46 protein-coding genes and 1 pseudogene (2 of these 47 running past the window's edge) are annotated in these 57,671 nt (G+C 51.2%); 23 read left to right on the top strand and 24 right to left on the bottom strand.

Annotated elements, in window-relative coordinates; genetic code table 11:
* The 6 genes from kdsA to hemA form a co-directional block, all read right to left on the bottom strand.
* Positions 1-264, bottom strand: partial view of a 3-deoxy-8-phosphooctulonate synthase gene (gene kdsA, locus AAH450_RS03695; RefSeq protein ID WP_342908963.1) — the 5' portion only. 591 nt of this gene lie to the left of the window's left edge; 264 of the gene's 855 nt are visible here — the first part of the coding sequence; the start codon lies at positions 262-264; its stop codon lies off the left edge, out of view.
* A 92-nt stretch (positions 265-356) separates the two neighbouring features.
* On the bottom strand, positions 357-1,166 hold the full coding sequence (gene sirB1, locus AAH450_RS03690) for an invasion regulator SirB1 (RefSeq protein WP_342908962.1): 810 nt from the start codon (positions 1,164-1,166) through the stop codon (positions 357-359).
* Complete coding sequence (locus AAH450_RS03685) at positions 1,163-1,561, bottom strand: SirB2 family protein (protein WP_342908961.1); 399 nt, start codon at positions 1,559-1,561, stop codon at positions 1,163-1,165. The genes sirB1 and AAH450_RS03685 overlap by 4 nt, the downstream gene beginning before the upstream one ends.
* Before the next feature lie 15 nt (positions 1,562-1,576).
* On the bottom strand, positions 1,577-2,407 hold the full coding sequence (gene prmC / locus AAH450_RS03680) for a peptide chain release factor N(5)-glutamine methyltransferase (protein WP_342908960.1): 831 nt from the start codon (positions 2,405-2,407) through the stop codon (positions 1,577-1,579).
* Positions 2,407-3,489, bottom strand: a complete 1,083-nt coding sequence (prfA, locus tag AAH450_RS03675; RefSeq protein ID WP_318791371.1) for a peptide chain release factor 1 — start codon at positions 3,487-3,489, stop codon at positions 2,407-2,409. Before prfA ends, prmC begins: the two co-directional genes overlap by 1 nt.
* 36 nt (positions 3,490-3,525) lie before the next feature.
* Positions 3,526-4,782, bottom strand: a complete 1,257-nt coding sequence (gene hemA, locus AAH450_RS03670) for a glutamyl-tRNA reductase (RefSeq protein WP_342909564.1) — start codon at positions 4,780-4,782, stop codon at positions 3,526-3,528.
* Positions 4,783-5,008: 226 nt separating this feature from the next.
* On the opposite strand from hemA, the gene lolB reads away from it, so the two are divergent.
* The 4 genes from lolB (at position 5,009) to AAH450_RS03650 (ending at position 9,035) form a co-directional block, all read left to right on the top strand.
* Positions 5,009-5,632: a lipoprotein insertase outer membrane protein LolB gene (gene lolB, locus AAH450_RS03665; protein ID WP_342908959.1), complete on the top strand. Its 624-nt coding sequence runs from the start codon at positions 5,009-5,011 to the stop codon at positions 5,630-5,632.
* Positions 5,629-6,522, top strand: coding sequence for a 4-(cytidine 5'-diphospho)-2-C-methyl-D-erythritol kinase (gene ispE / locus AAH450_RS03660; RefSeq protein WP_342908958.1), 894 nt, complete (start codon positions 5,629-5,631; stop codon positions 6,520-6,522). Before lolB ends, ispE begins: the two co-directional genes overlap by 4 nt.
* 134 nt (positions 6,523-6,656) lie before the next feature.
* Positions 6,657-7,604 (top strand): ribose-phosphate diphosphokinase, encoded by a 948-nt coding sequence (gene prs, locus AAH450_RS03655; RefSeq protein WP_124232585.1) that lies wholly within the window; start codon positions 6,657-6,659, stop codon positions 7,602-7,604.
* A 243-nt stretch (positions 7,605-7,847) separates the two neighbouring features.
* On the top strand, positions 7,848-9,035 hold the full coding sequence (locus AAH450_RS03650; protein WP_342908957.1) for a GGDEF domain-containing protein: 1,188 nt from the start codon (positions 7,848-7,850) through the stop codon (positions 9,033-9,035).
* 84 nt (positions 9,036-9,119) lie between these two features.
* Here the strand turns inward: AAH450_RS03650 and ychH are convergent, their stop codons facing one another.
* Positions 9,120-9,401 carry a stress-induced protein YchH gene (ychH, locus tag AAH450_RS03645; protein WP_342908956.1) on the bottom strand — a complete coding sequence of 94 codons (282 nt, stop codon included), beginning with the start codon at positions 9,399-9,401 and terminating at the stop codon, positions 9,120-9,122.
* 260 nt (positions 9,402-9,661) lie between these two features.
* Between ychH and pth the strand changes: the two genes are divergently transcribed.
* Positions 9,662-10,252, top strand: coding sequence for an aminoacyl-tRNA hydrolase (gene pth, locus AAH450_RS03640; RefSeq protein ID WP_342908955.1), 591 nt, complete (start codon positions 9,662-9,664; stop codon positions 10,250-10,252).
* A 143-nt stretch (positions 10,253-10,395) separates the two neighbouring features.
* On the opposite strand, the gene AAH450_RS03635 is transcribed toward pth, so the two are convergent.
* Positions 10,396-11,049, bottom strand: a complete 654-nt coding sequence (locus tag AAH450_RS03635; protein WP_342908954.1) for an EAL domain-containing protein — start codon at positions 11,047-11,049, stop codon at positions 10,396-10,398.
* Positions 11,050-11,188: 139 nt separating this feature from the next.
* Complete coding sequence (locus AAH450_RS03630; RefSeq protein WP_342908953.1) at positions 11,189-12,670, bottom strand: SulP family inorganic anion transporter; 1,482 nt, start codon at positions 12,668-12,670, stop codon at positions 11,189-11,191.
* A gap of 351 nt (positions 12,671-13,021) precedes the next feature.
* Between AAH450_RS03630 and ychF the strand changes: the two genes are divergently transcribed.
* The 3 genes from ychF (at position 13,022) to AAH450_RS03615 (ending at position 15,845) form a co-directional block, all read left to right on the top strand.
* Positions 13,022-14,113 carry a redox-regulated ATPase YchF gene (gene ychF, locus AAH450_RS03625; RefSeq protein WP_342908952.1) on the top strand — a complete coding sequence of 364 codons (1,092 nt, stop codon included), beginning with the start codon at positions 13,022-13,024 and terminating at the stop codon, positions 14,111-14,113.
* A 214-nt stretch (positions 14,114-14,327) separates the two neighbouring features.
* Entirely contained in the window at positions 14,328-15,503 is a 1,176-nt protein-coding gene (locus tag AAH450_RS03620; RefSeq protein WP_342908951.1) for a tyrosine-type recombinase/integrase, read from the top strand.
* A 57-nt stretch (positions 15,504-15,560) separates the two neighbouring features.
* Positions 15,561-15,845: a TIR domain-containing protein gene (locus AAH450_RS03615; RefSeq protein WP_342908950.1), complete on the top strand. Its 285-nt coding sequence runs from the start codon at positions 15,561-15,563 to the stop codon at positions 15,843-15,845.
* 128 nt (positions 15,846-15,973) lie between these two features.
* Here the strand turns inward: AAH450_RS03615 and AAH450_RS03610 are convergent, their stop codons facing one another.
* The 3 genes from AAH450_RS03610 to AAH450_RS03600 form a co-directional block, all read right to left on the bottom strand.
* Positions 15,974-16,804 (bottom strand): hypothetical protein, encoded by an 831-nt coding sequence (locus AAH450_RS03610; RefSeq protein WP_342908949.1) that lies wholly within the window; start codon positions 16,802-16,804, stop codon positions 15,974-15,976.
* A gap of 293 nt (positions 16,805-17,097) precedes the next feature.
* Positions 17,098-18,708 carry an LA2681 family HEPN domain-containing protein gene (locus AAH450_RS03605; RefSeq protein ID WP_342908948.1) on the bottom strand — a complete coding sequence of 537 codons (1,611 nt, stop codon included), beginning with the start codon at positions 18,706-18,708 and terminating at the stop codon, positions 17,098-17,100.
* Positions 18,709-18,720: 12 nt separating this feature from the next.
* Positions 18,721-22,791, bottom strand: a complete 4,071-nt coding sequence (locus tag AAH450_RS03600) for an NACHT domain-containing protein (protein WP_342908947.1) — start codon at positions 22,789-22,791, stop codon at positions 18,721-18,723.
* 465 nt (positions 22,792-23,256) lie between these two features.
* Here AAH450_RS03600 and AAH450_RS03595 point away from each other — a divergent pair.
* A protein-coding gene (locus AAH450_RS03595) for an IS3 family transposase (protein ID WP_342908946.1) occupies positions 23,257-24,368 on the top strand; the annotation gives its coding sequence in 2 pieces (ribosomal slippage) (positions 23,257-23,518 and positions 23,518-24,368; 1,113 coding nt in all).
* Positions 24,369-24,384: 16 nt separating this feature from the next.
* On the opposite strand, the pseudogene AAH450_RS03590 reads toward AAH450_RS03595, so the two are convergent.
* Positions 24,385-25,392 (bottom strand): annotated as a pseudogene (locus tag AAH450_RS03590) (hypothetical protein); the annotation flags it as partial.
* A gap of 593 nt (positions 25,393-25,985) precedes the next feature.
* Positions 25,986-26,324 (bottom strand): EthD domain-containing protein, encoded by a 339-nt coding sequence (locus AAH450_RS03585; RefSeq protein ID WP_342908945.1) that lies wholly within the window; start codon positions 26,322-26,324, stop codon positions 25,986-25,988.
* A 109-nt stretch (positions 26,325-26,433) separates the two neighbouring features.
* On the opposite strand from AAH450_RS03585, the gene AAH450_RS03580 reads away from it, so the two are divergent.
* Both AAH450_RS03580 and AAH450_RS03575 read left to right on the top strand, forming a co-directional pair.
* Positions 26,434-27,396, top strand: a complete 963-nt coding sequence (locus AAH450_RS03580; RefSeq protein WP_342908944.1) for an AraC family transcriptional regulator — start codon at positions 26,434-26,436, stop codon at positions 27,394-27,396.
* 996 nt (positions 27,397-28,392) lie between these two features.
* The gene (locus AAH450_RS03575) at positions 28,393-29,352 is read left to right on the top strand and encodes a sensor domain-containing diguanylate cyclase (RefSeq protein ID WP_342908943.1); all 960 of its coding nucleotides are present in this window, start codon (positions 28,393-28,395) and stop codon (positions 29,350-29,352) included.
* 256 nt (positions 29,353-29,608) lie between these two features.
* Here AAH450_RS03575 and AAH450_RS03570 read toward each other — a convergent pair whose 3' ends face one another.
* From AAH450_RS03570 to AAH450_RS03560, 3 genes are all read right to left on the bottom strand, one after another.
* Positions 29,609-29,941, bottom strand: a complete 333-nt coding sequence (locus tag AAH450_RS03570; protein WP_342908942.1) for an anti-adapter protein iraM — start codon at positions 29,939-29,941, stop codon at positions 29,609-29,611.
* A gap of 714 nt (positions 29,942-30,655) precedes the next feature.
* Positions 30,656-32,122 (bottom strand): HAMP domain-containing sensor histidine kinase, encoded by a 1,467-nt coding sequence (locus AAH450_RS03565; RefSeq protein WP_342908941.1) that lies wholly within the window; start codon positions 32,120-32,122, stop codon positions 30,656-30,658.
* 9 nt (positions 32,123-32,131) lie between these two features.
* Positions 32,132-32,845, bottom strand: a complete 714-nt coding sequence (locus tag AAH450_RS03560) for a response regulator transcription factor (protein ID WP_342908940.1) — start codon at positions 32,843-32,845, stop codon at positions 32,132-32,134.
* A gap of 149 nt (positions 32,846-32,994) precedes the next feature.
* Here AAH450_RS03560 and AAH450_RS03555 point away from each other — a divergent pair, with 149 nt between their 5' ends.
* The 3 genes from AAH450_RS03555 to AAH450_RS03545 are packed head-to-tail and all read left to right on the top strand — an operon-like array spanning position 32,995 to position 34,770.
* Positions 32,995-33,612 (top strand): cytochrome b/b6 domain-containing protein, encoded by a 618-nt coding sequence (locus tag AAH450_RS03555; RefSeq protein WP_342908939.1) that lies wholly within the window; start codon positions 32,995-32,997, stop codon positions 33,610-33,612.
* Positions 33,613-33,621: 9 nt separating this feature from the next.
* A complete protein-coding gene (locus AAH450_RS03550; RefSeq protein ID WP_342908938.1) occupies positions 33,622-34,410 on the top strand; it encodes a molybdopterin-dependent oxidoreductase in 789 nt (262 codons plus the stop codon).
* Between the two features lie 57 nt (positions 34,411-34,467).
* A complete protein-coding gene (locus tag AAH450_RS03545; protein WP_342908937.1) occupies positions 34,468-34,770 on the top strand; it encodes a pentapeptide MXKDX repeat protein in 303 nt (100 codons plus the stop codon).
* Between the two features lie 156 nt (positions 34,771-34,926).
* Here the strand turns inward: AAH450_RS03545 and bhsA are convergent, their stop codons facing one another.
* The 3 genes from bhsA to AAH450_RS03530 form a co-directional block, all read right to left on the bottom strand.
* A complete protein-coding gene (bhsA, locus tag AAH450_RS03540; protein WP_342908936.1) occupies positions 34,927-35,187 on the bottom strand; it encodes a multiple stress resistance protein BhsA in 261 nt (86 codons plus the stop codon).
* 140 nt (positions 35,188-35,327) lie between these two features.
* Positions 35,328-36,083, bottom strand: a complete 756-nt coding sequence (locus AAH450_RS03535) for an alpha/beta fold hydrolase (protein ID WP_342908935.1) — start codon at positions 36,081-36,083, stop codon at positions 35,328-35,330.
* Between the two features lie 120 nt (positions 36,084-36,203).
* Positions 36,204-36,884: a type 1 glutamine amidotransferase domain-containing protein gene (locus tag AAH450_RS03530; protein WP_342908934.1), complete on the bottom strand. Its 681-nt coding sequence runs from the start codon at positions 36,882-36,884 to the stop codon at positions 36,204-36,206.
* 683 nt (positions 36,885-37,567) lie between these two features.
* Here AAH450_RS03530 and AAH450_RS03525 point away from each other — a divergent pair.
* The 4 genes from AAH450_RS03525 (at position 37,568) to dcuR (ending at position 42,987) form a co-directional block, all read left to right on the top strand.
* Entirely contained in the window at positions 37,568-38,809 is a 1,242-nt protein-coding gene (locus AAH450_RS03525) for a DUF2254 domain-containing protein (RefSeq protein ID WP_342908933.1), read from the top strand.
* Positions 38,810-39,164: 355 nt separating this feature from the next.
* A complete protein-coding gene (locus tag AAH450_RS03520) occupies positions 39,165-40,400 on the top strand; it encodes a cation:proton antiporter (protein ID WP_342908932.1) in 1,236 nt (411 codons plus the stop codon).
* Between the two features lie 230 nt (positions 40,401-40,630).
* Positions 40,631-42,274: a sensor histidine kinase gene (locus AAH450_RS03515; protein WP_342908931.1), complete on the top strand. Its 1,644-nt coding sequence runs from the start codon at positions 40,631-40,633 to the stop codon at positions 42,272-42,274.
* On the top strand, positions 42,268-42,987 hold the full coding sequence (dcuR, locus tag AAH450_RS03510) for a two-component system response regulator DcuR (RefSeq protein ID WP_342908930.1): 720 nt from the start codon (positions 42,268-42,270) through the stop codon (positions 42,985-42,987). The genes AAH450_RS03515 and dcuR overlap by 7 nt, the downstream gene beginning before the upstream one ends.
* Here dcuR and AAH450_RS03505 read toward each other — a convergent pair.
* Together AAH450_RS03505 and AAH450_RS03500 are read right to left on the bottom strand one after the other, a co-directional pair.
* Entirely contained in the window at positions 42,968-43,948 is a 981-nt protein-coding gene (locus AAH450_RS03505; RefSeq protein ID WP_342908929.1) for an FAD:protein FMN transferase, read from the bottom strand. The two genes, dcuR and AAH450_RS03505, sit on opposite strands and share 20 nt — an antisense overlap.
* Positions 43,949-44,015: 67 nt before the next feature.
* The gene (locus AAH450_RS03500; protein ID WP_342908928.1) at positions 44,016-46,799 is read right to left on the bottom strand and encodes a flavocytochrome c; all 2,784 of its coding nucleotides are present in this window, start codon (positions 46,797-46,799) and stop codon (positions 44,016-44,018) included.
* A gap of 604 nt (positions 46,800-47,403) precedes the next feature.
* On the opposite strand from AAH450_RS03500, the gene AAH450_RS03495 reads away from it, so the two are divergent.
* Both AAH450_RS03495 and fumA read left to right on the top strand, forming a co-directional pair.
* Positions 47,404-48,915 carry an anion permease gene (locus AAH450_RS03495; RefSeq protein ID WP_342908927.1) on the top strand — a complete coding sequence of 504 codons (1,512 nt, stop codon included), beginning with the start codon at positions 47,404-47,406 and terminating at the stop codon, positions 48,913-48,915.
* A 155-nt stretch (positions 48,916-49,070) separates the two neighbouring features.
* Positions 49,071-50,717 carry a class I fumarate hydratase FumA gene (fumA, locus tag AAH450_RS03490; RefSeq protein ID WP_342908926.1) on the top strand — a complete coding sequence of 549 codons (1,647 nt, stop codon included), beginning with the start codon at positions 49,071-49,073 and terminating at the stop codon, positions 50,715-50,717.
* Positions 50,718-50,819: 102 nt separating this feature from the next.
* On the opposite strand, the gene AAH450_RS03485 is transcribed toward fumA, so the two are convergent.
* Together AAH450_RS03485 and ascF are read right to left on the bottom strand one after the other, a co-directional pair.
* Positions 50,820-52,250, bottom strand: a complete 1,431-nt coding sequence (locus tag AAH450_RS03485; RefSeq protein ID WP_342908925.1) for a 6-phospho-beta-glucosidase — start codon at positions 52,248-52,250, stop codon at positions 50,820-50,822.
* A 14-nt stretch (positions 52,251-52,264) separates the two neighbouring features.
* Positions 52,265-53,737 (bottom strand): PTS cellobiose/arbutin/salicin transporter subunit IIBC, encoded by a 1,473-nt coding sequence (gene ascF / locus AAH450_RS03480; protein ID WP_342908924.1) that lies wholly within the window; start codon positions 53,735-53,737, stop codon positions 52,265-52,267.
* A 254-nt stretch (positions 53,738-53,991) separates the two neighbouring features.
* Here ascF and AAH450_RS03475 point away from each other — a divergent pair, with 254 nt between their 5' ends.
* From AAH450_RS03475 to AAH450_RS03465, 3 genes are all read left to right on the top strand, one after another.
* Positions 53,992-55,032 carry a LacI family DNA-binding transcriptional regulator gene (locus AAH450_RS03475; protein WP_342908923.1) on the top strand — a complete coding sequence of 347 codons (1,041 nt, stop codon included), beginning with the start codon at positions 53,992-53,994 and terminating at the stop codon, positions 55,030-55,032.
* Between the two features lie 183 nt (positions 55,033-55,215).
* Positions 55,216-56,832 carry an alpha,alpha-trehalase TreA gene (treA, locus tag AAH450_RS03470; protein WP_342909563.1) on the top strand — a complete coding sequence of 539 codons (1,617 nt, stop codon included), beginning with the start codon at positions 55,216-55,218 and terminating at the stop codon, positions 56,830-56,832.
* Positions 56,833-57,154: 322 nt separating this feature from the next.
* Positions 57,155-57,671, top strand: the start of a protein-coding gene (locus AAH450_RS03465; protein ID WP_342908922.1) for a TonB-dependent siderophore receptor. The gene runs 1,601 nt beyond the window's last position; 517 of the gene's 2,118 nt are visible here — the first part of the coding sequence; the start codon lies at positions 57,155-57,157; the stop codon falls past the right edge of the window.

Below are 57,671 nucleotides of genomic sequence, written 5' to 3'. Positions count from 1 at the left end.
GAAGGCCGCTTTAATGTCCTGGAACATACGCATTCCCTCTTCCAGGCCTGGGCCACGGTAAGAGCGAATCGAGGAGCGGTTGGCTTTATCAAAAGAGGCTTTAAACACGTAAGGGATACCCAGCTTCTGCGTAACGGTGACGTAATGCTCACAGATACGCATAGCCAGGTCGCGTGATTCCAGCACGTTCATGCCGCCAAACAGCACGAAAGGCAGATCGTTTGCGACGTTGATATCGCCAATGCTAACCACTTTTTGTTTCATGTCTTCGCCTTATTCATTAAGGGGATTTAGAGAGCAGTCTCTTTCCGCAGGGGGCCTTTCGCCTGCCCTGCCGGATGCTACAGCGTATTAAATTAATGCAGCGTAAACTGTTTTTGCTCAATGGAATGGATCTGCAATTTAATCATCTCGCTGACCGGATCTTCCGGACACTGTTCAACGAAATAGGTCAGATCGCTGAGCGCCACATGTTCACAATCCAGCTGGGCGAAAATCAGCCCCCGGTCGCGGATCTCATAGGGATCTTCCGGGTCCATCTGCACCAGCACCTGGCTGACCTGTAGCGCCAGCTCCATCTGCTTCTCTTCCATCAGCGCTGATTTCAGCGTATCCAGCATTTTGTTCAGCACCAGCTGAGGTTCCGCTTCCTGCAAATCGTCATCATACAGCTCCGCTACCGGCCCGATATTACCCTTGAGCCACACTTCCAGCGTGTGTTCATCAAGCGTGTCGCCATTAAACGGATTGATAAGCCACATCTCTTCGTCAATCCAGTCAGCGCGCAGGATCAGCTGTGTCGGAAAGATAACGGGCATCAGCGGAAGGGAAAGTTGTTCGGCAATATGCAGGAACAGGATACCCAGTGAAACAGCGGTGCCCTGACGGGTTCTGAGCACGTTATCCAGCCACAGCGTGTCTGAAAGGCGATAAACGCCGCTTGCGCCGCCAAAGCCCCACTTCTTCCAGAACAGCTCGATCAATTTTTCAAGCTGCGTTTCCTGCGGCAACTGCTGTGGAATCACTGAGCGGGCCTCTTCTACCAGCACCGCTAACTGCTTTTTCACGTCTTCAGCAGAAAAATCGGGGCGGATAGCCTGCGTAGCGGCTATCACTGCCTCGCACAGCGGTAAAGCTGTGAGATCAACATTTGCTATCGACGTCATATACTCCCCAACAATGGCATTTTCGATGTGGCCAGTTGACAGATTAGCACCAGGGCGACCACCGCCACGATAAATGCTATCCAGCGCACTTTTTGTGCGCGTGGCCTGCGCCCGAGCGCAATCGCCCCGAGCACGATATAGATAATAACGCCAAAAAGCTTCTCAGTCAGCCACGCACCTTGCGGGCTGAAAGGATAAAAGTGGGTTATTGTAACCAGCAGGATACCGGAAACCAGCAGCAGTGTGTCATTGAGATGCGGCAAAATTCGCACCCACCGCTGGTGCAACATCGCCGACCCGGTCTGTAGCCAGTAAAATCGGGTCAGGAACAGCACCACCGTGACTGCAACAGTGATGAGATGAAGGGTTTTAATGGAACTGTACCACTCAGCCATGCTCTTTTTCCTTGTTTACGGTTTCTGCGCCAGCGTCACGCGATCGTTGCCGCCATAATCCTGACAGGTTTCAATCGCGGTAAACTTGTTTTCGCGCAGGATAGTCCGCACCTGTTCCGCCTGTTGCCAGCCATGTTCAAACAGCAGCCAGCCGCCGGGAAGCAGGTGTGCTCCGGCATTTTCCGTAATCCATTTGATATCCGCCAGACCGTTATCACTCGCCACCAGCGCGCTCTCGGGTTCAAACCGCACATCGCCCTGCCGGAGATGCTCGTCGGCCTGGTCGATATAGGGGGGATTACTGGCAATCAGCGAGAATTGTTCGCCTGACAGGGCGCTGAACCAGTTACTGAGGCGAAACTGCACATTGTCGATCGCCAGCCGCCGCGCGTTGCTTTCTGCCAGCGTTATCGCGGCGGCAATGCGGTCCACACCCGTCACCCGGCACTCTGGCCGCTCGCTGGCAAGCGCTAACGCAATGGCTCCGGTGCCGGTGCCCAGATCGAGGATCTCCACAGCGTGCTGCGGAAGATGGGCCAGCGCCTGCTCTACCAACAGTTCGGTATCGGGACGGGGGATCAGCGTATCAGGGGAAACGCTGAGGGATAATGACCAGAACTCTCGTTCACCGGTCAGATAAGCTATCGGCTCGCCCCTGGCCCGGCGAGCCAGCAGCTCAGCCAGGCGGCCAAGCTGCTCAGACTCCAGCTCGTGGTCATCAAAAGCGATGATCCAGCTGCGGGAGCGGCCCGTGACATAACTCAGCAGGATTTCGGCATCCCGTTTCGGGCTTTCGCTTTCGGGCAGTTGGGCAATGGCCGCCCGCAGCCACTGGCGGACAATCATTATTCCTGACCAGAGAGCGCGGCCAGCTGATCCGCCTGATATTCCTGAACAATTGGCTCAATCAGCATATCCAGCTTGCCCTGCATCGCTTCGTCCAGCCGGTAAAGCGTCAGGTTAATGCGGTGATCGGTAATACGGCCCTGCGGGTAGTTATAGGTGCGGTTGCGGTCAGAGCGGTCGCCCGTTCCCAGCAGGTTACGCCTTGTGGAAGCCTCTTCCTGATGCTGCCTGGCCGTTTCCGCAGCACGGATACGCGCACCAAGCACGGCTAAGGCCTTCGCTTTGTTTTTATGCTGTGAGCGCTCGTCCTGGCACTCCACCACAATTCCGGTTGGCAAGTGGGTAATACGGATTGCCGAGTCGGTGGTGTTGACGTGCTGACCACCCGCTCCCGATGAGCGGAAGGTATCAATTTTCAGGTCGCCAGCGTTAATTTCCGGCATCTCTGCTTCAGGCAGCTCTGGCATCACGGCGACGGTGCAGGCGGAGGTGTGGATCCTGCCCTGAGATTCGGTTTCCGGTACGCGCTGCACGCGATGGCCGCCTGACTCAAACTTCAGACGACCGTAGGCACCTTCACCGATTACTTTGGCAATCACTTCTTTATAGCCGCCATGTTCGCCTTCGTTAGCGCTCATGATCTCCACTTTCCAGCGGCGCATTTCTGCGTAACGGCTGTACATGCGGAACAGATCACCCGCAAAAATGGCCGCTTCATCTCCGCCGGTGCCGGCACGCACTTCCAGATAGCAGTTACGTTCATCATCCGGATCTTTCGGCAGCAGCAGAACCTGCAACTCCTGCTCCAGAGCTTCACTGGCGGCACGAGCCTCTTTCAGCTCTTCCTGCGCCATGTCGCGCATTTCCGGGTCGTCCAGCATCTCTTCTGCCGCGGCGATATCTTCCTGAGTCTGCTGCCATTTACCAAAGCACTGGCTGACATCGGTCAGCTGCGCATATTCACGGGAGAGCGCACGGAAACGATCCTGATCGGCAATGACGCCAGCATCACCCAGCATCGCCTCAACTTCTTCATGGCGTTCCTGCAAGGCTTCCAGTTTGGCGACAATAGAAGGCTTCATTGGTTTTGTTTTACCTTGTAATCATTTGGCGAAACGCTAATCCAGCCCAAGGCTGTCGCGTAAAATCTGCAGGCGTTCATCATCCCCGTCACGGGCAGCCTGCTGAAGAGATTTGGTCGGGGCGTGGATCAATCTGTTGGTCAGTTTATGGGCGAGGTCGCGCATCACTTCCAGCGGATCGGCGCCCTGTTGCAGAGCCAGAGCGGCACGCGCTTCCAGTTCCGCACGAATTTGCTCCGCCTGAGAGCGGTAGTCGCGAATGGTCTCGACCGCGCTTTGCGCACGGAGCCAGGACATAAATTCGCTGCTTTCCTGCAAAACAATGCTTTCAGCCTCAACGGCGGCGGCTTTACGCTGCGCCATGTTGCTTTCAATAATGGCCTGCAAGTCGTCCACGCTATAGAGATAGGCGTTGGCAAGCTTGCCCACTTCCGGCTCTACGTCACGGGGAACGGCGATATCCACCAGCAGCATCGGCTGGTTACGGCGCTTTTTCAGCGCGCGTTCCATCATCCCCTTGCCGATAATCGGCAGCGGGCTGGCGGTAGAACTGATGATGATATCGGCTTCAGCCAGGCGGGCGTCGATATCCGCCAGGCTAATCACTTCCGCACCCACCTCATCGGCCAGCGTCTGGGCACGTTCACGGGTACGGTTAGCGATAATCAATTTTTTGACGCTGTGCTCGCGCAGGTGGCGCGCAGCCAGTTCGATAGTATCCCCGGCCCCAACCAGCAGTACGGTGACATCGGCCAGAGATTCAAAGATTTGTCGTGCCAGCGTACAGGCCGCGAAGGCCACAGAGACGGCGCTGGCGCCGATCTCGGTTTCCGTGCGCACGCGCTTGGCAACCGAGAAGGATTTCTGGAACATCCGCTCCAGTTCGCTGGCGATGGGCTGCCCACGGTGTGAATCCGCAAAGGCTTTTTTTACCTGTCCCAGGATTTGCGGTTCCCCTAACACCAGCGAGTCCAACCCGCTTGCCACGCGCATCAGGTGGCTTACCGCTTCATCATCGTGGTGCCAGTAGAGGCTTTTACGCACCTCTTCGGCACTGAGGTGATGGTAATCACACAGCCACTTCACCAGCTCTTCTTGCAGGTTCTCCTGCTGTTCCACGCTAAGATAAAGCTCGGTTCGGTTACACGTAGACAACACGACGCCGCCCTGGACCAGAGGCTGGGCCAGCAGGCTGCTCAGGGCCTGATCCAGGGTGTCTGGCGAGAACGTCACGCGTTCACGCAGTGCCACTGGTGCTGTTTTGTGATTAATTCCGAGTGCAAGCAGGGTCATGGTGATTAGGTCGGGGTTATCCCACTGTTGATAGGGTTTTGTTAGGCGCATTCTACAAGATGCGCGAGATCAAGAAAAGCCATCGTTCACCGATCGCTGTAACAAGATATAGCTATTATGCATCAAATAAGACAAATTGAGCATTGACGCCGCCGTTCTGGCTGGTTAGCTTGAACGGTTACTTTGGGCATGAAAGCCCTTTCGGAGTCTGAGGAGTTGACCCCTAATGTTTATGCAGAATCGCCGCCTGATGCGGCTTCTCCCGCTTGCCGGCCTGCTGCTGACCGCCTGTACCCTCAATAAACCCCAGGGCCCAGGGCAGAGCCTGACCTCCCCCCAATGGCAGCAACACAAGCAGGCTGTTGAAAAAATCACTCAGTATCAAACCCGCGGCGCTTTTGCCTATCTTTCTGATAGCCAGAAAGTCTATGCACGTTTTAACTGGCAGCAGACCGCGCCAGATCGCTATCGGTTGATCCTGACTAATCCACTGGGCAGCACCGAACTGCAACTGGACGCACAGGGCAGCGTAGTGCAGTTAGTGGACAATAAAGGTAAGCGCTATACCAGCAACGATGCCGAGAAGATGATTTCGCAGCTCACCGGTATGGATATCCCGCTTAACAGCCTGCGCCAGTGGATGGTCGGCCTGCCGGGCGACTCTACCGATTACGCGCTGGATGATCAGTACCGCCTGCGTTCCGTCAACTACAGCCGTGACGGACAGCAGTGGCAGGTGACTTATCAGGGTTACGACAGTAAACAGAATCCTACGCTGCCTTCAAATCTGGAACTGAAACAGGGCAACCAGCGTATCAAACTGAAAATGGACAGCTGGGTCGTTAAATGAGTGAAGGTAAGACCCTGACCGTCAGCCGCCGCCAGGCCTGGCCTGCGCCGGCAAAACTCAATTTATTTCTCTATATCACCGGCCGTCGTTCTGACGGCTACCACAACTTGCAGACGCTGTTTCAGTTTGTTGATTATGGCGACACGCTGAATATTGAAACCAACGCCAGCGGTAAAATCAGCCTGCTGACGCCGGTTGAGGGTGTGCCTGAAGAAGAAAATTTAATTGTCCGCGCGGCAAAACTCCTGCACCAGCATGCCCAGGCTCGCGGCACGTTGCCGCGTAATGCTGGTGCAGCCCTGGCTATCGAGAAGCGCTTACCCATGGGCGGCGGCCTGGGCGGCGGCTCGTCAGACGCTGCCACCGTGCTGGTTGCGCTTAATCACCAGTGGCAAACGGGCTTCTCCCTGCGTGAGCTGGCCGCATGGGGACTGGCGCTGGGTGCGGATGTACCGGTATTTGTCGAGGGCTTTGCCGCCCTGGCGCAGGGGGTGGGTGAAAAATTGACTCCGGTGTCGCCGGAAGAAAAATGGTATCTTGTTGTTCATCCCGGCGTTAACATTTCCACGCCGGCGGTGTTTAACGATCCTGAGCTGATTCGGCACACTCCAGCTCGTGAAATCAGTGAGTTATTAAGCACTGAATTTCGCAATGATTGTGAGCCAGTAGTAAGAAAACGTTTTCGCGAGGTTGAACAGCTTGTTTCCTGGCTGCTAGAATACGCGCCGTCGCGCCTGACCGGGACCGGCGCTTGTGTGTTTGCTGAATTCGACACTGAGTCTGCTGCCCGTAAGGTGTTTGAGCTGGCTCCGAAAGAGTGGCAGAGCTTTGTTGCGCGAGGCGTTAACGTTTCGCCGCTGCACCGCCGCCTTGCAGAGCTATTAGAGTGACCGTGACAGCATCGCCCCGTTCCTGATGTTGCACGTAGATGACTATACCCGTATGAAACAGTCGTTACGGTATTCCGCCCAGTGCCGCTAACGATGATGTTCATTCTCTGGACGCAAAGCCTGAGGTTCTTCTCGTGCCTGATATGAAGCTTTTTGCTGGTAACGCCACACCCGAACTAGCACAACGTATTGCCAACCGCCTTTACACCAGCCTGGGCGATGCCGCCGTCGGTCGTTTTAGTGATGGCGAAGTAAGCGTACAAATTAACGAAAATGTACGCGGTGGTGATATTTTCATCATCCAGTCCACCTGTGCCCCTACCAATGACAACCTGATGGAACTGGTTGTAATGGTAGATGCCCTACGCCGTGCATCCGCTGGCCGTATTACTGCCGTCATCCCCTATTTTGGCTACGCCCGTCAGGATCGTCGCGTACGTTCCGCTCGTGTACCTATTACGGCCAAAGTGGTTGCTGACTTCCTTTCCAGCGTAGGTGTCGATCGCGTACTGACTGTGGATCTGCATGCTGAACAGATTCAGGGCTTCTTTGACGTCCCGGTTGATAACGTATTTGGTAGCCCAATCCTGCTGGAAGATATGTTGCAGATTGGTTTAGAGAACCCGATTGTGGTCTCTCCGGACATCGGCGGCGTGGTGCGCGCCCGCGCTATCGCTAAGCTGTTGAACGACACCGATATGGCGATTATCGATAAACGCCGCCCACGTGCTAACGTCTCTCAGGTGATGCATATCATCGGTGATGTTGCTGGCCGTGACTGCGTGCTGGTCGATGATATGATTGATACTGGTGGTACCCTGTGCAAAGCCGCTGAGGCGCTGAAGGAGCGTGGTGCTAAGCGTGTATTCGCTTACGCTACTCACCCGATTTTCTCTGGCAATGCCGTAGAGAACCTGCGCCATTCCGTGATCGACGAAGTGGTGGTTTGCGACACCATTCCGCTGCCGGAAGAGATCAAAGCCCTGCCAAACGTCCGTACGCTGACGCTGTCAGGCATGCTGGCTGAAGCGATTCGTCGCATCAGCAATGAAGAGTCTATCTCTGCAATGTTCGAGCATTGATAGCCATGGGGGGACGGGTTCGCCCGTCCCGCTTTTAGTTTTACCGCTCTCCACTCTGCCACCGGTTTGCCTGTCGATAACTCTCTTTAAAACCCAAGCCTTTATTTCTCCCCTTTGCCACTGCGCCATTTGACTTAAATAACCCCCGCACTATTTATTTTCGCAAAGCACCCTGCCAGCCCTTTTGGCTTGTAATCATTAGTGATATTTTGCCTGAACCGACCCTCCAGGAATATTCTTATCATGACGCTCGACGTCTATACTCTTTTCGTTTGCGAGCTTTATGTATTGTTCTTCCTCTGCATCATTATGGTATTCGCCTGGAAAGGGTCGCAGTACAATCGCGTCTTAGGCTTTCAGTGTCTGTCGCTGAGCGTCACTATCGTCGCGGTATTTTTAAGCAGCCTGCGCAGCGAAGGAGACTTATTCCTGCCCGTTGCCGTAGGGAACCTGCTGGTCATGCTGGCATACAGCCTGCTGGTGATGGCCTTCCGCTCTTTTCGGGGCGCCTCCTGTGGATGGCTCTGGACGCTCGGCCCGTTGGTCTGGGTTCTGCTCTGCCTCTCTCCGACGTTTTATCACTCCATGCGCTACCGTATTCTGGCCGTCTGCGTGTTTTGCGTGGTTTATACCGGCTGGATGATTCTGGAGTTGCATCGTTCACGCGCTGCCCTCCCCGTCACCTACTGGCCTGCGCAACTACTGCTCTGGATCCATCTGCTGTTTCATGTTGTCAGAGGGGTGATGGACGGCGGTATTACCAGCCCGCTGCATGGTGCGATTGGCGGCTCCACCTTCTCGGTGTACGTGATTATGGAATCCATCCTGATGGTGATTGGGCTGACCTTCGCCATGCTGGCGATGGTGAACGAGCGAACGCAGATCCAGTATAAAAATGCCTCCCTGCTCGATCCTCTCACCGGCATCTGGAACCGCAGAGCGCTGTTTGAACTGGGCGAAAAGATGGGTCGTCAGTGTGAGAGAACATCGCAGCCGCTGACCATCATGCTGTTCGACCTCGACTATTTCAAAAGCATTAACGATCGGTTTGGCCACAATCAGGGCGACCGGGTATTAATTGATTTTTGTGAACAGGTAAAGCAACTGATACCCGGCAGAAGCATCTTTGCCCGACTGGGCGGGGAAGAATTTGCCGCCATTGTTATGCTCAGCGAAGAGGAAGGTGTGCTTTGTGCAGAAAAAATTCGCTATGCCGTTGAATGCTCCCAGCCGGAAGGGGTGCATTATACCGTGAGCATTGGCGTAGCGAGCGGTAACGAGAGCTTTCATTCCCTTGCGCCGCTGATGGTGGCTGCGGATGAAGCGCTGTATCAGGCAAAAGCGCTGGGGCGGAACCGGGTGATACGCTTTCAGCCGGCCGAGGCTGGCGAGCCGGAGAGTGATGAAGCATTGAACGCAACCCGCCCCTGAGCTGGAGTTTCGCTGTACAAAGGTAACTGTCGTTCAAAAGCAAAACGCCTCTTATTAAAGAGGCGTTGTTCGGCGGCATTAAGATTAGTGGTGGCTGCTCCCGTTCGATCTTCTGCATCGCTCATCGCCATAATGACGAACCCAGTAGTAACGGTCGCACACTTTTTCACGCCCGCTCATGCTCGCGCCCACCAGCCATAACAGTGCACCAATAAAGATGCTGAAAATAGCGCCGTGCACCATAAACTGCGGTAACTGGAGCTGAGGAAGCTGATTCAGTACGGAATAACCCACTCCCGCCACCATTACCACCAGCCCCAGCACCATCAGTGCATTTCCGGTCAGATTGGCATGTTTACGTTTCATTGTTGCTCTCCCGTTACCAGCCTTGTTCAGATGTCATAAGTTTATGCAATAGCTGAACAGTGCGGTGCGGGTCAGATCACATTTGCTGCACAAAGTTTGACAAAACTTTACGCGTAAGCCCCTGCTTTTTAATAGAATTCATATTATCACCGACCTGAACTATTGTTATTCAGAGAGATTATTATCTGCAATTTTGAGTTCTTCGGCGCGGCAAAGTACACTAGCGCCTGATCCTTCGCACTCCTCAGGAAAACAGACAAGTGAGCAGCATTAAACTGATTGTAGGCCTTGCTAATCCCGGCGCTGAATACGCCGCCACCCGTCATAATGCAGGTGCCTGGTACGTTGATTTACTGGCACAGCGCCACAATCAGGCATTAAAGGAAGAGAGTAAATTTTATGGCTATACCGCGCGGCTGAATATAGGTGGCGAAGATGTCAGGTTACTGGTGCCGACCACGTTTATGAATCTGAGCGGGAAAGCAGTAGGCGCAATGGCGACCTTTTATCGCATCGCACCGGAAGAGATCCTCGTGGCGCACGATGAGCTGGATCTCCCGCCTGGCGTGGCGAAATTTAAGCAGGGCGGCGGACATGGCGGCCATAACGGCCTGAAAGATATCATCAGCAGGTTGGGGAACAATCTTAACTTCCATCGGTTGCGCATCGGCATTGGTCATCCTGGCGATCGCAATAAAGTGGTGGGCTTTGTGCTGGGTAAACCTCAGGCAGCGGAACAAACGCTGATTGACAGCGCCATTGATGAAGCCGCGCGCTGCACGGAAGTTTGGCTGAAAGAAGACCGTTTAAAAGCGATGAACCGGCTGCACAGCTTTAAGGGTCAGGTTTAAGCGTGGCTGAGAAGTACCTTTCTGCCCAAATAGCGATCCACAGACAAATGTTATCCTGATTACTTCAGACAACACATTCACCACATTTACCCTGTATTAGCCCAGGTTAAACCGGGCTACTCCCTGCCCTGCCTGCGCAACGGTTATCGGCCAGGATCTTCCAGCTCTTTCAGCGTCAGCACCGGCAGAAAGTAACCCTGCACGCCCCAGATTTTGCTGTCGGCCAGTTTCTTCAGCTGCATTTCACTCCCCACCCCTTCGACAATAACCCGGTTGGTGTACTGCCGGATATTGGCGATCAGAATGCTGAACCAGGGTTTGGCTACGTTATCCAGGAAAAACTGGCGGTCCAGCTTCACCGCTTCGAACATCTTTGATTGCAGTGCGTTGAGGTTGGCGTCGCCAGCTCCCAGATCATCCAGCCACAGAATATTCAGCTGTTCAATCAGCGTGCGCAACAGCGGGTTATTAAGGCCATCGTGAAGGTTGGGGAAATCCTCGGAGAGTTTCAGACGAACAAAGGGCAAATGGCTGAGAATTTGCTGAATAAAAGTGGACTGAGTCACCACTTTCGCCAGCTGAAAATTGATCGTCAGGCAGCACAACAGGCCGTGCTGCTGAAAGTAGTCCGCGTAATGCTCAATCGTCAAAAGCTGATTGAGCAGATGCGCTTCCGGGTCCTGTTTTATTGACTGCAATCTCTCGCCGGTGCGTTCTGGTTCACCCGGCGTGAGATCCAGCGCAATAAGCTCGCCGTTAACTGTATGAATAGGAACGCAATTATAGTTATGTATCATGCCATCTTGCCAAGGTGCGGGCGTCCTGTCAGGGGTAAAAATCGTCGTACAGATAAACTTTAGCCGTTCATTCTGTAAAAATGCGAATCAATACGACGATTTTTATATCTATCGGCCAAACTGACGGCAGCTTTATGCATTAACCCTTGTCGGCAGCAACTTTATAATCCGGGTCATCCAGTTCATGGCTACAGAACGGACCGGCCTGCTTTAACAGGCTGATGCAATCTTCACTGAGGTGGCGTAACCGCACGCTTTTTTCAGCCGCCAGGTAACGGGCAGTGAGCTTATCAATGGCCTCGACGCCGCTGGAGTCCATCACTCGCGTCCGGGCAAAGTCGATCACCACATTTTGCGGGTCATTCTCCGGGTGAAACAGCTCCTGGAAACTGGCCGCAGAGCCAAAGAACAATGGCCCTTCCAGACGGATCGTTTTCTCCCCTTCCTCTTCCTGCTGCGAAAGGATGCTGATCCGTGCATGCTGCCAGGCAAAGACTAATGCCGAAATGATCACCCCAAATATCACCGCCATCGCCAGATCGGTATAGATAGTGACGATGGTGACGGCCACCATGATAACTGCGTCCGGCTTCGGCATCCGCTTCAGCCGCCTGATGGAGCTCCATTCAAAGGTGTTGATGCAGACCACAAACATAATGCCCGCCAGCGCTGCGACCGGCAGCAAAGCGATATATTTGGAAAGGCTGACCACAAACAGGATCAGCAGCACGGCACCAACCAGATTCGAAATGCGTCCTCTGCCGCCAGAGGTAAAGTTGATGATTGACTGACCAATCATCGCGCAGCCCGCAAAGCTGCCGAAGAAACCACAGATGGTGTTACCAATCCCCTGCGCCACACACTCTTTATTGCCATCGCCCTTCTTGCTGCCCATCTCATCGAGCACCGCCAGCGTTAGCAGGGATTCTATCAATCCCACCAGCGCGATAATCACCGAGTAAGGCAGCACGACTTTCAGCGTTTCCCAGCTTAACGGCGCGGCGGGAAGGTGGAACATCGGCAGCGTACCGGAGATATCCGCCAGGTCGCCCACGCGTTTGGTATCCAGCCCAAAACCGATAGCGATGGCGCTGATAGCAATCAGTGCTGCCAGCGAGCCGGGGATCGCTTTGGTTAATTTAGGGAACAGCCAGACAATCAGCATCGCCAGAGCTACCAGCCCATACATCACCGGCCCCTGGTTTTTGATCATCGGAATTTGTGCCAGCGCAATAACAATAGCCAGGCCGTTAACAAAGCCATAAATGGCCGGTTGCGGCACCAGACGGATAAATTTACCCAGTCGCAGCACGCCAATTGCCAGCTGGATCAGCCCGGCAAAAATCGTTGCCAGCAGGACGTATTCATAGCCATGCGTCTGAATTAAGCTGACCAGCACCACCACAATAGAACCGGCCGCGCCGGAGATCATGCCTGGCTTGCCGCCAAACAGTGAGGTGACCAGACCCAGCATAAACGCCGTATGCAGCCCAATAGTGGGCGAGAGTCCCGCCAGCAGAGAGAAGGCAGTGGCTTCCGGGATCAGGGCCACAGAGACAACAGCGCCAGCCAGTACGTCGTTTTTGACGTCGGTAGCCCTGAGGTTGCTCAGTTTAAACATAGATATTTCCAGTTATCGTTATACAGGTGAAATCCTGCACCGCTTAAAAATGGGCGCAAAGAGACTCGTCAGAAAGACGAGGGGCGCAACAGAGGTTGCTGGCAGGAGTCTTAAGGCGGCGTAAGCAGGAAGCGATGCATCTGCGGCGGTCTCCGTCAGCTGTAAAGTTAAGTCAGTATCGGGAATTGTGAAGCAGATCTCAACCTTAATCCTGCCTTCTCTCGCAGAAATCAGCGCCAATCGCAGCATAATTCCGTGTATAATGCGCGGTAACTGTCAGTAACAACCAACTCAGACCGGTTGGGAAGTGACTCTTCTTCCTGATTATCAAGCAATTAAGGTGATTCAAACATGGGATTCAAATGCGGTATTGTGGGCCTGCCAAACGTCGGGAAATCGACTCTGTTCAATGCGTTAACCAAAGCGGGCATCGAAGCAGCTAACTTCCCGTTCTGTACCATTGAGCCTAATACCGGCGTGGTGCCAATGCCTGATTCCCGTCTGGACAAGCTGGCGGAAATCGTGAAACCACAGCGCATTCTGCCCACCACTATGGAGTTCGTGGATATTGCAGGCCTGGTTAAAGGGGCCTCCAAAGGCGAAGGCCTGGGTAACCAGTTCCTGACCAACATCCGTGAAACTGAAGCTATTGGCCACGTGGTTCGCTGTTTTGAAAACGACAACATCATCCACGTGAATAATAAAGTGGATCCGGCTGACGACATTGAGGTTATCAACACCGAGCTGGCGCTTTCCGATCTGGATACCTGTGAACGTGCATTGCAGCGCGTGCAGAAGCGTGCCAAAGGCGGCGATAAAGATGCCAAAGCTGAACAGGCTGCGCTGGAGAAGTGCCTGCCGCACCTCTCCGAGGCCGGAATGCTGCGTTCGCTGGATCTGAGTGACGATGAGAAAGCGGCTATTCGTTACCTGAGCTTCCTGACGCTGAAGCCAACCATGTATATCGCCAACGTGAACGAAGATGGCTACGAGAACAATCCTTACCTGGAGACAGTGCGTGAGATCGCTGCCAAAGAGGGTTCCATCGTGGTACCAGTCTGCGCTGCGGTAGAATCCGATATTGCCGAGCTGGAAGATGCGGATCGCGAAGAGTTTATGGCTGAGCTGGGTATTGAAGAGCCAGGCCTGAACCGCGTTATCCGCGCAGGCTACTCGCTGCTGAACCTGCAAACTTACTTCACCGCTGGTGTGAAAGAAGTGCGTGCCTGGACCATTCCGGTTGGCGCAACTGCCCCGCAGGCAGCGGGTAAAATCCACACCGACTTCGAGAAAGGCTTTATTCGCGCCCAGACCATCAGCTATGAAGACTTCATCACCTACAAGGGCGAGCAAGGCGCGAAAGAAGCCGGCAAAATGCGCTCTGAAGGTAAAGATTATGTCGTTAAAGATGGCGACGTGATGAACTTCCTGTTCAACGTCTAATTTGCTTTTGTTGTCTCATGCAATTTCAGCGAATCGCATGAAGACTGGAAAACCCTATAAAATCCACGCTCTTGCGTGGATTTTTCTTTTCATAACGTCTCAGCTCATCTCGTAACAACGCTGTCAGAAATGAGTACATGGATGAGTACAACATTCTTCCATCTTCATTTTAAGTGAGTACAATAACGGTATAATAAATAAACAAGGCCCCGTTATGCTCACCGATACGCAATGCCGCACTGCCAAGCCGAAAGAAAAACTCTATCGACTCAATGATTTCAACAGTCTTTACCTCGAAGTGAAACCCAATGGTAAAAAGGCATGGCGCTATCGGTTTAAACTCAACGGTAAATCCAGCATGTTTGCGCTGGGTCAGTACCCGACGGTCAAACTTGCCGAAGCTCGCGAGAAATGCGAGCAAGCGCGTAAGCAAGTCGCGGATGGTGTTAGCCCGACACAGGCTCGCCAGTTGGATAAGATCCGCAAGGTCAATGACGCATCCAACACCTTTGAGCTAATCGCCAAAGAGTGGTTGCAGATGAAAGACTGGGCCGAAATCACCAAAACACGCCGACTTGATATGCTTGAGCGTGTAGTTTTCCCCGCCATTGGCAAACTCCCTATCAGGGAAATCACCCCGCTCCACATTCTTAAAATTCTTCAGGAAACGGCTAAGCGCGGCGCTCCGACCGTTGCCGCTGAAGCCCGCCGCACCATTTCATCCGTTTTTGAGCTGGCGGTGGCGACGCTCAGAGCAGATAGCGATCCTGTCTGGCCCGTACGTAAGGCGATTCCGGCAAACAAAAATCAGCACAAACAGGCATTGAATCCACAGCAAATCGGGAAGCTTTTGAGCTGTTTTGACAACAGTCGCGGCTCATACCAGGTTAACTATTGCATGTGGCTAATGTGGTGGACGCTGGCACGCCCAGCCGAAGTCACTGAAGCAAAATGGGCCGAATTTGATCTTGATAATGCACTATGGACCATTCCGGCAGCGCGAATGAAAGCCCGCAGAGAACACGTTATTCCCCTACCCTCCCAAGCTGTTAAAATGCTCAGAACACTACAGGGATTAACCGGGCATCGGCAGCACCTTTTTCCGGGCAGGGATAATCCACTAGGTCCAATGACATCGCACTCTCTTCGTCAGCTACTGAAAAGCCTGGGCTGGAGTGGTACTTATAGCCCACATGCAACCCGAACCATAGGCAGTACACGTTTGAACGAAATGGGCTATCGACCTGATGCTATTGAGGCCCAACTTGCACACGCTGATACCAACAATGTTCGTCGCACATACAACCATGCAACTTATCTTGATGAGCGTAAAGTGATGATGCAGGAATGGGCTGATATGTTGGACAAATGGGTAGCAGGATCAGAGTAGAAGTTATTGCACTTAGTGAACTACGAGGATAGAACTCATTCTTCAGGGTCCACTTTTGTGCCAAGAGCGGAAGTTCCTAACATCATGCTGCATTCGTTTAAGGGGAGCAGATCACTTGAACCCAGAGCACGCCAAAATGTGCTTCTGGAGTTAGGTTTTTTTATTGGTCATCTTGGACGGGATAAAGTCTGCGCCCTTAAAAAAGGGGCAGTAGAAATACCCAGTGATTTCGCCGGTGCTGTTTGGGAACCAATGGATGATAATAATGGATGGAAGCAATCTCTTTCTCGTGAACTCGAGGCTGCTGGTCATGTAATCGACTGGAACAAAGTGATGCGTTGAAGCACCATGTAATCGTCATAGGTGCTTACAGGAGGACTGGCAGTTTCTGCAGTGAAGGCTATTATTCACGGTAATACCTTTGTCAGTCCCCCAGCGCCTAGGACTCGGAATGAACAATGTAACTCAACTCAAGGGTTCGAAGCTTTGCTGGGCTTTACTTTTCTAATTCGTCGCTGGTTAAGCTTCAGTTTTCCATCTCCAAGAACATACCGCCCAGAATGTACCGCCAGCCAGAACTGTACTGTAATAATATGATTGTTGATCAAAAGCTTGCACAGGCTTTTGCGTAATATTCCATTCCAGGGATAAGACCCGAGCCCGGCACTGTAAAGGGAAAAATGTTTAAATTCTCCCAATCGCCAACGCCAGTAAGACTTCATTTCGGTTTTCGCATGCTCAATGGCATTACAGTTCCATAACTCTCCCCAACGTCGCACCCATTTGTCATTAAGCAACCAGTTATATGTTAGGTGGGACCTTATTGAATCAAAGGGTTGCTGTTGTTGTCCCCCGGCTAACGTAATGATGCATTGAAGGAACTGCGTTTCGGTAATTGAAAAGAATATACCGTGCTCAGAAGCCTCCACAAGCTCCTGCCGAGGAATTTGATCTAAGTAAACAATCAGGACAGATTGGTCCAGATTTACCAACTCAATTCTTTGCTGGTAACGAATACCGTGTCCAGACGCTTCAAAATAAAGTTTAACATTCTCTACCAGAATTTCTTTTGCCCGAAAAGCTATACAGGATTTTACCGTTTCATGATCGGCAGGACTAGAAAGCCGCAACGAGTACTCCAGGTGCTCACCAAGTGGTTCCCAACGCGCTCCTAACCGAAGGCGACTAGCTTTGTACTCGTGAGATTTTTGATAGGTCTTTAGTAACCATAACCGAGTAATTTTGCCCCATATCCACTTTAAAAGGCGTCCAGCTAAACTCCAAGGCATTGATACGTTCATATATCTCTCCGTATTTTGGGCCCTATGCTTTCATCTTTCCACTAAGAAAAATAAAGGTTTTACATATTTTTACTGTCCTTCACCTCTGGCCTGCTCCCCGTTGATTAATACATACGTGATGTTAATAATACCTTTATCAGCTGTGAAAATAATTGCCAAGTTCCGCACCTCGCTCAAAGCAGACCCAATGACCACGTAGCCTGTCCGTTGCGTGCCAGAAGCGGACTCTGGAGTGCCAAAGACTCTCTAGTAGTTTTGCAGGGAAGCTTACATACCGCTTTGCTTGCTGCCTTTTACTTAGGTTCTGAAAAATACTTTTTCATATGCAGTTCATTGGTAATATACGAAATATTCTCTTTTTTATGTCTCTTACCTTCATGTCTAACCATAAAAGCAAATGAAAATATTGCTGAACGGGTTATCTGAATCAACTGACCGAAATGGTGAATAAACTCATCCTCTTTGATAAAAAGAATATCTTTAATCAATTTATAAGACTGGTAAAGATCTTCTGCTTTATCACTTTTGTGTACCACCAAAAATTTATGTTCTAAACCATTGCGCCACTCTTTATAAAAAGCCAATTCACCACCTTTATTTTTATTCAGGTCAGTAGCAATGCTGTACAATGCTAAAAGTCCAGGTGACTTTATATCTTCAAATCGTTGTCTTCTGTTATCAACGTCTAACTGCCAGAAGCTTTGGAAATAGATATTTTTCTGTAACCCGCCCTTTTTTGCAGGTGGATAAACTTTGTGAAGTTCACAGATACATACCGCAATCTTATCGAGAATACCAAAACAGAGACGAAAGGCCGTTCTGATCTTCTCAATATCAATGCCTAAGATCTCGTCATTATGTAACTCCAAAAAATGGCATTCCTCTTTAATTTCATCCGTATCCTGAGGATAAAGGTATTCAAAATAGAGATGGCGGGCAAGTGAAAACTCCGATTTAAATCGGTTTAATGCCATCTCCATTGGAATAATAAAATCACCGGTTACACCAGAAGAAGAGATGACAAGGTTATCGGTGGCACTCCCCACACAGGGGCAATAAAGACCGTGCTCGGACAGCGTCAGATAATTTATTAGGCAGAATTGCCTGTAAGCACTCAATGCGTCAAATTCCTGTTGCGTGAGCATGTCATCATGCTCGTCCGTTTCGCCGTATGCTGATACACATTTTTCTATTTTAACGTTCGTTTGTGCTATACGACCAAGATAAAATGATTCCCATTGTGGAGGAATTTTTTTGGAAACAGATCCATTAATATAACCTTTTCGTATCTCCTTCAATTGCTTAATGGAGTATGAAGATGAAATAAGGTTTAGCTCAATGAGCGCGGCAGAACGATTAACCCAAGACTGTGGTATATCTAATCCCTTGCGATTAGTGAGATCATAATATCTCAGTGCCTCACTCAGCCTAAATTGGCTTCTTAGCGAATTGGCCAGATTTACGGACAGTTCCGCCTGAAACTCTTCGCTCTCTTGTGAGGAGAATCTAAAGGCTCGCCAGTAGATGTTTTTTAACGAAACAAGTTCTTCTATTGACTGGAATGTGTGGTCGTGAGGATTATCAACACTTATCTTATTAGACAAGGCATTACCATAATTATAATAAAAATGGCTCTCTCCTTGTACATGCGCTAATGCTTCCTTGTTATCATCCATCAGCTTAAAACCAAGCTCTGCTGCATTTTTATGGTTGCTCATTTGCCCAATATCAACAAGACCGCCAGCCACATTCCCCAGCACTATAAAATAATTTTCACCTTTGACCGTTATTTTTCCCAGTTTTTCCAGGAATACAACGGATTGCTGGTATGCCAGGTCAAAATCACCACAATCAACCAGTCGGTGAATATTGAGACTTTCATCTACAAGTTCTTTTGTAATCATGATTCACTTTCCTTACATAGATGATTTTTGCGTTTCAATAGTCGAATTAGCCTCACCTGATACGTCAATTACTATCGCAGACAGGCGGTTTCGCTTAACCATTGGCACAGCTTCATTGAGAATGTCCTCCATTGTCGTGGCGTTTAATGGGGGTGGCGTGTCTTTCTCCGGGCGAGGGATAGCGTTTGGTCGAGAAGCACCAAACCAGAAGACCAGATAGATGCCGTAGCCTGCGGCATCGGGATTGGTAGTATAAAGTTGGTCAAGTTGCTCGTTAAGTGCGCTCCAGACGTTCCGGTGATAATCACGCTTTATCTCAATGGGGATCTTTATTCCTGGAAGTGAAATGATGATATCAGCCCTTTTACTCGAAACGATGTGGCCTTCTGGCTCACAGATTATTTGTAACGGATGGAGTCGTGCTCTAAGCAGCTCCAGAAAAAAATTCCGACAGCTCTCTTCAGGCTTAGGCACTAAAATTTGACCATTGCCGTTCTCATTCCAGAACTGTTTATAAATATCGGTATTTTCATAAGTAACTCGGTTAGCGATATCCCGCAAATGATCTAACAATAACGCATAGAGATCCATTACATTAGTTGGGGTCTGATTTTTAAGTGTATTCAACGCTTGCTTCCAGTTAGTGTGTTGAAACTGTGATTCCTGATACCGCACCTTCTGGTTGCTTTGGGCGTGCAAGAGATAATCCCGGTAACTTGTACATTCTGGCAGTAATAATAAACGTTCAAATACTTCACCGGCATCGTATGAGGAAAAAGAAGAAACGTCATCAATCAATCTTTTGATAAAATCAGCATACTCCCAATTATTTGCTGAGTTAGAGTCGTTTCTTGCAACGCGATCTGCATTAGGAAAATGAGTAACAGAGACAGTGATTATCGCTTCCAATTGTATTAGTGATAAACGCTGCTCACTACTTCCACGGCCTCTTTTCGCCTTACCTGATAGTTGACGAATGAGCGCTATCATTTCCGGCGCGGATTTTGATTCAGATAAAAATAGATCCTGGCACTGGTCTGGAACGAATAAATAAGTACATACCAGCCAAATTTGATAACTTGGATTTTTGAGTTTTGAGGGTTGCGCTACCATCAACTCAGATAACTGCAACAACTCTGCGTGACTCTCAGGATGCGCTAACAACCACCCCACTAGGTTTTGTAAGTGGAGAACATCATCAGGGTGCTCTTTAGCTAGTCTCATAACTAAAGGAACGGCATAGTCGATGGGAATGCAGGTATCATTTAACAGATAGTTAAGTGCACGAATATCTTGCAACTGATTATTAATGCAGAAATTGATAATGCGATAATATGTTTTGATGAAAAATGCTGTTTTTTTAAGTATCACATCCCTTTTCCACGGTAATGAATAATCACTTACAACATTATTGTCTTTGGTGAAAAGTGCTAATATAACATCCAGAGTCAATAACGTTGTTAATAAACCTTCGTTCCATTGTGTAACATCAGGATGTTTTTTAAACAACTCATCGCTTCCTGCCAGTACTGCATACCACCATCCGTAATACTCCCTCTTCAGCAAAGCACAATTCAACTCATCAAGTGTGGGCAGATCTGAACGATTTAAAATCGCTAAAAGACCGGATATTGCATCAGTGACGTTTTCGGCACCTAATATGTCTGCACAGCGTTGCACTGGCGTCAATTTGTCATCAACATCGCTGTATTTCGAATAGTAAATATAGGAAATATGTTTGAGCCACTCCAAATGTTGGCCCGACACAATTTCCTGACGACATAACTCGAAACTGTGCCTGTCTTCATAACGCGCCGCGTTTCGTTCTTTCTCATACGCTATTTGTCTAAGATTATGTTTTACTCGCCAATCGTCAATCTCGCAGACGATGGAGGTCTCAAACACAGTAGTCAACTTTACATTTAAATGGCAGTATGCTGAAAGAAATTCAAACGTCTCTTGGGAAGGCTTGGCACATCGGTAAAGGACAGCAAATGTCAGTCGATAAATACATTCAGTTTTATCTGAACCAGCTTCAGCATGGGATAAATAGTGGATAAAACGAGCCAGCAAAAGCTCATCAGGGACATGATGAAAGGTGCTTTCAGTAAATTCATGTAAGAACAAGTATCGGGTATCATGGCGTGTAAATGAGAGAATGGCGGCGTCTATAATATCTTCATATTGCCAGCTACGATTTTTTATCTCATGAACGATAGATTTCTGCACATTATCATAACTGCGATAGTGGTGATTATGGGAGTAGCTATAGAGCGTTTTTAAGCACAACCATATCTGATCCGCACTATAATTACTATCCTCACTCAATATGCGCGATAAGCCAGCTTCGAGAAAATACACAATTTCATATTGATTCTTAGGTGAGGAATCCCAATCTTTACTGTGATCGCTATGGTACCGTTCAAGATACTCAAAGATGGCGAGAAGATCAGCTGTCGGTACAATATCATTCAATCGCCATAATGCGCCTATCGGTAATTTCTCACTGGTTATATTTAATGTATCGACCAGCAATTGTGCTATATCCTGCGGTACAAAGTAATCTTGATAGAGCAACTGAATAATATGGTTACGCAACCGGATGCTATCGTGATTTTTGTCTTTTAATCCCGCAAAAAAACGTACCGAAAATTTCTGGCCAGACACTCCAAGATGGATTAATGCTGTTATTGCTTCCTCTTTTTCCGCATACGAGGAATCCTCCGATTTGGCAATATTAATTAAATCATCACTCAATGCGACTATCGGTGTTGTTACCGATAAGGATTCCAAAACGATCATTCTCAGAGAAAATGACGAATGAGGATCGCGCACTATCTTTCGCAAAAGAGTTTCCATTTCTACTGTCGCGAAGCCATTCAGATATGAATGGAGACCGTGATTTCTAAACCAGGGATCACGTTCTGAAAGTTTTGACAGTGCCACCAGTAGATTTTGTTTTTCCGCTATCGGTAATGAAGCTGCATCGCCATAGGTCAGAACGCCGTAAGGATCAGCTTCAATGAATACCTGGGCGTATTGCGGTAAAAAGACCGCTAGCCATGCGTGTAAACCTCTCAATTCTGAAGACGGATACCCCTCAAATCCCAGCATACTTCTCAAACGTCCCATGGGTAGCCCTTTGTTAACGATCCCGGCTAACCATTTTGCCGCTAAATACTCAGCAATTGTCCTGTGGCTGTACTCAACAGTCTCAAGCTCATCTCCGGCAGAAAAAACCCGCCTCGATAACGCCGCTCTAATTATTTTATGTGAGAAGAACGAGATGGTTCTGTAACTGGGGTATTCTGGTCGGATATCGTTCGGAAGCAGAGAAACCCCGGAAACATCACTCAATATGCGCAACGCGCAAATTGATCCAGCAGGATACTCTAATTCGTCGCAGGTATAAATTCCTGAAGTTAGCCGCATATGCTCTTGGCTATGTTCAGTTAAAAGGAATTGTGTTGCAGAGTGGAAAAGTTCAGACCTTGTACGGGGCCAATTTCCTTCTTTAACGGCTTCAGCCAGCATTAGCAGATTTTGTGGGTTGTAAAGAAATTCGCTGGCGGCATGTTTTTCTGCTTCAGCCAGAAACGCTTCGGGGTGTTCTACACCATTAGCTTGTAGAATCGCAGTCTGCTCTTCTTTTGAGAGCGACTGCAAATGTAAAACAACATAGCCTCCCGTCTGCTCAAAATAGGGTAAAAATGCTGACAAGTCTGATTCGCCTAACCAATCCTGAGAGCGACAAGAAATTCTGACATTTTGTGGCGTTTGGGAAAAAAGCCTACGGACGATGTCATCTACAACATCACTACTGTTACTGGCACTCCTCTTCTCATCTAACGCATCGATGAATAGCGTTTTCTGATTATCAATCGGTACGCCACTTAAGAAGTGACGTACTGTCAGATATTTTGCCTTTTGTAATGCCGCAAACTGTTTGAAGAGGTGCGTTTTTCCAGCACCAGGATCACCAAGCAGAACAATGTTCGGAAAGTGAGAATAATCACTAAATACCATCGTTTGGGTATCTTTATCCTGTTGAGGATAGATTTGCCTGACTTGCCTGTTTAGCATTCTATAGGCTCCTGAGTATCAATTTTTGTTCTACCAAATCTAAATCTGCATGGCAGTTTTTAATCCAATTTTACCATAGACTTTCAGCCGATACAGTGAACCATCTAACCTACCATGGTTGCTATGATGTCACGTTTTGGGTTACATGACAGACTCATAGTGAGCAGAACTGGCTGCCAGGACGTCGAGTGCTGTATTATGCTGCCCTGATACAACAACTACCTACCGAACAAGGAAATATGATACCGGTGACTTATTTATCATTCGCAAATTTTAGGAAAGTGGCCTTCACCAATTCGCATCAGACTCCCTTGCCACATTGATATATCCTTCAACCTACACAAATCAATATTATTTCTGGATCTAACGGAAATGGTAAGTCGACTTGTAAGTACCCCGCTTAACCGAACCATTCACTTTTAGAGATCTTCCGACATACTGTTTATGTCCTCTGAGGAGATCGCCATGCGTAAAGCCCGATTCACCGAACACCAGATCATTGCCGTTCTGAAATCCGTCGAAGCCGGACGCACCGTCAAAGATGTCTGCCGCGAAGCGGGAATATCAGAGGCTTCGTACTACAACTGGAAAGCAAAGTATGGAGGTATGGAAGCCTCCGATATTAAAAAGATGAAAGACTTGGAGGATGAAAACCGACGCCTCAAACAGATGTTTGCTGATCTCAGCCTTGAATGCCGGGCACTGAAAGACGTCATCGAAAAAAAGCTTTAAAGACAGCGATAAAGCGGGAGCTCGTCAGCTATCTGGCGGCACAATTTGCCATGAGCATCCGCCAGGCGTGCAGGACATTATCGCTGAGCAGGACGGTGTATTTTTATCAGCCCGATACCCGGCGTGATGAACCGGTGATCCATGCGCTGACTGAGCTGGCAGAACGCTATCCGCGCTACGGCTTTAAGAAGCTGTTTCAGCTGCTTCGCAGGCAGGCCAATATCTTGAACCATAAACGCGTTCACCGGATTTACTGCCTGCTGAAACTGAATTTTCGTCGTAAGGGAAAACAGCGGCTGCCCGTGCGTATTCCAGCACCACTGGCGACGCCGCAAGCGTTAAACCAGAGCTGGTCCATCGATTTTATGCACGATGCGCTGGTCTGCGGCAGACGCTTCCGGACCTTCAATGTGGTGGATGATTTTAACCGTGAAGCGCTGGCGATAGAAATCGACCTTAATATCCCGGCTCAGCGAGTCGTCCGGGTGCTGGACAGGATCGTGGTAAACCGCGGCTACCCGCTGAAGATGCGGATGGACAATGGGCCGGAACTGGTCTCACTGGCGCTGGCACAATGGGCCGAAGAACATGGCGTGCAGCTTGAATTTATCAAGCCGGATAAGCCAACACAGAACGCGTTTATCGAACGTTTTAACCGGACAGACCGGACAGAAATCCTGGATTTTTACCTGTTCAGAACACTGAATGAAGCACGGGAAATTACAGAGCGCTGGCTGACGGAATATAACAGCGAGCGGCCTCATGAATCCCTGAGCAACCTGACGCCGGAAGAATACCGGCTGATGGCTGAAAAACCGGAACTCTCAAAAAGTGTGTGGAACTAAAGCTGGGATACTTACAAATGCGCCACTCCTCAGCTTCAATTCTGGCCTTTTCTAGTTGCTTTAAAATTAACGGAACAGCCTGTTGCATTGCCGAAATCATCTTAGGGATCTGACTAATTAATCCACATTGTTTTGTCTGCCGGAACTGAAGTAACCATTTTGCGGAAGTATAAGGTGAGTAAAGCTGCAACAGAAATCGTCCAGTGGGCAAGGTATGTTTCTATACGTGAAGAAAAGGTTCACTATTTCTTCCCCGTACCCACTTCCCCATCTGTTCGTCACGTACATAGCGATTCTTGACTTTTTTCGCTGGAACATACTCCGTCATTTCAGCAAGATTAAATGCAAAGTACATATCCCCAATACAAATAATACTTGGAGTATAAGGCCGCCATAGATTACCCCAGCGATGCCCACCCTCTTTCGAATCTTCCTTAATATCGATATCCGCACGATGTAGCCTTTCTCCGGGCACATCCAACGTAACTCGGTATCCCTTATTTCCCAGGGCATCAAAGAATCTACTCAGGAACTCTATCGCACTATCAAATCCCGTATCAGAAACGTTGAGATCCAGTAATTTCTTTTTCGTAGGCTTGTAATAGCCATCTTCTGTAACCGAGGAGACCGGCAGATACGTTTTGAGATCATTTATTAATCCATAGCCATTCCCTGTAACAGGAGCTTGCTTTCGGGTTACGGAAAGTACTGGTTTCGGTAACGCAATGGTGGAAGGTTGCACTGGTGGGTTGCTATTCACAAGCGCCTTTACCACCTTATCCTTTTTCATAGCTGGTAGCTCGGGGATTGCAGGTGCAACCCCTTTCGCCAGCGCTTTCCAGTAACCCGCAAGCGGCCTAGGTATACGCATTTCACTGCATTGTTTCGCCAGTAAATCAGTACTAGTACTAATGCCATACAGGGCAGCTATACGCTCCGCAGGTTCGCGCCAGACCAAGTGATACAGCTCTTCCCGATCTTGGGGGAAAATAGGTGCAGCATTCTTTGGATTAATCTCTGACATTACATCCCCCTTCTTTGGCTAAAATTATCAGAAATCTTTGCCTGCTGGTCATTGAAAGGACTCTAGCCGGGCTCTCCATCGATTGACGTATCAATGGCGTTCGAAATGCCCGTTACCAGCAAAAATCGCTCTGTCAAATAAGATATATTCCTGTGAAAGTGCTTACAACTACACTTCCACTTATTGAATACTCGACAATCCCATCGAATCTATTCATTGATAAAGAAAAAGCCGTACCACACAATCCGGGTGAACAAGAATTGGCTGTAGCTGTGATAACTAGCCTCAGTTGATAGCATCAGCTAAAGTGAGTGCAAACATGAGTATATAAATAACATAAAAAAATAAAAACATTAAATATCAATTCAATAACAGCAAAATCACGGTTTAACGTCTAAACAACTTCCGCTGTCTTATGAGGTTGCAGAAAATCTCACAGAGACTGGAAAAACTTATTAAATCCACGCAATTGCGTGGATTTTTTCTTTCAAGCGGCATGAGAATTCAATCCGGATAACGCATTGTAAACCATTCCAGCAACCAGACTGAAAGCGCGTAGAGCGCACGTCATTCCCCTTCCCTCACCCGTCCGATTATGCAATCACCACGATCTCTTCCGAAACGAACCGCACCACCGATGTTAAGTCGATGAAATTCTTGTGGTCCGGATCGACCTTCTGCATGAAATTGTCGGATGAGTAGAAGGACTCCAGATCATCCAGATTATCGAACCAGCCTTCTACCAGCACGTCATAAGCCGGGGCTGGCGTATTGGGCATGTCGATCGGGTACGACACAACGAATCGACGGATGTATTGGCTTGTTTCCGGAATGGCAAGCAGAAGCGGCGCATGCACGTCACGCCGATAATCACGGAATTCCTGCTGAGTCATGCCTGTAACGCGCTTGAACATAATAATTAATTTGACCATGATTTTGCTCCTGTTGGGCTGGCAGATGTCCGGCTACCCACAGACTCTATGTACTTTGGTCTGGATAATCTATAATTGAAAGTCCTGAATACTTTAGAGATTGTCCCGAATGTCGCTGGATCCGCTTTCCGATATCCTTGCCATGATGAAACCCCAGTCCTATGCGGCGGGAGGTCTTGACCTGGGTGGTGCATGGTCGCTGCGGTTCGACGCGCACAGTGGAATCAAATGTTATGCCTGCGTCTCCGGAGCTGGCTGGATCATCGTTGAGGGAGAAGCGAAGCCGGTCCTGCTGGAAGCAGGTGATTGCGTTCTGCTGCCGAATGGAGTCACGTTTATTCTGACAAAGGATCCGTCGCTTGCACCCACCCCCTTCGGTGATATCTCGCGAGAGGATTGGTACGGGCGCATCGCAACTGTCAATGGTGGCGGTGATACCGTTATGCTCGCCGGGCATTTTGCGTTTTCCGATGCGCATACCAGCCTGCTTCTTGGCGTCATGCCAGCCATTGTGAGCCTGCGCGAGGCCAGCGACAAAGAGGGCTTACGTTCGCTGCTTCAATGGATGTCAACTGAACTGCGCCGGATGCAACCAGGTGTTGTGCTGGTGGCAGAGCACCTGGCCCGCCTGGTGCTGGTACAGGCACTGCGGCTCTATATTGCTCAGGGCGTCGGGCGCCAGACTGGCTGGTTATTTGCGCTGGCCGATCAACAACTGTCGAGGGCGATCAGCGCCATCCACGCCACGCCAGGCGAAGGGTGGACTCTGCCGGTTCTGGCCAGGCGGGCCGGAATGTCGCGGTCCAAATTTGCCGCGAGATTCAAAGCCACCACCGGCACCTCACCGATAGATTACTTAATTCGCTGGCGGATGTTGTTGGCGTGCGAACGCCTGATCCCAGGTATCGAAAGCGTGGCAGCGATCTCGGCGTCGCTTGGATATGCCTCGGAGAGCGCATTCAGTACAGCATTTAAGCGCGTCATGGGCTGCGCTCCCCGCTCGTACAGACTCCGGGTTTGCGATCACAAGCATCCAGAATTTGGGGTCGAACCCTCCGACTCTTTTCACTGAATCACGGGGCGATTTTTAAGATGAAAACCTGCATGTTTTTTGTGCAGAACCACCAGCGGAGATATGATTTGCTCTTCTTTGACAAAGAGAGGTAACCGTCAGTTTTAAAATCCTCCGATGTCAGATCTCCATGTCAGCTTTTCGCTCAAAGCGGCCTGTTATGCCTGTTTATGAAATAAGCTTAACGTAGGATATTTTCCTGGCGGCCCCTGGCTGCAAACGTGCCTGGAATCGACGACTGCATGCTCACGCTAACAGTAAATGAATTGGTTGCGTTGACAGGCAGCTTTCGGCCCTGGGCAGCCGGTCGCGTCGACATCGTATTGATGTCCATCGCATCGCCGCTGGGAATAATACTCAAGAAGGCCAGTTCCGCTGCCAACTTATTCTGCCACACTCCTGTGCCCCGTCATTCACGTCTCGCGAAGCAGTTTCTATCCGCTGGCTAGCGATAAACCGTGGCAGGGGCCAACAACCACGCGCTCCCCAAAGTAGCTGGAGTGGCAGTGCACACGTGAAGCGCGCCGACCTTTGGTCTGCTGCAATATCTTGTTGATTACGGGGTTTTAACACTGCTTCTACTATCGCTAAATGTTAGGGAACCGGCGTTAGTAATCGGTGCCGCGTATGTCCCTAATTTCTTTTTTACTCACGATCGTCAACTATGCGCCAGCTCATTATTCCTCACCATAAGGGATGAAACCGCTACAGGCCAGGGAACAGAGAGTGATGCTTCAGCCTCTCAGCCCACTCCTTTTGTCACCGATCCGCTTACCTCAACGGGCTGAGAGGGGCGTTAAGCATAAAGCGGACTCATCGGGCCAGAGTGAAGGCTCTCATGTTATAATTAATCACGGCTCAAACTTTGTAGTTAGCTGGTAAAAAGTTGGTGCCAGGCAGTGTAACTACCCTCCTCCCTGAAAGGGATACACCTTTTGCTGGAATGACTTTTCTGAAAAGCTGACGGATTTCCCGTGATGAACATGGAGCAAGAAGATGAAATTTCCTGGGACTCCGGAAAATGAAGAAGAGCGACTGAAATCGCTTTATATGATTGATCTACTTGATACTTTTGATGATGAGCGCTTCGAGCGTTTAACCCGCATAGGGAAGAAGTTGTTTAATGTATCGATAGCTCTGATTAGCCTGCTCGACCGTGATCGCCAGTGGCTTCTGGCCTGCCAGGGACTTAATACGCGTGAAACCACGCGCGACGTCTCGTTCTGCGGGCACACTATTATGCAGGAAGGGCCGCTGATCGTTAACGATGCCCGTCTTGATGAACGTTTTCATGATAACCCGCTGGTCACTGGCGAACCCTTTATCCGTTTCTATGCCGGTTATCCAGTGCATCTGCCAGATGGTACGGTGGCTGGAACGCTTTGCCTGATTAATACCACACCGCGCGATTTTAGTGAGGATGATATCGCCTCGCTAAGGGATTTGGCATTTATCGTGGAAGATGAATTTCAGGTAATAGATATGGCGATGACCGATAGCCTGACGGGCATTCTTAATCGACGGGGTTTTTACCGTAGCGGAGAAAAACTTTTTAAGGAACTGAACCGTAATAAAGAGCCGTTCAATATCATCTATTTTGATCTTGATAACTTCAAGTCTGTAAATGACCTCTGGGGTCATGGTGAAGGCGATGAGGTGTTGAAAATATTTTCGGCGCAGCTGAAACAACATTTAAGCACCGGGGAAATCGTTGGTCGCTTAGGAGGTGATGAGTTCGCAGTGTTACTGACAACTGATAGCGATCCTCAGCCTTTTTTGAATAAGCTGCGTGAAGGTTTGGAAGCGTATAACCAGCACGCTGAAAAACCTTATAGTATCAATTATTCATACGGTATCCTTAACAGCTATTCAGGTCAATACAGTTCGTTACTGGATATGGTAAAAGAGAGCGATGCTGTGATGTATTCTGAGAAGCGCAGAAAAAAACCGGAATAACAGACAGAATTTGATGTGAGTAGCTATTTCTGTGCAAACTACCATTCCAGTCAGGAGGGAACATGGCGTGGTTTTCACTTTCTGGGCCTGATACAGAAAATAAAAGCGTTCAGGTGTTGAAAGCCGCTAAAATGAACCCTGAGCCAGAGCAAAACTCTGCCTGCAAACCGGCAACAGGGATTTAGGAGGCTAATAAAACAGAAACGGATAAAAACAGCACAACAACTTAACTCTATGTTTTACAGAGACATGCCCACTAAAGAGCACCATAAGGACACATTTTTAATACGCATTTTGTTTTTTTATCACATTCATTCAGTAAAGCTACTTTGTTGCCGGGGCAGTCCAACTTATCTTCCAGCGTCTGCCAAAGTGACGGGTTGAAGGGCAGGAAATGAATCACTTTAATATTGCGTAGCATACCATTTACCACGTAGCCGAACTCACTGGTTTTAAGAATACTTCCTGCTCTGAGGAAATACTCTCCCTGATAGAACAGAACCAGCCGCAAATTTTTTAACCCCGACAGCAGGGCAAAGCAGACACCTGTTGAAGGACATACTAAATTTCTTTCGATCACCCACTTCATTTCAGTCTCCTTATGTTCTTTTATCAGCGACATAAGACCTTTTGTTATGCAAGGCATTCTCAAATTGACTTTCACCTTAGCCCACAGTTCAGGAATACAATCCTTTGTATAAGGATAAACAACGCCTGAAAAACTTTCTATTGCTCTCTTCTGGAGTCAAAATGTTTAATAATAAGCTTAAGCATGATTTCCAATGGTTACTATTTCCTTTTAATTAAATTTTGTGAGATGAAAGTATAGATGGTAAGCATTAAATCTCCTCGCTATTAAGTAAGAAAGTTTGCAAAAGCATTCTCATTTGATAATTAATGTTGAGATTAATCCTAGCGCGCACCCAGATAATAGCAATACCCGCTTAACAAGTTTTTTATTCTTTACGCTCTTTACTTTGCTTTATACAATTTATTGATCTGAAGGGGTGATGTAAAAAGTTTAAGCATGCTAGACATTTAGCGAAAATTATTCTGCTGCTTCATCGACCAGAAATTGATCCTGATTGATCACTATTTTCCAGCCTGAGTGCTGCGGATAAATATCGTTTATGGAGGTGAAAGCGGAGAGGGCTTCAACCTGATGGCTTAAGGGTTACGGCGGTTGCCTTCAGCACGTTGCGCATTTTGCTATTATCATCCAGCTTTTCCCACAGGCGTCATCTGTCGGCGGCGCCCTGCCCTCCGGCTGCCGCTCACCACGCCAGATGAGCGCAGGAAGCGATTAAACAGGCACGGAAAACTGGAAGCAGGCGCCACGGTGGGGTCTGTCGACCAGGTGAATATCGCTGTCATGTAGCTGAAGAATACGCCGGACGATCATCAGGCCCAGGCCTCCCACGCGGTGTTTACGCATATCAAGTAACGCAGGCCGCATAAACAGATCGGTTTTCTGCTCCTCCGCAATACCTGGCCCACTGTCGTTTATCTGAACCGTGATGCTGCCGGAGTGCAGATACAGGCATATTTCAATTAATCCTTCATCTGGCGTATGCCGCAGTGCGTTATCCAGCAAATTGGTAAACACTCTCTCGATCATCCCAAGATCGGCATTAACTGGCGGCATAGCGGGCGGGATTTCCACACGGATATGCTGATGGCGTGACTCTGCCATCAGCTCAAATTTGTGCAACACATCCTGAACCAGCTCGCTCAGACTGAAGATCTCTTTCTGCGGTTTTACCACGCCATATTCCAGCCGCGCCAGTTCAAACAACTCCTGTGCCAGTTTGCCTACTTTCTGACTCTGCGCCAGCGCGATACCCAGATAGCGTTGGCGATCGGCATGGCTCAGAGAGTCAGCTTTGACCGACAGCGTTTCTAAGTAACCGTGTAATGAAGTCAGCGGCGTGCGCAGGTCATGTGAAATATTGGCAACAAATTCCCGCCGCATCTGATCCTGCATCGTCAGGCTTTGCCACTGCTCATCAATTCGTTTTGCCAGCTGAACAAAAGCCTGCCTGAGCTGAGCAACCTCATCGCCTGGCTGTGCCTCGGCCGATCCGCTCTGCGCCAGCGCCTGAATGGCTGGCATACCGCCGCTGTCCAGTGTGGAAACCTGCTCAGTTAATTTGCGTACCGGGCGCGTAACCCAGCGAAAAGCAATAACGCCAATCACGCTGCCAAAGAGGATCACCATCCCCATTGAGCGCAGCGCCATTTTGATAACAGAGTTGTACTGAGCTTCGCTTGCCAGCGCTGTGTACTCTTCTCCCTGGAGCACGATGTAGACATAGCCTTTCAGTTCGTGACCCGTTTTGAGCGGCGCGGCGCTGAACACTTCGGGCTGACCAGGCGCACGGGGGTTGTCACCATAAACCGGCATGGTCGCGCCCGATAACAGCGCTTTCACCGGCGCAAGGTCAATACTGACCTGCTTTAGTTTGCCTGCTGGCGCAGCATTTTCCACAATGTTACCCTGCGCATCGAGCAGATAAACTTCCACGCTGGGGTTGACCGCCATCAGCTGATTGAACAGTTTATGAACGGCATCCTTGTCCAGCCCCTCTTCACTGAGCAACGGATTGTTACTGGCTATTTGTGAAGCCAGATTGACGGAGAGGCGTTGAATAACTGACTGGCTGTACTGGCTGGCGGTGCGGACCTGCATATAGCCGGAAATGGCACAGCAGGCGACCAGCAACAAAACGAACACCAGCATCAGGCGTTGTGAAAGCGAAAACTGCCGCATACCCCTTCCTCAGGCGTCCTGCGCCCCGGTAGAAAATTTGTAACCTTTGCCCCACACGGTGAGGATCCTTTCCGGTTCCGCGCTATTAACTTCGATTTTGATCCGTAAGCGATTGATATGGGTATTTACCGTGTGCTCATACCCCTCATGCTGGTAGCCCCAAACCTGATTCAACAGGCTGAGTCGGGAGAAAACTTTGCCCGGATTTTTAGTAAAGAAATAGAGCAGATCAAACTCCCTCGGCGTCAGCTCAATCAACTGTTGATGGAGAAAAACTTCCCGCGCCACGGGATCAATAGTCAGTCCAGAGAAACTTAATGTGCCGGCATCCATCTTCAGGTTGCGCGCCATCGCTTCCTGGCGGCGGAACAGGGCTTTCACTCTGGCTACCAGCTCCAGCATCGAGAAGGGCTTTGCCAGGTAATCATCCGCGCCAAGCTCTAACCCCAGCACCCGGTGAACTTCACTGGCGCGGGCGCTGATAATAACTATCGGCGTGTAGCGCGTCATATTGCGCGCCCGACGGCAAATTTCCAGCCCGTCCACACCTGGCAGCATCAGATCAAGGATCAGCGCATCCCAGCCCCCTTTTTCCAACAGCGCCACGCCCTGATTGCCGTCAGCGGCATGAGTGATGAGATAGTTTTCATCGCGCAGATGCAGTGAAAGCAGCTCGGCGATGTCGGCATCATCCTCAATGATCAATATTTTTTTGCTCTCCACTGGCGGCCCCTGACTGCGGATTATTTATGCAGTCTACACAAAGCCCCTGCCCGGAGTTATCACATTTTGTTTAACTCTGCGTGAGGTCTTGGGGATCTGCTTCGCCCAATACTGACCCGGTCGAAACGCATTGCCTGAGGAGAGACTACATGGATCTGCCAACCTCTGATGCAGCCAGTAAACCAGTGGTCATTCATCCACTCTGGCTGCGTGTGGTGCACTGGCTCAACGCGCTGGCCGTATTGATGATGGTCGCCAGCGGGTGGCGAATTTACAACGCTTCACCGCTGTTTGCTTTCGAGTTTCCGGGCGATATCACGCTGGGGGGCTGGCTGGGTGGCGCACTGCAATGGCACTTCGCTGCAATGTGGTTATTTGGATTTAACGGACTGATTTATCTGCTACTGAATTGGCTTACTGGCCGGTTTAAAGAGAAATACTGGCCGTTAAGCTTTACGGCGCTGGTTCGCGATCTGGCCCAGGCCTTACGGGGGCGCTTACAGCATGCTGACTTACGGCATTACAACATGGTTCAGCGCATGGCTTACGGCTTTGTGATGTTTGACGGCGTACTGCTGACGATTTCAGGATTAGTGCTGTGGAAATCCGTACAGTTTCCGCTGCTGAGAGAGCTACTGGGCGGCTATGACACCGCGCGTTATCTCCATTTTCTGGCAATGGCTTCACTGATGGGGTTTGTGGTGCTGCATGTAGTGATGGTGGCGCTGGTGCCAAAAACCCTGCTGGCCATGATCCGTGGACGCTAAGGAACTGCAATGAAGAAAATTATCAACCTGTTCGCTTCAGTCCACAACCAGGAGATTGTGGCAGAAGCGCAACAGCTGATCGCTCGTCAGCTGGACACCTCTTCGCGCCGGCGGTTTCTGCGGCAAGGGCTGACGTTAGGGGGCATTGCGATGCTGTCAGGCTGTGATATCAGTGATAACGCCAGTGTGGATAAAGCCCTGAATGCCATCTCTCGCAGTAACGATCGGGTACAGCACTGGCTCTTTGGCAGCAATCGTCTGGCACCGATCTATCCGGAATCAGCCATTACCCGCCCTTTTCCCTTTAATGCGTTCTACGACGAAGCAGAGGTGCCCGAAGTCAGGGGTGAAACTTATCGCCTGAAAATCGCGGGGAAAGTATTGGATAAAAGAAGTTGGTCACTGCCAGAGCTTTATAACATGGCGCAGGTCAGTCAGGTGACCCGCCATATTTGCGTGGAGGGCTGGAGCGCAGTGGGCAAATGGGGCGGCGTGCCTTTTGCTGATTTCCTCCGGCTGATTGGGGCTGACCTGAGCGCGGAATACATCAGTTTTAAGTGCGCAGATGACTATTACACCAGTATTGATATGAAGACGGCCCTTCATCCTCAAACGCTACTGGCGCTGACCTGGGATGGCAACATTCTGCCTGCCAGATATGGTTATCCAATGAAATTAAGGATACCTACCAAGCTGGGTTATAAAAACCCCAAACATATTCAGGTAATTGAAGTAACTAACACCTTCCCTGGCGGTTACTGGGAAGACCAGGGCTACAACTGGTTTGGCGGCAGCTGAACCTCTTTTCCGCCTGCTCCCTGCACATCCTGTGCTGACTGAAACTAAGGAACGACCATGAAAAAGATGATGAATGTAGTGCTGATCTCCGGCGCCATGATAATGGGTATGGCTGGTGTAACCTATGCAGCTGACAGCATGAAAAAAGAGGGCATGTCACAAGACTGTATGAAAAAGGAGGGTATGGATAAAGAGGGGATGAGCAAAAAATGCATGCCAAAAGATCATATGAAGAAGGAGAGCATGTCGAAAGCCTCGATGTCAAAAGACAACATGAGCAAAGGAGCGATGTCTGACGGCAGTATGAACAAAGACAATATGAAGAAAGATGAGATGAAAAAAGGCAGCATGAGTCAATAAGCTCGCGGATCCCTGCCTTATTTTTTATCTCTCCTGGCAGCCTGCCAGTGGCAGGCTGTTTGCTATTTATCTACCGACAACAGTCAGGCTAACTGATTGGTCAGAAAACAGTTAATCCGCCGATAACAAACGCTCCCCTGTTTTTTACTCTTTGGCTTATTTGTAAATAACCGCAGTTCCATAGAGATGGTTGTTTCCACTGGCTGAAATAATCTGGAAAGAGGTTGCGCCCTGCCCGGCGGCTTTTTCAGCCAGGCTTTTTTGCAGCTCATCCAGGTTATTCCCGAAAACTGACGCGTTAATTACCCCCTGCCGTTGTGCGTTAACAGGGACAGTGCTGACTTCTGTTGCGGCCAAAGTGGCAAAAGAAGCGGCAGTAAATACGATTGCAGTGATGGCTTTGGTCAGGTTTTTCATAATGTGTTCATTATTAAGTTTTCAGGCCCACCGGATGCGGGCAGTCTGGTATTTATTCGATACTGCATAAAATATCTGCGTCAGGGTGGCTGGCTTGATCGGCTACAGCTTCTTAACGATAACTGGCCAGCCATGCCCCATTATTGCGATAAGCTTTTTGCCGCTTTCTCAATCAGGGCGGCTACTTTTTCCGGCTGCGAGGCGTAAATGGCGTGACTGCCCTTCAGCTCCGTCACGGTGCTGTGCGCACGCTGAGCCATAAAGCGCTCCAGCTCAGGATTGATGGCGCGATCTTCCGTGGAGACCACCGCCCAGCTCGGTTTGCTTTTCCATGCCGGTGCGCCTGCCGGTGTGTTAAAGGCCGCCGCCGCCGTCATAACCTGAGAGCGCGCCATAAAATCAGCCTCTTTTGCCGGCAGGTCGGCAGCAAAGTCTGCGTGGAAATTTTCAGGTTTCAGATAGAGATAGTGATCGGTGGTCTCGGTAATCGCCTTGCTGGCCGGCGGGTTTTTGCCGGCAAGGGTCAGCAGCGACTCGCCTTTCTCTGGCTGGAAGGCCGCCACATACACCAGGCCCGCCACCGACGGGTCATTTCCCGCCTCGCTGATGATCATGCCGCCGTAGCTGTGGCCCACCAGCAGCGTTTTTCCTTTCTGTAATGCCAGCACGCGGCGGGTCGCGGCAACGTCATCAGCCAGCGAGGTTTCCGGCTCCTGCACCACGGAAACGTTATAGCCCTCTTTGCCCAGAATACGCGCCACCGGTAACCAGCCAGAGCCGTCAGCAAAAGCACCGTGCACCAGCACCACGTTTTTCACCGGTTCAGCCACTGAAGCCTGAGCAAAGGTGGAGAGGAACAAACTTAATGCCAGGGAGGTCAATGATTTTTTAAACATGATTTTTTCTCGCAAATGTCTGGAGCCGCTCCGGTTCACTGACCGGCAGAGGCGCGTTCACGCATGAACAGGATTATGCAGAGGAGGCGTGCCGTCAGGCCGCCTCCTCACCGCCGGATGTTATTCAGCCAGCTGCTTAAGAAGCTGTGCCGCCGTGGCCGCAGAAGAGGTCGGGTTCTGACCGGTAATCAGCAGGCCGTCGCTGACGACATAGGAACTCCAGTCCGCGCCTTTGGAGTAGAGGCCGCCTTTGGCAATCAGTTCGTCTTCCACCAGGAAAGGCACAATCCGGGTCAGGCCGACCGCTTCCTCTTCGGTATTGGTGAAGCCGGTGACCTTTTTACCCTGAACCAGCGGCGCGCCCTCAGGCGTTTTGACGTGGCGAAGCACGCCGGGTGCATGACAAACCAGCGCGACGTTTTTGTTTGCCGCCAGGAAGGCCTCGATTAATGCGATGGAGTGCTTGTCTTCCGCAAGATCCCACAGTGGGCCATGGCCACCCGGATAAAAGACCGCGTCGTAATCGGCCTGCGACACGCTGTCCAGGCGGACCGTTTCGGCCAGCTGCGCAATGGCGTCGGCGTCGGCCTCAAACCGGTGCGTCTGCTCAGTGCGGAAATCAGGCTCGTTGCTTTTTGGATCTAACGGCGGGTTGCCTCCTTTTGGCGAAGCCAGGGTGACTTCTGCGCCCGCATCTTTAAAGGCGTAGTAAGGCGCTGCCAGCTCTTCAAGCCAGAAACCTGTTTTGCGTCCGGTATCACCCAGCTGATCGTGTGAGGTCAGAACCATAAGAATTTTCATCGTGTATCTCCGGTAAGTTAACGTAGTTTGTATTTAGTAGACCGGTCGTCTCTATATCAGGTAAAAACCGGCCTTGTGATTTTGTCTCTCTACAAAGAGAGTGCTCAATGCTGTATTACTCCGCTAAGCAAGTCTGCCGCGATGAATTCATCTTAGAGAGATCAAAGCAGCCCTGGAAGGCATGTTGTTATCCTGTGACCATGAGTCACTGGCTAAGTGTCAGGCCATACAGCTCTCCTCTTCCTGCGGACGAAACAATCGAAAAAGAGGGTTCTGTTCAGGTAGAGTGTCATTTTACCCCAGCACCCTGCGAGTGGAGCCAACCTGAGGAAGACACCCTACCACCTGTCATGTCTTGCTCTCTGCGTGTTCTACAACAGCAACTGGGTAAGAGGAAGGGGTTTTCAGGGCAGTACTTTATTCCACGTTAAGTCACGCTGAAAAACTCCATTGTGGCGCAGGATCAAGTAAGCTTTAACTGTCATAAGCCTGACTTTCTCCACTTTAACAGTTGCTGGTCGCTGGTCGCTGTGCGCTTTGTGGTTTAGCAGGAATTCATCAGCGGGCGAATATAAGCCTGCTAAAACAGTGACATTAGCGCCTGGACACCTTAATAAGACACTTTTCCTGCTTCTTAACGCAGAGTTACGTTCTCTGTCGCAATAAAATTAAAGGGATTTTTTATGACCTCAAAATGGCACTGGTTGCTCTCACAAATGACCCGCAAGCTCTGGTTCCGCACATCGCTTTTCGCCATCCTCGCTGTGATAACCGCCCTGATATCCATTGTGTTTAAGTCTTTTATGCCACCTGCGTTATCAGGCCTGGTTGGCACTGATGCGGTGGATAAAATTCTGGGCATTCTGGCTTCCAGTATGCTTGCAGTGACCACCTTTTCACTCAATATCATGGTTTCTGCTTACAACGCCGCCAGCAGTAGCGTGACACCACGCGCTACCCGACTGCTCGTTGAAGATCCCACCACACAGAACGTTCTGGCCACATTTATAGGTTCTTTTTTATATAGCCTGGTAGGCATCATTGCGCTGAGTATGGGGGCTTACGGTAAAGAAGGCCGCGTTGTACTGTTTTTCGTTACGCTGGTAGTGATTATATTAATCATCATTACGCTGCTACGCTGGATACAGCACCTTGCTCAGTTTGGCCAGTTAGGCGAAACCACGCAGCGTGTAGAGGACGCAACGCGCCGGACCTTTCTTGATCGTTTACACAATCCGCTTTCGGGTGCCAGCGAATGGCGTGAACAGGTCCTCTCAGCGGAGAATGCTACCCCCTTTTATTTAAAAGATGTGGGCTATATTCAGCATATCGATATGCAGTCGCTCTCGGATCATGCTAATGAAAAAGCGCTGTTAATATTTATCGCCAGACAGCCGGGAGAGTTTATTCACCCTGCGGAGCCTCTACTTTGGATATCTCCTGCGCAGGCGAAGGTCGATACAGAACTGCTGATTAGCAGCTTCACCGTCAGGCCACAGCGCTCTTTCGATCAGGATCCAAGATTTGGTTTTTGCGTGTTATCGGAAATTGCCTCAAGAGCTCTTTCTCCCGCAGTTAACGACCCGGGTACCGCTATTGACGTAATAGGACGCGGCGTGAGGTTGCTTTCCCACTGGCCCAGCGTGTCAGAGCGCGACAGCAGCGTTCATTATCCTCATCTTTACATGCGTCCGCTGAATCCCGCCGAGCTGTTTGATGATTTATTCACCGGCATCGCCAGAGACGGAGCAGGAATGATTGAAGTACAGATAGCACTGCAAAAGGCATTGAAGGCGCTGGCAGCGATAAACCCTTCGGTATTTGCTGTTCCAGCTAAAGAACACCGCCTTCAGGCAATGGAGCGCGCCGGGCATGCACTTCAGTCAGACTATGACCGGCGGCGTTTAAGTCAATTTCAAGAGTGAGGGACACGGGAAGGCTCCTTTACTTAACTTCGCACCAGGTACGTTTGCTCTGTTGACACTATATTCATTAATTATTTCCGTTTTATGCAGCAGGACACCAGGTTTTTCAGTCAGATTTACAGAGGGCGTGGGAAATGGCGCTATCTGTGCGCAACCGGCTGCTGCGTCAATGCTGACGCTATCTGTAAATCAGCAGCGGCTTAAGTGGCTTCCCTGCCTGGCGGTTCAGAATGTTACCTGGGGCTGGGCAACCATAACAAAGCTATTAGCCCCGCCTGGCTGACTCTGTTTACGTTGCTGAGTAAGATTTGACAGATCGTCTTAAAAGAGACTTTCAGAGTGAAGGAAAATCAACATGCTGAATGTTGCAGCAATATTTTTGTCTGTCACTGCCCTACTGGCTTATTTAAACAGGCGTTACGTGGGGCTACCTCCGGCTATCGGCGTCATGGGCATTGCATTGCTCATCTCCCTGGTGAATATGTTCGCCGACAGGATGGGTTTTCACCTCTTAAACGAGCTTGAGCACTCTCTGGTCGAATCTGTTGATTTCTCTGAACTACTGATGCAGGGAATGCTGTCACTTTTGCTGTTTGCAGGTGCTCTGCATGTTGATTTCAAACAATTGCGGGCTTACCGGTGGCAGGTGGCCTCTCTGGCATTCCTGGGAACGGCAATCTCTACTCTGCTTATCGGTACCTCTTTATGGGGAATTCTCTCACTCAGCGGGCTACAGCTGCCTTTTGCTTATTGCCTGATCTTCGGTGCGTTAATCTCGCCTACCGACCCAATTGCCGTGATAGGCATTTTGCAGTCTGCTGGTGCGCCCAAAAATGTTGAACTCGTTATGTCAGGTGAGTCACTCTTTAATGATGGGGTTAGCGTAGTGCTGTTTTCCTTGATTTTTACCATGCTGGGGAACGGAGAAGTCCCTTGCGTGGCCGAGGGGGCGATCCTGCTGTTGAGAGAAGCTGGCGGTGGTGCGTTGCTGGGAGCGATTATCGGTTACGTTATCTATTTAATGCTTAAAAGCATCGACAGCTATCAGGAAGAGGTGATGCTCACCCTCGCCGCAGTACTGGGCGGCTATGCGCTGGCAACACACCTCGAGGTATCCGGCCCGCTGGCTATGGTAGTGATGGGACTGATTATCGGTAACCAGGGGCGTTCATATGCCATGTCAAAAGAGACAGAACGGCATGTAGATATGTTTTGGGAGCTTATTGACGAAATACTCAATGCAGTGCTTTTTGTGTTAATTGGGCTTGAGGTGATATTACTTCATTTCAGCCATACGCTTATTGGCGTTGCATGCATGGTTATTATTCTTACGCTCTCTGCACGGTTGCTTACGGTGGGCCTGCCTGTTGCGTTGTTTACGAATCTGTTCCGGTTGCCAAAAGGATCCTGGGCGGTACTGACCTGGGGCGGGTTGCGGGGCGGCATCTCTGTAGCGCTGGCGCTTTCACTGCCTGCGGGTGATGCCCGCGACACCGTTGTTTCCCTGACTTATCTGGTTGTTGTGTTCTCGGTGCTGGTGCAGGGCATGTCCATTGGCAGGCTTGCCAGCTGGGTTATCAAACGTGAGTGACTGCTTAACTAAAAAGTTGCACAGATAAGTATGACTTGCAGGCTGAAACTCTCTTCAAGTCGACATCAAACCCTGGAAACCAGCAGAGGTCTGGTACATTCCTGATGCGCTGCATAAAGTAAAGGAATTGGTGGAAAATCATCACCAAAGCTGATGCTTCACGTTATATTAGCGCCACGGAGTCAGGCTGGAACAGCATTCATGGCTCTTTTTATCGTTAAGGAGCTTCCATGAATAACCCCACGGCGCAGCAACCAGCACGGAAACGTCCGATGAAACTCACTACCTCCGTCAGCCTGATGGTGAGTACAGTGATCGTGGCGGTGCTGGTGGTGGTCCATTTTTTCTATTTTTTGCAGATTTCCAGCGTGACGCGACAGAGCGTTGAGCATAAGGCGCTGGCGGTGGCCCGCACGCTGGCGAACTCCCCGGATATCCAGCACGCCCTGCTTTTACCCGCAACCCTTAACCTGATCCAGCCAGTCGCCTCTCAGGTGCAGAAGAGCAACGACCTGCTCTATGTGGTGGTGACCAATATGGAGGGCATTCGCTATTCCCATCCGGTCAGGGAAGCCATTAACCAGCATTTTATCGGCCCGGATCTGCGCCCTGCACTGCTGGGTAAAGAAAACGTCTCTGTTAACCAGGGCCAGCTGGCGAAAGCCCTGCGCGTTTTTACCCCCGTTTATGACCCGCAACACCGCCAGATCGGTGTGGTGGTGATTGGTATCTCGCTGAGTGAAGTGAATGCGCAGATCAATCAGAGCCGCTGGAATATTCTCTGGACGGCGCTGTTCGGGAGTCTGGTGGGCGCGGCAGGCACCTTCTGGCTGGTCAGGGCTTCCCGCAGAATGTTATTCGGCCTGGAGCCTTATGAAATCTCGGCACTGTTTGAACAGCGCCAGGCGATGCTGTACGCCATCAAAGAGGGGGTAGTCGCCGTAGATCTCAACGCGCAGGTGACGCTGATTAATCACGCCGCCCGCAAGCTGTTTCGTGAAACCGGCATGCCGCAGGCTTCAGAACAGGAGATTGTCCGGAACCTGGAAGCTTCCGGCCCGCTGATCGCCAACCTGCGCGCCGTGCTGAACAGTGGCAAGCCCCAGCGTGATGAAGAGATCCACTTCCGGGGACGCGATCTGTTGATCAACACCATGCCGGTCAGCAGCAAAAACAACATCATCGGCGCGATTTGTACCTTCAGGGATAAAACGGAAGTCACCCGGCTTACCCAGCGCCTGAGCGGGATGGTCAACTATGTCGATACCCTGCGTCAGCACTCCCATGAATTTATGAATAAGCTGCATGTCATTCTGGGTCTGTTGCATATGAAAAGCTACGAGCAGCTTGAGGCATACATTCTGAAAACTGCCAACAACTATCAGACTGAAATCGGATCGCTGTTGCGAAAAATAAAGTCGCCGGTGATAGCTGGTTTTTTATTAAGTAAACTTAACAGGGCTTCAGATCAGGGGCAGCGGCTGGTACTGAGTGAAGAGAGTTTCCTGCCGGACAGAGGCAGCGAACAGCAGGTTTCGGTCCTGATCACCGTTCTGGGGAATCTTATTGAGAATGCGTTTGATGCCCTGAGCCAGCAGCCGGAAGGTGAAGTCAGCGTGTTGCTGCACTATCAGCAGGGCTGGCTGACCTGCGAAGTCAGCGATGACGGGCCGGGAATTCCGCCGGAACAGCTTGACGCTATCTTTGAAAAAGGGTTTTCCTCCAAAGGCGAGCAGCGCGGAGTGGGTTTATTCCTCTGTAAGCAGCAAACCCTGAGCCTTGGCGGCGAAATTATTGTAGAGTCCGACCCTGGGGTTTATACCCAATTTTTAGTCCAGCTTCCCTGGGATGGAGGAGAAGAGAACGCATGTTAAATGTTTTAGTGGTCGATGATGATGCGATGGTGGCCGAGCTAAACCGCTGCTACATCGGGCAGATCCCAGGATTTTCCTGCTGCGGCGTGGCCTCCACGCTGAAACAGGCCAGAGAGATGGTGCTGCACAGCGATCTGCATATCGATCTGATCCTGCTGGATATCTATATGCAGCAGGAGAACGGGCTGGATTTACTGCCGGAAGTTCGCGCTGCGAAGCGCACCATTGATGTGATTGTCATCTCTTCAGCGGCGGATGCGCAGACCATTCAGCAATCTCTGCACTATGGCGTGGTGGATTACCTGATCAAGCCGTTTCAGTTTGCCCGTTTTGAAGAGGCGCTGACCGGCTGGCAGCATAAAAAGACGCTGAAAGAGACGCACAGCTGGTACAAGCAGGAGGATGTGGATGCGCTGCTGCATGGCAACCTGCCGGAGATGGCTGATGCGCACCGCCTGCCCAAAGGCTTAACGCCTCAGACCTTGCGCACGCTTTGCCTGTGGATTGATGCGCATCCGGACACAGAATTTTCTACGGACGACCTTGCCGCTGCGGTGAATATTTCGCGCGTTTCCTGCCGTAAATATCTGATCTGGCTGGCGCAGCGGAAAATCCTCTCCACCAACCTGCACTATGGGCTGACAGGAAGACCGGTTTACCGTTACCGTTTACAGGCCGAACACGCCCAGCTTCTTAAACAGTTTTGTCAGTAACGATCTCAGGCTGAAATTCGCTATCCAGCAGAGTAAAAGATGAGAGCCGCTGTGAAGAACAGATGACCTGGCCCGCTTTGGTGACGAAAATGGCTTCCAGCTCTGGCCGGGTATGAAGATAAGCGAGGCCTTTTTCCACCCCCATGCCGTACAGCAAGGTGGTGGCGATGTCACCCTCAATGGAATCTTCTGAGATAACGGTGACGCTGAGCAGTTCATTATCCAGCGGGTAGCCGCTGCGGGGATCAAGAATATGGTGATAGCGCTGGTTGTTGAGTTCGAAATAACGCTCATAAATGCCAGAGGTCACTACTGATTTACCCCTGACGTTGATCACACCAATCAGGGCATCCGGGGCGGCAAAAGGCTTTTTCAGGCCAATGCCCCAGCCCGCCTCTTCCGGCGGGCCGCTCAGGGTCTGGATATTTCCCCCCAGATTGATCAGCGCCTGCGTCACGCCTTCCCGCTGCAAATAATCCCGCACCCGATCGGCAATATAGCCCTTAGCAATGGCACCCAGGTCGATCTCCATGCCCTTTTGTTGCAGAAACACCGTACAGGCCTCTTTGTCCAGCAATACCTGGCGGGGATCGGTGAGCGGAAGAAGCGCCTCGATCTCCTCCGCAGGCGGGATACTGTCGCCCCTGAAGCCGATTTTCCAGCGCTTAACCAGCGGGCCAATGGTGAAATTAAACAGGCTCTCCGGAAAAAGGCTGGCGGCATGGGCGCAGGCAATAAGGTCGAAAACCGGCGGGCTGACCTTAACCGGATGCAGCCCCGCCGCCTGGTTGATACTCATCACTTCTGACTGCGGACGATTGACGGTAAGCAGGATTTCATACTGCTTGATCAGGCGGAAGACGCGTGCGGCGAGCGCTTCATCATGTTCAAACAGCTTTAGCAGAATCGGGGAACCCATTAACACGGCGGAGTAAGCACATACCCGTTCTTCAGCTGACATACTTTCTCTCCTGTCGCAGCGCCACAACTTCCCTGACTGGCAAACGCCGGATCTCTTCGGCGCCTGTTCAGCTCTGTTGACGGGCAAGTGCTGCCGCGTTTTTACCGGCCAGAATACCAAAGATGATGATATCCGCTACGGCATTGCCGCCAATACGGTTAGCGCCGTGGATACCGCCGACAACCTCACCGGCAGCCCAGGCTCCCTTAATCACCTGTTTCTGCGCATCCAGCACCGCCGTATCGGTATTGATCGTTACGCCGCCCATGGTGTGGTGTACGCCAGGCGCGACACGGATAGCATAGAACGGCCCCTGTTTCAGAGGGTGGCGCAGCGCGGTTTTGCGGCCAAAATCTTCGTCATGTTGTTTCTCAACAAAGAGATTGTAGCGTTCTAACGTCGCCAGAAGCGCATGCATATCCATGTTCAGCTTCACTGCCAGCTCCTGAGGAGAGGGCGCACTGATCACAAATCCTTTAGCGATATACTCATCCGCCGCCTTGTTGTTAAGACGAACCTGCTCGTCGAACAATACCCAGGCACTTTTTTCCGGCAGCGCAATAATCTCCGCCGACACTTTGTCACGCGTTTCCATCTCATTAAAGAAGCGTTTACCCGCCTGACTGATCAGGATGGCGCCGCCGCCGCGAATCGCTTCAGAAATCAGATAGGAGGTGGTTTGTTCTACTGTGGGGTGGATCTGAATTTCACCCATATCCACGGTATCCGCACCAATTTTCTGCAACATGGCGATACCGCTACCGGTGGCACCTTTGTGGTTGGTGGTCACAAAGCCGTCCAGTTCCGGGCGATATTTCACGACCATCTCACGGTTAGCGCTAAAGCCACCGGTGGCGACGATAACGCTTTTTGCGTAGAGAATACGGCTGTCGTTATATTCATCCACCACCTTCACGCCCGCAACGGCCCCGTTTTCAAACAGGATCTCCGCCACGGAGGTTTCCAGCAGCACTTCAATATCGCGTTTGTTGATGTTTTTAACCAGCCCGCTGATCAGGAAGCCCCCGACCGCTGAGCGGTCAGCGGGACGGTGCGTCCTGTCGATGCTCATGCCGCCGGTGATGGTAATATCCTTCAGCTCAATCTCCTTCGCGGCCAGCCACTCAATGGCTTCCGGCGCCAGGTCGACGAACTCACGCAGCAGCACCGGGTTGTTTTTGAACTTACCGCCCTTCAGCGTCTCTTCATAGAAAAGCTCTTTGCTGTCCACAATACCTTTCAGCTTCTGGAAGCGGGTTTCGGCCGCGTTCATGCCCACAGAGGCTTTGATGGTGTTACCGCCAATGGTCGGCATCTTCTCAATGATCACCACGCGAGCGCCGTCATCGTAAGCCTGAATCGCCGCGGCCAGACCTGCACCGCCGCTTCCCACAACCACCACATCATAATTTTGCGGTGCCTGCGGGTTACCGCCCTCTTCAATAACATGCTCTTTACTGGAGGTTGCCAGCGCGCGTGACACGGCTTTTTTCAGCGCTTCACTCTGCGTCGTCGCGCCGGTAATGGCATCTACGTGCGGGCTGTTAGCCACCAGAATACGGGTACGAAGGCTTTCAAAGGTAGTGGTAAAGTCCACGTCCAGAGAGGCGTCCGGCACCAGCGAGATATCGGTAATACGGTCAGTGTCGAGGGTAACAGCAATTTTCAGCTTCAGCGCCTCCGCTTCCACTTTCTCCTGATACACCCCAGCTTTGTATTTCCGTCCGGTGGTACTGGTGTCGCGGATCATCGCGTCCACCAGCGAGAAGCGCCAGAGCGGTTCCGGGATTTTCAGCTCTTCGCGGCGCTGGCTGTCGATATACAACTCAAGATGATCTTCATTGATGATGCGGTCTGCCCAGTCGGGATAGGCGATACAAGCCTTGCCTATCGCCACCAGATCGAAACCGTACTCCAGCGCTTTTTCAGCATCGGCTTTATTTACTACCCCGCCCACGCCAATCACCGGGATCTTCGCCAGCGTCTCTGAACGCCTGGCGATAAATTTGGTGATCAGCGGGGTTGGATCTTCCAGGTCTACGATGGATGGGCGCAGCAGCTGGCCTACGGAGAAATGCACATAATCCAGCCCGCGCGCGGCGAGTTTCTCCAGCAGGTACATTGTGTCGTCAAAACGGATGCCGGGGACTTCAAGCTCTTCCGGTGAGAAACGGTAGCCGATGATAAAAGAGGCATCGGCAAAACGTTCCACCATTTTGTGGGTGATCTCCAGCACTTCCAGTGGGAACCGGGCGCGGTTGTCGCGGCTGCCGCCCCATTTGTCGTCGCGCTGGTTGGAATTTGGCGAATAGAACTGCTGGATAAGATAGGTGTTTGCGCCATGGAGTTCGACGCCATCAAAGCCCGCCTTGATGGCGCGGTTTACCGCATCACCGAATTTGGTGATCATCACCTCCACTTCATCCGCCGTCAGCGCCTGTGGCGTGGTGGCACCTTCACGCGGAGCGGCAATAGCGCTAGGCGCGACCGGCGTTCTGCCGCCGATCAGCTCAGGTTCCACCATTCTGCCGCCGTGATAGATTTGCAGAATAGCTTTCGAGCCTTGAGATTTGATCGCCTCGGCAATTTTGCTCAGGCCGGAAATTTTGTTATCGCTGTCGATAGCGATAGCGCCGGGGAAAGCTGGCCCTTTTGGGTCGATAAAGCAGCACTCGACAATCACCGTGCCAATGCTGCCGGCACGTGCGCGGTAATACTCCACCAGTTCGCTGGTCACCGTACCATCATAATAACCGGTACAGGTGGTCATCGGCGCCATCAGCAGACGGTTTTTCAGGACTGCGCCGTTAGGTAATGTGAGGGGATTCAGGATCGGGGTGAGTGTTGGCATGATGAACAACTCCAAAAATTTAAAAGTCTGTAAATCTTTCGCGGACGCATTATTTCCCTATAATTAAGTGGTCCGATGTCATGTGCTTAATATACCCTTTTCTTTGCTTATATAAGCGATAAATTTAGTTTTTAAACTTTTAAATAATATGGAGCTTATAATTAACGGCAAAAAGATAAAAACCACCTTTAATTGTTAACCAATAGTTGATAAAAAGCAACTTCTGATTAACACCAAAAATAAACCTATATTAATCAATTAATTAAAAATTACTTTTTTGTTTTCAGGAAATTAACCCCAGGGGCGGAATACCCTTTTTGCCGATAACAGGCAGAGAGAGAAAAGGAATTATTGTGATTTTTTAAAAAACAGAAACCCGAGGGAAATATTTATTGATCCAGATCAATATTCTTATTTCATGCAAATCGCATGATATTCACAGTACCTGATAAAGTCTTTGTCACCAGAGAAATAAACAGCTCATTCTATTTTCGGTCGTTGCGATTAACCGATAAAAAAAGCATTATTAAACTAAAAAAAGCATTCACATCTACAATTAACCGCAACGCCATAACGCATTCTCCTTAACTTGCAGACAAATACTATGAAACCACTAGCGACAGTCAGTGAACCTCCCAAAGCTGCACCATCCGCTCAGGGAACCAAAAAACGCCTGATCATGATGTTCTTACCGGTACTGGTGGCGGTGCTCCTGCTGCTGGTTCCGGTACCGGAAGGGTTAGAACCCCATGCCTGGCACTTCTTTGCCATTTTCGTCGGCGTCATTGTCGGTTTAATCTTCGAACCGCTGCCTGGTGCGGTAATTGGCCTCACCGGGGTGGTGGTGATCGCCCTGTTCAGCCAGTGGCTGCTGTTCAGTCCGGCAGAACTGGCTAACCCGAAATTCAAAATGGCCAGCGAATCGTTCAAATGGGCGGTGAGCGGCTTCGGCAACTCTACCGTCTGGCTGATTTTCGGTGCCTTTATGTTCGCCGCCGGCTACGATAAAACGCAGTTTGGCCGCCGCCTGGCGCTGATACTGGTGAAGTATCTGGGCCGACGCAGCCTGACGCTGGGGTATGCCATTACCTTCGCGGATCTGCTGCTGGCACCGTTTACGCCTTCCAATACTGCGCGAAGCGGTGGCACCATCTACCCGATTATCGCCAACCTTCCTCCTTTATATGGCTCTAAACCCAACGACCCCAGCGCTCGTAAGATCGGCTCTTACCTGATGTGGGTGGCTATCACTGCCGCTTGTATCACCAGCTCTATGTTTCTGTCGGCTCTGGCACCAAACCTGCTGGCACTGGCGCTGGTTAAAAGCATCGTTGGTTTTGAAATTTCCTGGGGAACCTGGTTCCTGGCCTTCCTGCCGCTGGGCGTGCTGCTGATCCTGACCATGCCGCTGCTGGCCTACTGGTTCTACCCGCCGGAAGTGAAAATTAATGATGAAGTGCCGCGCTGGGCGAAAAGCGAGCTGGAAAAACTCGGCAAGCTGACCCGCAATGAAATCCTGCTGCTGGTGTTTGTCTGTAGCGCGCTGCTGATGTGGATCTTCGCCACCTCATGGATTGAACCGGCAATGGCTGCGCTGCTGGTGGTGGTCCTGATGCTGTGGACTGGCGTATTAAACTGGAATGATATCACCAGCAACAAGCCAGCCTGGAACACCTTTGCCTGGTTCGCCACGCTGGTTGCTCTGGCGGATGGTCTGGCCCGCGTCGGCTTTATCGCCTGGCTGGGCAAAGAGGGAGGTCAGCTGCTAAACGGCTTTGACCCACAGGTTGCGGCAGTGATGCTGCTGATCGCCTTCTTCCTGCTGCACTACCTGTTTGCCAGTACCACCGCGCACACCACCGCCCTGCTGCCAGCCATGCTGACCATCGCCGCCGCTATTCCGGGCATAAATATGCCGGGCTACTGCCTGATGATGGTGACCTCTCTGGGCGTGATGGGCATCATCACCCCTTACGGTACCGGCCCAAGCCCCATCTATTACGGTAGCGGCTATCTGCCAACCAAAGATTACTGGCGCCTTGGCACCATCTTTGGGGCTATCTTCCTGGGCGGCATGATGCTGATTGCCTATCCATGGATGGTAATGATGTTCTGATGTTCCCGGCTGCGCTGCATAAGCATGCAGATGTTGAAATATTGTTATATCATCTTCCCCCGGCCAGAGGTGCTGGCCGGCCGGATTAAAATCATAACTCTTAGTCGCCTGTGGGCCTGTCGCTGCGGCCCAGGGCGTCATGAAGTGAGAAAACAATGTCGAATAAACCTTTCTATTATCAGAACCCCTTCCCTCTTGCCCCTGACGATACTGAGTATTATCTGCTGACTTCCGATTATGTTTCTGTCGCAGAATTCGACGGCCAGGAAGTGCTGAAGGTAGAGCCGCAGGCGCTGACGCTGCTGGCGCAGCAGGCGTTCCATGACGCCTCCTTTATGCTCCGCCCCGCTCATCAGCAACAGGTTGCGGCAATTCTGGCAGATCCTGAAGCCAGCCAGAACGATCGCTATGTGGCACTCCAGTTCCTCAGGAATTCTGAAATTGCCGCCAGGGGCGTGCTGCCGACCTGCCAGGATACCGGCACGGCAATTATCAGTGGTAAAAAAGGCCAGCGCGTCTGGACCGGCGGCGGCGATGAAGCGGCCCTGTCACAGGGGGTTTATAACACCTATATCGAAGATAACCTGCGCTACTCGCAGACCGTTGCGCTGGATATGTATAAAGAAGTGAATACCGGCACCAACCTGCCGGCGCAGATCGATCTTTACAGCGTGGATGGCGATGAATACAAATTCCTCTGCATCGCCAAAGGCGGTGGCTCTGCCAACAAAACCTATCTTTATCAGGAAACCAAGGCGCTGCTCAGTCCGGCTAAGCTGAAGGATTACCTGATTGGCAAAATGCTGACGCTTGGCACTGCTGCCTGCCCGCCCTACCATATCGCCTTTGTGATTGGCGGAACCTCCGCTGAAAGTACGCTGAAGACGGTGAAGCTGGCATCAACCCACTATTACGACGGCCTGCCAACCGAAGGCAACGAGCATGGTCAGGCATTCCGCGACGTGCAGCTGGAAGAAGAACTGCTGCTGGCAGCACAACAGTTGGGGCTGGGCGCACAGTTTGGCGGCAAATACTTTGCGCACGATATCCGCGTGATCCGCCTGCCGCGTCACGGCGCCTCCTGCCCGGTCGGGATGGGCGTTTCCTGCTCTGCGGACCGCAATATCAAGGCGAAGATTAACCGTGAAGGGATCTGGATTGAGAAGCTGGAAGATAACCCAGGCCGCTATATTCCGGCGGAGCTGCGTCAGCAGGGTGAAGGTGAAGTGCTGCATATCGACCTGAATCGTCCGATGAAGGAGATTTTAGAGCAGCTTTCTCAGCATCCGGTTTCCACCCGCCTTTCGCTGAGCGGCACTATCATCGTGGCACGTGATATCGCCCATGCGAAGCTGAAAGAGCGGCTGGATAAGGGAGAAGGTCTGCCGCAGTACGTGAAGGATCACCCCATCTATTACGCGGGACCAGCCAAGACGCCTGAAGGCTATGCTTCCGGTTCTCTCGGACCGACCACCGCAGGCCGTATGGATTCCTATGTCGATCAGCTACAGGAAGCGGGCGGCAGCCTGATTATGCTGGCGAAGGGTAACCGCAGCCAGCAGGTGACGGACGCCTGTCAGAAGCATGGTGGCTTCTACCTTGGCAGCATCGGCGGCCCGGCAGCGGTGCTGGCCCAGCAAAGCATCAAGAGTCTGGAATGCGTGGAGTACCCGGAGCTGGGAATGGAAGCTATCTGGAAAATTGAGGTGGAAAACTTCCCGGCCTTTATTCTGGTGGATGACAAAGGCAACGATTTCTTCCAGAAAATCAGTCAGGAGCAGTGCGCTAAATGCGTGAAGTAATGGCCTGACAGGCGACTGAGAAGCAGTAAAAATCCCGGCAGAGGCCGGGATTTTTTTGCAGCTAAAACAACAGCTCGCCGCCACCTGGGCAACACCCCGATTTTAACTCAGGTCTGCGCCGTTGCTGGCTATCACCCTTTGATACCAGAAGAACGATTTCTTTCGTTTGCGCGCCAGCGTCCCGTTGCCGCTGTCATCACGATCCACATAGACAAAGCCGTAGCGCTTGCTCATTTCACCGGTGGAGGCCGAAACCAGATCGATGCAGCCCCAGGAGGTATAGCCGATCACCGGGATGCCGTCTGCAATCGCTTCGCCCATCGCTCTGATATGCTCACGCAGATAGCTGATACGGTAATCGTCAACAATCTCGCCCCGCTCGTCGATCTCATCCCTGGCACCCAGCCCATTTTCCACCAGGAACAGCGGTTTCTGATAGCGGTCGTACATCATGTTCATGGTGATCCGCAGCCCTAACGGATCGATGCCCCAGCCCCACTCGCTGAGTTCGATATGGGGGTTTTTCAGGGATTTCACGACGTTGGCGGCGCTGCTGTTGCTCTCATTCATCTCTGCCGAGGCGCAGCGCGAAGCGTAATAGCTGAAGGAGACGAAATCGACGCTATTTTTCAGGATTTCAGCGTCGCCCGCCTCCATTTCTACCGTTATCCCTTTTTCTGCAAACAGGCGGCGGGTATAGGCGGGATAAGCGCCACGCGCCTGAACATCTATAAAGAACAGGTTTTCGCGGTCTTTTTCCAGCGCGGCCCAGACATCCTCTGGTTTGCAGGTTCTGGGGTAGAAATTACCGCCTGCCAGCATACAGCCAACCTGATTTGCCGGATTGATTTCATGCGCAATTTTCGTCGCCAGCGCGCTGGCTACCAGCTCATGATGCGCCGCCTGATATTTCACCTGCGCCTGATCCTCGCCCTCCTCAAAGACCAGCCCGGCACCGGAGAAAGGACTGTGCAGCAGGATATTGATCTCGTTGAAGGTGAGCCAGTATTTCACCAGCCCGTCAAAGGCTTCAAAACAGGTACGGGCATAGCGGGTAAAGAACTCCACCATTTTCCGGCTGCGCCAGGAGCCATATTCACGCACCAGGTGCATCGGCACGTCAAAGTGGCACAGCGTGACCAGCGGCTCAATATGATACTTTTTGCACTCGTTGAAGAGATCCCGGTAAAAAGCGATCCCCTCCTCATTCGGCACCAGCTCATCGCCATTGGGGTAAATCCGGCTCCAGGCGATGGAGGTTCTGAACACGGTAAAGCCCATTTCCGCCATCAGAGCGATATCTTCTTTGTAGCGATGATAGAAATCAATGGCCTGGTGGCTGGGATAGAACTCCCCTTCCTGGAGCGCAAAGCGCTTTTCCAGCCCGACCTTCACTGCCAGCCGGTGAGCGCCATGCGGGATGACATCCACCGTGGTCAGCCCCTTTCCCCCTGTAAAACTTGCCCCTTCAGCCTGGTTGGCGGCTAAGGCGCCGCCCCATAAAAAGCCTTCAGGAAATGGTGATGCTTGCATATCAGCCCTCTTTATCAATGTGTTTTTACTGCGGGTGACGCAGTAAGCGCGGCTGAAGGTACAGCCTCACTGCTTTTGTGCGCGGCAGTGCGTGGCGCTTCAACCGGAATATCTTCAAAACCTAGCAGTAAGGTGGTGATAAAGGAGATCACCACCGCCAGGATCATTACCCCTGCCACCCAGACAATGCTCATCGGATTGGCAGGATCAAAGAACTGTACGCTGGTAAACAGTCCGGGCGAGGCCATCGAATGGCTGGCCAGTCCGCCAATCCCCGCCACGGCTCCACAGATAAACCCGCTGATCAGGCAGGCGATCAATGGCCGTTTTAACCGCAGCGCCACGCCATACAACGCAGGCTCTGAAATGCCGGCAATAATGGCGGAAGCGGCCGCGGCCAGCGCGGTCTGGCGCAGCTCCGGGTTTTTGGTCCGCCAGGCCACCGCCAGGGAGGAGCCGCCCAGCGACAGATTAGCGCCGATTTCAGACGGCATAACCATGCCCTCTTTGCCGGTTTCCGCAATGGTCTGAATAATGGTTGGGGTGAAGACGCGGTGCATCCCGGTCATCACCAGCAGCGGCCAGGCCGCCCCCATAATCGCTACTGAAAGCCAGCCAAGATAGCTGTGCACGGTATAGACCAGTGCAGAAATACCGGTGCCGATCCAGATCCCCAGAGGGCCGATCAGCACAATAGCAATTGGCGCTGCAATCAGCATGATCAGCATCGGTTTCAGGAAGTTTTTGGTAACCACTGGCGTGATGCGGTCTACCCATTTTTCAATGTAAGAGAGCAGCCAGGTCATGCAGAGCGCGGGGATTACCGTGTAGGTATATTTTACCGCCGTGACCGAAAGGCCCACGAACTCCACTTTCTGTCCTTGCGCCGCTTTGGCCATCAGGTCAATAAACGCCGGATGCACCAGCACCCCGGCAATCGCGATAGCCAGCGACAGGTTGGTTTTGAACTTGACCGCCGCAGAGGCCGCCACCATCACCGGCAGGAAGAAGAATGCGCCATCGCCGATAACGTTAAGGATCACCAGCGTCGGATCGGTTTTGCTGAATACGCCGGACATCTCCAGGATCATCGCCAGCAGCTTGACCATCGAGCCGCCGATAATAGCGGGGATCAGCGGGGACATCGTACCAATCAGCGCATCAAGAATACCGGCACCGATTCGCCGTAGCGTAAGGCGGCTTTTGGCTGGCGAGGCCTCTTTAGCGCTCACCCCTTCCGGCAGCAGCTTTTGCACTTCCGCATAGGCCTGGGAGACATTGTTGCCGATGATCACCTGGCACTGCGTGTCACTGCGCACAACGCCCATCACGCCTGAGAGCGACTTCAGTACCGCAGCATCCACCACCGACTCATCATGCAGCACAAATCGCAGCCGCGTCATGCAGTGTGTAACCGCCGCGACGTTATCCGCACCGCCCAGCGCATCGACGATTGACTCCGCCAGTTGTGCAAAGTTCTTTGCCATGAAACCACTCCAGAATCATAAGGTTAAGCGAATTTCAGTGAAGCTTCGTGATGCCGGCAGAGCAAAAGAGCGTTCAGACTGAAACAATAGGTAACCGGTTTCACACGAGAATGTTCACTTCCTGCCCAGACTTCAAGAGTTAGTTAAAATGGCGTTTGAAATTTGTGATAGCGATCGGGTTACAGGGGAATTCGCCGCAGTGCGGGCAGAATGTGTAGAATGGCGCATCAACGTTACTCTTCCAGGAGGGGCCTGTGTCAACAATGCAGGAAGTGGCAACCAAAGCGGGCGTGTCTAAAGCCACGGTTTCTCGTGTGCTTTCGGGTAAAGGCTACGTCAGCCAGCAGACTAAAGATCAGGTTTTTAAAGCCATTGAAGAGGCGGGTTACCGGCCTAACTTGCTGGCCAGAAACCTGGCTACCAGTAAATCGATGTGCATCGGTCTGGTGGTCACCAATACCCTCTATAACGGCCCCTATTTCAATGAACTGATCTCTCAGGCTGCCAAAAAGCTCGACGCCTGTGGCCGCCAGCTGTTGTTGGTGGATGGCAAAAACAGCGCTGATGAAGAGCGCGCCGCCATTGAATTTCTGCGGGATCTTCGTTGCGATGGCATCATCATCTACCCTCGTTTTTTATCAGGCGATGAGCTGGACAGCATCATCGACAATGATAAAAAGCCGGTGATGGTGGTAAACCGGAAACTGCGCAAGCACCAGAGCCACTGCATTTTCTGCGACCACAAAGGCTCCAGTTTTCACGCCACCGAATACCTGATTAATCAGGGCCACCGAAAAATTGCGTTTATCACCGGCTCACTTGATTCGCCTACCGCCACTGAACGCCTTGCTGGCTACAAAGCAGCGCTGACAGCCTATAAGCTGCCCGTTGAGGAGGCGCTGATTGTGCCGGGAAAATGGTCTCCCGCCAGCGGTGCAAAGGCTGTTGAAACCTTACTTCAGACGGGCGTCTCTTTCAGCGCCCTGTTAGCCAGTAACGATGAGATGGCAATTGGTGCGATGAAAGCACTCAGCCTGGCCGCTCTGCGGGTGCCGGAAGAGGTTTCGCTGATCGGTTTCGATAATATTCCTACCGCTCCCTGGCTCAATCCTGCGCTTTCCAGCGTAAAAGATCCGGTGAGCGAAATGGTGAATGAGGTGATTGCCCAGATTATTTCGATGCTGGATGGCGGGACGCTGGTTAAAGAGAATGGCTTTGTTTCTGAGCTGATAATCAGAGATTCGGTAAGCACAGGGCCATTCCCGCTGGTCCCCAGGGCCAGAGAAGCCCGTTAATTTCCCGGTTTCCGTTAGCTGAAAATCCAGACCAGTTCACATTTCCCGGTTGCAACAAGGTGGTTAACCAAAATTTCGACTAAAGTTTGGTTCAGGGTCAACTACTTACCGTCCGGACATGGAGAACTATCAATGCAAAGAGTCGAGAAGCGTCAATGGAAAGCGGTGCTGGTGCTGCCGTTTATGGTGGCCGCACTGACACAAACGGGTTATGCGGCGCAAAGCGACAGCGAACAGCATCTTTTGAGTCAGGTTCCTCAGCCGCCAGATATCCGCCTTGGGCCACTGTTCCATGCCGTTCAGGCGGCCAAACTTTTCCCGGATCAGAAAACTTTTGCTGACGCGGTGCCTAAAAGCAACCCCGCCTCGATTCTGGCCGACTGGCAGATGCAGAAATCTCAGCGCAATTTTGATCTCAAGCGCTTCGTGAACGCTAACTTCACGCTTCCGGCTGAAGGTGAAAAATATGTGCCTCCAGCCGGGCAGAGCCTGCGCGAGCACATAGATGGCCTGTGGCCGGTGCTGACCCGTTCAGCCCAGCAGGCTAACCAGTGGGACTCTTTGCTACCGCTACCAAAACCTTATGTTGTTCCTGGCGGACGCTTCCGTGAGGTCTATTACTGGGACAGCTATTTCACCATGCTCGGCCTCGCTGAAAGCGGGCACTGGGATCGCGTGCAGGATATGGCAGACAACTTTGCCCACGAGCTGGATACCTACGGTCATATCCCGAACGGTAACCGCAGCTATTATCTCAGCCGCTCTCAGCCGCCCTTCTTCAGCATGATGGTTGATTTGCTGGCTCAGCATCAGGGTGACAGCGTATACAGTAAATACCTGCCACAGCTGCAAAAAGAGTATGACTACTGGATGGCCGATGCCAACAGCGTCAAGCCTGGAGAAGCCACCAAACGCGTGGTGAAGCTTAAAGATGGCACCTTGCTGAACCGTTACTGGGATGCCCGTGAGGTTCCGAGAACGGAATCTTATATGGATGATATCGCCACCGCAGATAAAGCTGATAACCGAAATAAAGCGGAGCTGTACCGTGATTTACGCTCTGGTGCGGCCTCCGGCTGGGACTTCAGTTCCCGCTGGTTTGATAAACCAGGCGACCTTTCCACTATTCACACCACCCGCATTATCCCGGTCGATCTGAATTCGCTGATTTTCCATCTGGAGAAAACCCTTGCCAGGGCAAATAAGGTGGCGAAAAACGACCAGGCGGCTGAACACTTTAGCCAGCTGGCGGAAACGCGCCAGGCGGCCATTAACCGTTATCTCTGGGATGATAAACAGGGATGGTATGCCGATTATGACTGGAAAAAAGCCTCAGTCCGTCCTCAGCTGACGGCAGCTGCGCTCTTCCCTCTTTACATGCAGGCCGCTACCGAAGAGAAAGCGACCCGTACGGCCTCGGCGGTGCAGGCGCAACTTGTTAAGGAAGGGGGACTGGTGACCACTAACGTCAATAATGGCCAGCAGTGGGATGCACCAAACGGCTGGGCGCCGCTACAGTGGGCGGCGGTGCAGGGGCTGAACAATTACGGCAAGCAGACGCTGGCAAAAGATATCGGCATGCGCTTCCTGAAAAATGTTCAGAACACCTATGATAAGGAGCATAAGCTGGTGGAGAAATATGTCGTGGAAGGCAAAGGCCTGGGCGGCGGCGGCGGCGGTGAATATCCGTTGCAGGATGGGTTTGGCTGGACTAACGGCGTTACCCTCAAGCTGATGGATCTCTACTGTCCGAAGAACAAAACCTGTAACAACGTAGGGGATATGGCTTCCGGTCAATAATCTCTCTTCTGGCGGCCCTGATTTTTCCGTGGGCCGCCACCCTGCCTGACCTGGCCGTTGATCAACTTCCCTGATACTCAAGCTCTGATTACCTTCTCTGCGGTGAATGCTCTGCCTCTGGCAGGCCCACTCCGTGTATAAAGTCTATTCCCCTGATTTTAGCATGGGAAAATATAAGCAAAATCAATGCTTGAAACGTTTTTACGGAAAGATAATAATTCTCATTGAGATTATCATACATCTTTACATTACCGTCATGCGCGCCTGACCTCTCTGCGTTGCGCCAACGGTTCTTATTTCGCACTTTGTAAGGGAATTGACAATGAGAATGGCTTTTAGCTTAAAGCGTTCTGCTCTGCTGTGCTCGATCGCGCTGGCTGCACCAGCTTTTACCTTTGCAGCAGAAACGCTGGTGGTCACCGCCCAGCCTGCTGAAACGGCATCCACGCCAACAGAGGGTTATACGGCTAAAACCTCTACAGGCGCGACAAAAACGGATCGTCCACTGATCACCACGGCGCAGTCGGTTTCCGTAGTGACCCGTCAGCAGATGGAAGATCAGGGTGCGATGAACGTCAACCAGGCGCTCAACTATACCGCTGGTGCATTTACTAATTTCGCGGGTGCAGCGACTCGCTATGACACCGTCTCCCTGCGTGGCTTCCACGGCGGCGATGTTGATAACGTCTTCCTGGACGGGTTAAGGCTGATGAGCGACCCTGGCAGCTATAACGTTTTGCAGGTAGATCCGTGGTTCCTGGAACGTATCGATGTGATCAAAGGCCCCTCTTCCGCCCTCTATGGGCAGACCGTGCCCGGTGGCCTGGTCATGGAAACCT

Origin of the sequence: Erwinia magellanica (assembly GCF_039023495.1) — a bacterium.
Classification (GTDB): Bacteria; Pseudomonadota; Gammaproteobacteria; order Enterobacterales; family Enterobacteriaceae; genus Erwinia.
The sequence above is the reverse complement of the archived record's forward strand: the minus strand, read 5'-3'. Positions and strand labels throughout refer to the sequence as shown.

What these genes read in the sequence shown, in the direction of transcription:
- AAH450_RS03485 (WP_342908925.1), bottom strand. Translation starts at nt 52,250, where the DNA reads ATGCAAGCATCACCATTTCCTGAAGGCTTTTTATGGGGCGGCGCCTTA.
- AAH450_RS03505 (WP_342908929.1), bottom strand. Translation starts at nt 43,948, where the DNA reads ATGTCAGCTGAAGAACGGGTATGTGCTTACTCCGCCGTGTTAATGGGT.
- treA (WP_342909563.1), top strand. Translation starts at nt 55,216, where the DNA reads ATGGTGGCCGCACTGACACAAACGGGTTATGCGGCGCAAAGCGACAGC.
- ychF (WP_342908952.1), top strand. Translation starts at nt 13,022, where the DNA reads ATGGGATTCAAATGCGGTATTGTGGGCCTGCCAAACGTCGGGAAATCG.
- AAH450_RS03620 (WP_342908951.1), top strand. Translation starts at nt 14,328, where the DNA reads ATGCTCACCGATACGCAATGCCGCACTGCCAAGCCGAAAGAAAAACTC.
- lolB (WP_342908959.1), top strand. Translation starts at nt 5,009, where the DNA reads ATGTTTATGCAGAATCGCCGCCTGATGCGGCTTCTCCCGCTTGCCGGC.
- hemA (WP_342909564.1), bottom strand. Translation starts at nt 4,782, where the DNA reads ATGACCCTGCTTGCACTCGGAATTAATCACAAAACAGCACCAGTGGCA.
- AAH450_RS03525 (WP_342908933.1), top strand. Translation starts at nt 37,568, where the DNA reads ATGACCTCAAAATGGCACTGGTTGCTCTCACAAATGACCCGCAAGCTC.
- AAH450_RS03635 (WP_342908954.1), bottom strand. Translation starts at nt 11,049, where the DNA reads ATGATACATAACTATAATTGCGTTCCTATTCATACAGTTAACGGCGAG.
- dcuR (WP_342908930.1), top strand. Translation starts at nt 42,268, where the DNA reads ATGTTAAATGTTTTAGTGGTCGATGATGATGCGATGGTGGCCGAGCTA.
- AAH450_RS03605 (WP_342908948.1), bottom strand. Translation starts at nt 18,708, where the DNA reads ATGATTACAAAAGAACTTGTAGATGAAAGTCTCAATATTCACCGACTG.
- AAH450_RS03545 (WP_342908937.1), top strand. Translation starts at nt 34,468, where the DNA reads ATGAAAAAGATGATGAATGTAGTGCTGATCTCCGGCGCCATGATAATG.
- AAH450_RS03515 (WP_342908931.1), top strand. Translation starts at nt 40,631, where the DNA reads ATGAATAACCCCACGGCGCAGCAACCAGCACGGAAACGTCCGATGAAA.
- ychH (WP_342908956.1), bottom strand. Translation starts at nt 9,401, where the DNA reads ATGAAACGTAAACATGCCAATCTGACCGGAAATGCACTGATGGTGCTG.
- AAH450_RS03580 (WP_342908944.1), top strand. Translation starts at nt 26,434, where the DNA reads ATGTCGCTGGATCCGCTTTCCGATATCCTTGCCATGATGAAACCCCAG.
- AAH450_RS03520 (WP_342908932.1), top strand. Translation starts at nt 39,165, where the DNA reads ATGCTGAATGTTGCAGCAATATTTTTGTCTGTCACTGCCCTACTGGCT.
- fumA (WP_342908926.1), top strand. Translation starts at nt 49,071, where the DNA reads ATGTCGAATAAACCTTTCTATTATCAGAACCCCTTCCCTCTTGCCCCT.
- AAH450_RS03535 (WP_342908935.1), bottom strand. Translation starts at nt 36,083, where the DNA reads ATGTTTAAAAAATCATTGACCTCCCTGGCATTAAGTTTGTTCCTCTCC.
- ascF (WP_342908924.1), bottom strand. Translation starts at nt 53,737, where the DNA reads ATGGCAAAGAACTTTGCACAACTGGCGGAGTCAATCGTCGATGCGCTG.
- AAH450_RS03500 (WP_342908928.1), bottom strand. Translation starts at nt 46,799, where the DNA reads ATGCCAACACTCACCCCGATCCTGAATCCCCTCACATTACCTAACGGC.
- AAH450_RS03570 (WP_342908942.1), bottom strand. Translation starts at nt 29,941, where the DNA reads ATGAAGTGGGTGATCGAAAGAAATTTAGTATGTCCTTCAACAGGTGTC.
- sirB1 (WP_342908962.1), bottom strand. Translation starts at nt 1,166, where the DNA reads ATGACGTCGATAGCAAATGTTGATCTCACAGCTTTACCGCTGTGCGAG.
- AAH450_RS03650 (WP_342908957.1), top strand. Translation starts at nt 7,848, where the DNA reads ATGACGCTCGACGTCTATACTCTTTTCGTTTGCGAGCTTTATGTATTG.
- AAH450_RS03575 (WP_342908943.1), top strand. Translation starts at nt 28,393, where the DNA reads ATGAAATTTCCTGGGACTCCGGAAAATGAAGAAGAGCGACTGAAATCG.
- AAH450_RS03610 (WP_342908949.1), bottom strand. Translation starts at nt 16,804, where the DNA reads ATGAACGTATCAATGCCTTGGAGTTTAGCTGGACGCCTTTTAAAGTGG.
- AAH450_RS03495 (WP_342908927.1), top strand. Translation starts at nt 47,404, where the DNA reads ATGAAACCACTAGCGACAGTCAGTGAACCTCCCAAAGCTGCACCATCC.
- prfA (WP_318791371.1), bottom strand. Translation starts at nt 3,489, where the DNA reads ATGAAGCCTTCTATTGTCGCCAAACTGGAAGCCTTGCAGGAACGCCAT.
- AAH450_RS03585 (WP_342908945.1), bottom strand. Translation starts at nt 26,324, where the DNA reads ATGGTCAAATTAATTATTATGTTCAAGCGCGTTACAGGCATGACTCAG.
- AAH450_RS03630 (WP_342908953.1), bottom strand. Translation starts at nt 12,670, where the DNA reads ATGTTTAAACTGAGCAACCTCAGGGCTACCGACGTCAAAAACGACGTA.
- AAH450_RS03530 (WP_342908934.1), bottom strand. Translation starts at nt 36,884, where the DNA reads ATGAAAATTCTTATGGTTCTGACCTCACACGATCAGCTGGGTGATACC.
- AAH450_RS03685 (WP_342908961.1), bottom strand. Translation starts at nt 1,561, where the DNA reads ATGGCTGAGTGGTACAGTTCCATTAAAACCCTTCATCTCATCACTGTT.
- bhsA (WP_342908936.1), bottom strand. Translation starts at nt 35,187, where the DNA reads ATGAAAAACCTGACCAAAGCCATCACTGCAATCGTATTTACTGCCGCT.
- ispE (WP_342908958.1), top strand. Translation starts at nt 5,629, where the DNA reads ATGAGTGAAGGTAAGACCCTGACCGTCAGCCGCCGCCAGGCCTGGCCT.
- AAH450_RS03565 (WP_342908941.1), bottom strand. Translation starts at nt 32,122, where the DNA reads ATGCGGCAGTTTTCGCTTTCACAACGCCTGATGCTGGTGTTCGTTTTG.
- prmC (WP_342908960.1), bottom strand. Translation starts at nt 2,407, where the DNA reads ATGATTGTCCGCCAGTGGCTGCGGGCGGCCATTGCCCAACTGCCCGAA.
- AAH450_RS03550 (WP_342908938.1), top strand. Translation starts at nt 33,622, where the DNA reads ATGAAGAAAATTATCAACCTGTTCGCTTCAGTCCACAACCAGGAGATT.
- AAH450_RS03555 (WP_342908939.1), top strand. Translation starts at nt 32,995, where the DNA reads ATGGATCTGCCAACCTCTGATGCAGCCAGTAAACCAGTGGTCATTCAT.
- AAH450_RS03600 (WP_342908947.1), bottom strand. Translation starts at nt 22,791, where the DNA reads ATGCTAAACAGGCAAGTCAGGCAAATCTATCCTCAACAGGATAAAGAT.